The following is a 57,671-nucleotide window of genomic DNA, read 5'->3' on the forward strand; positions in this document are numbered from 1 at the left end:
ATGGATCGTTGTAATGACTTGGCGGCATTTCATCGGCGCGTAAGACGCCGCAAGGCCATCCCGCCTTCACTCGGAAGCGGGATGGCATAGTGCGCATTAATGGTTGAGTTCGAGCGTCGCATTCTCCAGCCAGACCCGAATATCCGCATCATGGATCAGCGGCATCAGCGCTTCACGGGTCCTGGCGTGATACTCGTTCAGCCAATGCAGCTCCTCGTGCGTCAGCAGTTCCACGAGGACCAGGCTGCGGTCGATTGGGCAGAAGGTCAGCGTTTCGAAGCCCAGCATCGGCATATCACCGCCTTCGATCTCCTCCGGATCGCGGATATAGATCAGGTTTTCGATGCGGATGCCGAAATGGCCGGGGCGGTAGTAGCCGGGCTCGTTCGAGAGAATCATGCCGGGCAACAGCTCCTGCGTCGATAGCCGCGAGATGCGCTGCGGGCCTTCATGCACCGAGAGATAGGAGCCGACGCCATGGCCGGTGCCGTGGGCAAAATCGACGCCGGCCTTCCAGAGCGCGATGCGTGCCAGCGGGTCGAGATCGCAGCCGCGCGTGCCCTTCGGGAAGCGCGAAGTGCTGATGGCGATCATTCCCTTCAGAACCAGCGTGAAAAGACGCTTCTGCTCTTCGGGGACGGAGCCGACGCCGACCGTGCGGGTGATATCCGTGGTGCCGTTGATATATTGGGCGCCCGAATCGATCAGGAACAGCTCACCGGCCTGGATCAACCGGTCGCTCGCCGTCGTGACGCGATAATGCATGATCGCCGCATGCTCGCCGGCGCCCGAGATCGTATCGAAGGAAATGTCCTTCAGCGGGTTCTGCATGCTTTCGCCGACGCGGGCGCGGCAGGCTTCCAGCCGTTCGGCGGCGGTAATTTCCGTCACGGTGCCCGGCTTGGTGGTCTCCAGCCAGTAGAGGAATTCCACCATGGCCGCCCCGTCCTGCAGATGAGCTGCGGCGGATCCGTTGATCTCGGCGGCATTCTTGCAGGCGCGCGGGAGCTTGGCGGGATCATTGCCCTCGACGACCTCGCCACCCTCGCGACGGATGATATCGGTCAGTGCATAGGAGGCGAGGTCCGGATCGACCAGGATGCGCCCACCATTTGCAGCCGCGAGAGCCAGCCGCTTGACAAGATCGGACGGCGGCAGCTGCTTGCAGATCTGCGCCAGGTAGGCCTCGGCCTCGACCTTGGTCTTGCACTTGTCGAGGAAGAGCTCGGCCTCGCCCTCGGCATAGATGATGGCGCGTGCCAGCGGATGCGGTGTGTGCGGCACGTCGCTGCCGCGAATGTTGAAAATCCAGGCAACCGAGGACGGATCGGTGATCAGGGCCGCCTTGAGATTCTTTTCCCTCAGGCTGGCTGCGATCGTCGCAAGCTTGTCTCTCGCCAATATGCCGGCCTGGCCAATATCCTGAATGATGACGCCGCCGAGCGGCTCGGCAGGCCGGTCGCTCCAGAGCCTGTCGAGCGGGTTATGCGGCAAGAAGACCAACTTGCCGTCTATTTCGCCCAGCGCCTTCTCCAGCCGGCGGACTTCGGCGCCCGTATGCAGCCACGGATCGATGCCGAGCCGGAATCCCTTCTTTGCATTGCGCGGCAGCCAGACATGCGGCGGCTCTTTCACCAGGTCGCCGCCGGTAAAGACCGTGCGATCCACCTGCTCGGCGAGCTGCGTCACATAACGACCGTCCACGAAAACCACGGCCTGGCTGTGTGTCACAAGCGCAACACCTGCCGATCCAGTGAAGCCTGTGAGCCATGCCAGGCGCTCTGAGCATCTGGGCACGTACTCGCCTTGATACTCATCGGCCCGCGGCACGAGGAAGCCGTCAATGCCGAGATCGCCGAAAGCGGCACGCAAGCCAGTGACGCGTTCGCGGCCGAATTGCGGGGTGGAAGTGACGTCGAAAGACTGGAACATGGCTTAATCCGAGACTGGTGGGGAATCCGTGAAATTGAGTAGTGCCAGTATGTTAGAGCATGATTGCTGGAAGTGCGACGTGATTTTCAGGGGAGCGTGAAAACTGTCCGTGATGTGGCAATTCAAGCCTGCCGTGCCGCCAGAGTTGCCCTCGCCGCCGTTAACGAATCCGCCCATTTCATGAGCATCGCTGGTCAATTATGACATCTTCACGGCATGCAATATGCATAACACGCATGGCTCCCATGAGGCGCACCCCCTGCCACGCAAGCGGGCGAGTCGCTATATCCAGCGCATCAAACGGGGTTCACAACGAACCCAACCGAAAAGGACTGAAAACAATGCCTATCTCCCGCTCTGCATATGTTAGCCCGGCGCTGGCTGGCGAGCGTCGCACCGTACGCCACTCCGTCGGCTCGCTTCGTCAGCTTGAAGTCGAAACGTCCAGGGCAATCGGCACAAGCCGTGGCGATCGCCACTAAGAGTTCATGAGCTACGCGTTCTAATTCGGTCGCGGTCCGGTACTCCTCCTCCCTCCCCGGATCATGATCAGAACGCTAGAGCCTGCTTGAGCACTCCTCCACACGCTCGCGGGCAAGATCGGTTTAGGCCGATCCAAGGCGGTGCTTCGGCACCGCCTTTTTTATTTCCTCTCGTCCGAGACAGGACTGCGGAAAAGCGACCGGCTCAAGGCCGGTCGAGATGGATGGTGACCCAGCCGTTGCGCCAGATGGTGCGCACATGGCGCAGCTTCGCACCATTATAAGCCGCCAGAACCTTCCAGCGCTGCTCGGCGAGAATGCCGGAAAGAACAACCGAGCCGCCCGGCGCCAGATGTGCCACAAGTTGCGGCGCCATCTTGATCAGCGGGCGCGCAAGAATATTGGCGATGATCAGATCGAACGGTCCATGACGCGAAAAGGCCGTGGAATGAAAGCCCGGCGCGGTCTCCAGCGCGATGCCGGACGCAATGCCGTTGCGGCGGACATTTTCGCGCGCGACGCGCACGGCGACCGGATCGATGTCGGTGGCGAGAACCGGAATATTGCGCAGCTTGCGCACCCCGATCGCCAGCACGCCGCTGCCGGTGCCGAGATCGAGGGCGTTGCGGACCTGCCGGCTGGCAAGAACCTTTTCGATGGTCTCCAGGCAGCCTGCCGTGGTGCCGTGATGGCCGGTGCCGAAGGCCTGGCCGGCATCGATCTCGATGGCGATATCGCTCGAACCAATCTTGTCACGGTCGTGGGAACCGTGCACCAGAAAGCGCCCGGCGCGGACCGGCTTCAACCCCTCCAGCGACTTGGCAATCCAGTCGATATCCGGAATCACTTCCTTTTTGACGGTAAGCTCGGGAAAGGTCGGCTTCAGCAAGGCCGCAAAGCGAGCGCGCACCTCGTCTTCATCATCCGCGTAGAGATAGATCGAGGTTTCCCAGATGTCCCTCTTCTCATCGATCTCGCTGGTAGCGATTGGCAACTCTTCGTCTTCGAACACCGGCGTCATCAGATCGAGGATCTGCTCTGCCTTTTTCTCGGTCGTCGTCACATAAAGGCGGATTTCACTCAACTCGTCGCTCTTTCTCGTTCTTACTCGGCCCAATCGATCCAAGGTGGCTTTGGCGTATCGTAACCGGCTACACTCTGAAGCAGGGCCAGCCGGGCCGGGCCGAATCGCAAGAGTAGCGGTGCCAACAGATTGCGCGCCGCAATGGCCAGCGGATTTGTCATAGTGATCAGTCGCGTCAGGCCATGGGTCTGCTTCAACACCTGCTTCACGGCGGGAATTCTCAGCGCCGAATACTCCTGTTCTCGCCCTTCCGCAATGAGCCAGGCAAGCCAGCAGGCATCTTCGATGCCAAGGTTCATGCCGCGCGCGCCGGCTGGCGAATGGATGTGGGCAGCATCACCGGCCAGAAACACATTGCCCTTCGCCATCGGCTCGACATGGCGAAAGTGAATGCGGAACTGCGAGGTCCAGGTCTTCTCGGCAACCTTGGCCGGATGAACGATACGGCTTTCGAAACCCTCGAGCGTCGAGATATAGCGTATGACATCGGCAGCGACAGGCAGGCGCCCGATCATGCCCGGATCGAAGAGCGAGATCTCGGCGACATGCGTATCGACCGGCCCGTCGTAGCGGAAATCCGCAATATAGAAATAGGCCTCCAGCGCTTCGCCGGGGAAACCGGCACCCAACGCCTTGCGCACACCAGAATGCGCACCATCGGCACCGACGAGGATATCCGGCCGAACCGTTTCCATCGCGCCGTCGGCATGCCGGAGCGTAACCTCCGGCTTCTGCAAATCGGTTACCTCGCCTGCGACAACAGCCGTTTGCCACTCCGGCGTAATGCCATGGGCCGAAAGCGCCTCGATCAGCAAGCGCTCGGTGCGGCCCTGCGCCAGAGCATGAATGGCGCTGAAGCGGCCTTTCACCTGTCGGGTATCCAGCTCGATGAGAGTTTTCCCACCAGAGCGAACGCGAAACTGTTCGATGGGTTGAGCAGCGGCGATGATGCGTTCACCGACGCCGCAGGCGGAAAGCAGCGTCAGCGTGCGTGCGTTGACACCAAGAGCGCGGCTCTCCTCGACAGGCGTCGGGTCCGTGCCGTCATCGATGATACGCGGCGCAAAGCCGCGCCGGGCAAGCTCAAGCGCGGCGGTTAGGCCGACAGGCCCCGCCCCCGCAATCAGGATGGATCTGGATTTCTTTTGGCCGCCTACCTCGTCGCCCATCTTGGCCCCTATCCCTTCTTGATCAGGTTCTCCAGTTTCTTCACCGCCACGTCGGGATCCTCCTGGTAGGCAATGGTTCCGGCAAAACTCCCGGCCGAATCCAGCAGGAAAACCGAGGCGGTATGATCCATCGTATAATCGCCGTTCGGCTGCTTCTCGTCTACCGGCACCTTCTTGGCATAGACACGGAACCCCTTGACCATGTCCATCACCTTGGAGGGATCGCCTGAAATGCCGGTAATGCGCTTGGATACGTTGGAAACATACTGGTTCATGATTTCAGGCGTATCGCGCGCGGGATCTACAGTCACGAAATAGGCATTGAGCTTGGTGCCATCGGGATCGACCTTCTGCAGCCAACCGTCCAGTTCGAACAGGGTCGTCGGGCAGACATCCGGGCAATGCGTATAGCCGAAGAACACGGCCGAGGGCTTGCTGCGAAACGCCTGATCGCTGATCGGCTGGCCGCTCTGCGAGACCAGCGTGAAAGGCACGCCATAGGGTCCCGCTACGGCCGCCTCGGGCGCCCTGCCGTTTCCAAAGCTCAGCCAGCCCAATATCCCGGCCACGATCAACACGGCCACCCAGACACCAATTCGCACGCTTTTCATGACTGCAATTCCTTGATGGGCCCCCACCGTCGAGCCCGCCTGAAAAATGGCGGAGGACGGCCTTCCAGCCGGTGTAGCGGCTCGTCGTGGAGGACGCAATTCAACAAGACGTTTTGAAGATGCCGAAATCGTCGCAGCGGGGAGCCTCGAAGTCTCAAGCGTCCTCCGGCTCTTCCTTGCCTTGCCCTTTCGGGCAGACCGAGGCGAAATCCGCCTCTGTGTTAAACCAATCCTAACCTGTCCGCGCCAACATCAACCACAAAAGTAAGACTCGACTTCGCCGGCCGCAAGGAAAGCGCGGCAGACCGATTTCTTTCAGAAGGGCATGACGCCCGCCGGATCAGCCAGGCGTTATCAGCCGAAGCCACCGGATGCTGCCGCTGCCCAAGCTGCTCCAGCCGATCCCTCTTTTTTCAATCGCTAGCGTCGCGTGCCGCCGACGCCAAACGGGAAGTCCTCAATCATGACGAACGCCATCAAACAATCGGGCGCCTACCTGGAAATCGTCTCCTTCCATCTCGGCGATCAGGAATTTTGCATCGATATCATGGCCATCCGCGAAATCCGCGGATGGGCGCCGGTAACGCCCATGCCGCATACGCCGCCTTACGTGCTCGGCCTCATCAACCTGCGCGGTGCTGTCATCCCGGTCATCGACATGGCCTGCCGTCTCGGTATGAAAATGACGGAGCCGTCCGAGCGCTCGGCGATCATCGTTACGGATATCGCCGGCAAGCTCGTTGGCCTCCTGGTCGAACAGGTCTCCGACATGATGACCATCAAGAGCGAAGATCTGCAGCCGGCGCCGGAGATCATCCCGGAAACACAGCGCGCCTTCTGCCGCGGTATCGTAGCGCTGGAGAAGAGCATGGTCTGCTTCCTCAACCTCGATACCATCATCGCCGATCAACTGGCCCAAGCAGCCTGATCTCAACACATTGCCGCAAAAGAGAATCGCCCTGGAGCCAAGGCTCCAGGGCGATCGTTTTTGTTCAACTGGCGTTGGCAGGGGTGTAGCCAGTGCGCCAGCCATGCAGGCCGTGAACAGACGGAAGCAGCGCTTCACTGTCCGTCTGCAAAATTGCATCAAAAAGGTGCAATCCGAAAGCAACTAGAAGGAATTCAACAACCAAAGAGTATGACTTTTTTTGGTAGTAACCCTCTAGCGGTTGTCAATGTGGTATTTTGATAGGGTTATTTGGGTTTCCCGTTCTTCCAGCTAACATTCTGACCGAACAGCGGTATTGTCGAAATCGCCATCTTGGCCGAGCCGTCCGTCAACTGCCGCGAATGGATGAGATAGACCAAGGTATCGTTCTTCTTGTCGTAGATTCGGGTCACGACCAGCTTCTTCCAGATAAGCGACAATCCGGCGCGAAACACCTCTTCGCCACTCTGAGACAGATTGATATCGCCGATCTCGATCGGGCCGGTCTGGCGGCAGGCGATGGAGTTGTTGGAAGGATCTTCGAACCAGTTGCCCTTGCGCAGCCGGTCTATGACGCTGCGGTCGAAATAGGTGACGTGGCAGGTGACGCCGGAGACCCCCGGATCAGGCACGGCATCGACCAGAATATCATTGCCTGTCCAATCCACCCCCACCTTGCCGACGACTTCGGCAGAGGCGGAAACGGGAGCCAAAGCCAGGAAAGAGGCAGCAATGGCGGCACAGAATTTCGGTGAACTCATCGATCATCCTCCAACATCAGCCGCAGAGCTAGCGCGGCATCGCTAAGGTAAGATTGCCGATGAGCTATGCAAGAGAAGGCCGCCAATCGCGAGGCGCCATCACCGGGGCGACGGCGCCTCGAAGCTTATGGAGCGCGCTAGCCTCACTTGCTTTCGATCGCGACCCCTCCCGTCTCGAGCAGAGACTTGAGGTTGGACAATATCTTCGGCCAGCCACCGGAGACTGCCTCGATGAACTTGGAATTCTCGAATTCAATCGTATGGGTAACGGTCAACTTCACGGCGTTGTCTGCGGGCTCCAGCTCCATCACGCAGCGCGACCAACCCTCGGCTTTCAGTTCCGGCCTGAATTCGTTGCGCCATCTGATGGCAAGACGTCGCAGCGGTTCGAACTCCGCGATTTCGCCCATATCGGCGATACGGCCATCGGGAAAAAGCATCTTCCACGGCGAGCCGACCTTCCAGTCGGTCTCATGCGTCATGTCGAACCAATACTGCCTGATGAATTCGGGCGTGGTAAGCGCCGACCAGAGTTTCTCCGGCGTAGTGCGGATGAAGGTGACGTAGACGAACTTGCTTCCAGTCATGCCATTTCTCCTTGTTTCAATAGTCGTGCTTGTTGGGGCTATTGGCCGCCGTCGCCTTCGAGCGCCTTCTTCAATGCCGAAAGCGTGCTCAACTGCCGATGCTCGAATTTGTTGATCCAGCGCTCGGCGATCTCGTTGATCGGCAGAGGATTGATGAAGTGCAGCTTCTCCCGACCCTGCTTTTCGGAGGACACCAGATTGGCTTCCTCCAGAATGGCGAGGTGCTTTGCCACCGCTTGGCGGGTCATCTGCAGGTCTTCGCAAAGCGCGCTCAAGGTCTGGCCATTGCGCCCATGGAGCCGGTCCAGCAACTGCCGCCTGCTTGTATCGGCCAAAGCTTTGAAGACTGCGTCATCATTCATATCGACATGGAACCATTTGGTTGCCTCTTGTGATCTTATAGGCAACCAAATGGTTGCCTGTCAAGCAATCTTTGAGAGAACGCGCTGTCGTGGTCAGGGATCGCAGAAATGGTGGGAGTCGATTGACAATGACGCTTTCGCATCGGATCATCCGCCTCATGATCGCAAACCGCGCCACCACGATGCATCTTATCACCATCTCTCCCCTTGCAGGGCGAGTGGAAGCTGTGTTGCGCTGAGCTGACCGCGATCCATCTCAACCCTGCCGAGGCGAGCAGGGTTGAAATGGTCCTTGCTCTCCTCCCTTACATCAAGGAGAGCCCATGAATTCCGAACAGGAAGAACCAGGCGAACGACGATCCGGCAAAATCAGGCCCGCCGAGATTCGTGCAGCGCGTCCGTCCGATGCCGAAGCGATCACATCGATCGCCAACCTCCCCGGCTTTCGCGCCGGCACCCTGCGCCTGCCCTTTCAAAGCATCGAGGAGACGCAGCAATGGCTGGATAAGCCTGCACCTGGTGCGATCAACCTCGTCGCTGTGTTTGACGGACAGATCATCGGCAATGCCGGTTTGCGCCGTCTTTCCGGCCGGCGGATTCACATCGGCCAGATCGGCATGGGCGTGCATGACGATTTTACAGGCCGCGGCGTCGGCTCCGCACTCCTCGCAGCCCTCATCGATGCCGCCGACAACTGGCTGGCGATCAAGCGCGTGGAGTTGACTGTCTATGTCGACAACGCCCCGGCGATCCGGCTCTATGAGAAGTTCGGATTCGAAACCGAGGGGCGGCTTAAAGCCTTCGCATTCCGCAATGGCGAATATGTCGACGCTTTCACCATGGCGCGGCTGAGACTCTAAGAAATCATTGGCGGCGGATTGCACTTCCGCCGCCATCCACTATCCGCCGATAAGGTCGAGCCACTCATCCTCGGTCATGACCTCGACGTCGAATTCCCGCGCCTTCTCGAGCTTCGAGCCTGCGCCCGGCCCTGCCACCACGATATCGGTCTTCTTCGAAACCGAGCCGGAAACCTTTGCTCCCAGGCTTTCGGCCTTGGCTTTCGCCTCGTCGCGGGTGAACTTTTCCAGCGATCCGGTGAAGACAACGGTCTTGCCGGCGACGGGGCTGCCTGACGTCACCGGCTGCTCGGCCTCCTGAGGCTGCACCTCCTTGAGCAAGCTTGCGATCACCTCGGTATTGCGAGGCTCCTTGTAGAATTCGACGATCGCGCGCGCCACTACTTCGCCGATGCCTTCAATATTGTTGAGGTCGGTCCACGCATCGCCCGCAAGCGGCGCGGCTTCCTTCATTGCCATCTCGAAGGCTTCATAGGTGCCATAGGAGCGCGCAAGCAGCTTCGCCGTCGTCTCGCCGACATGGCGGATGCCGAGCGCGAAGATGAAGCGATGCAGCGCAATCTGGCGCCTCTCGTTGATCGCGGCGTAAAGCTTGCCGACGCTGACCTTGCCGAAACCGTCGATATTCTCCAGCTTGGCAAGCGATGATTGCTGACGCTTTTCCAGTGTGAAGATGTCAGGCGCAGTCTTGATCTGCAGCGCCGGGTCATCGCTCGCGAAGAAGAAGTCGATCTGCTTCGAACCCAATCCTTCGATGTCGTAGGCATTACGCGAGACGAAATGCTTGAGATGCTCGGTCGCCTGCGCACGGCAGATGAAGCCGCCGGTGCAGCGGGTCACGGCATCGACCTTGCCGGTCTTCTCGTTGATATCTCGCACGGCATGGCTGCCGCAGACCGGGCATACCCTAGGGAATTCGTAAGGCACGCTTGACGCTTCGCGCTTTTCCAGAACGACGTCGACGATCTGTGGAATGACATCGCCTGCCCGCTGCACGATCACCATGTCACCGACGCGGATGTCGCGGCCATCGCGGATCGGCTCGCCCTTGTTGCCGATGCCCCTGATGTAATCGGCATTGTGCAGCGTTGCATTGGTCACGACGACGCCGCCGACAGTGATCGGCTCCAGCCGCGCGACCGGCGTCAGCGCGCCGGTACGGCCGACCTGGATATCGATATCGATCAAATGCGTGAACGCCTGCTCCGCAGGAAACTTATGCGCTGTCGCCCAGCGCGGCGAGCGCGACCGGAAACCGAGACGCGCCTGCAGCTCCAGGCTGTCGACCTTGTAGACCACGCCGTCGATATCATAGTCGAGATCGGGCCGCTGCAGACCGATCTCCTGATAGTGGCCGAGAATGTCGGTGACGGAATTCAGCCGCTCCATCAGCGGATTGACCGGGAAACCCCATGTCTTGAAGGTCTGCACCATGCCGTATTGGGTGTCTGCCGGCATGTCGGACATCTCACCCCAGGCATAGGCGAAGAATTTCAGCTTACGACTGGCCGTCACCTTCGCATCGAGCTGGCGCAGTGAACCTGCCGCGGTATTCCGCGGATTGACGTAGGTCTGCTTGCCTTCCGCCTCCATCTGGGCGTTGAGCGCCAGGAAATCGCTCTTGGCCATATAGACCTCGCCACGCACCTCGACGACCGCCGGCGCGCCCGCTGGCAGCGTCTGGGGAATTTCTTTGATGGTTCTGATATTGGCGGTGACATTCTCGCCAGTCGTGCCGTCGCCGCGTGTGGCGGCACTGACCATCCGGCCATTCTCATAGCGAATGGACATCGAAAGGCCGTCAATCTTCGGCTCGGCGGTAAAGGCGATCGAGTTGTCGGGCAAACGGCCGAGGAACCGGTAAACGCTGGCGACGAAATCCGCCACGTCCTCCTGCGAGAAGGTGTTGTCGAGCGACAGCATCGGCCTCGCATGCACGACGGGAGTGAAGGTCTCCGAGGGTGCTGCACCCACCCGCCGCGATGGGCTATCGGCGCGAACGAGCTCCGGAAACCGCGCCTCGATGGCATCGTTGCGCCGCTTCAGCGCATCATAGTCCGCATCCGAGATCTCCGGCGCATCCTTGCTGTGATAAAGCGCATCGTTGCGCGCAATCTCCGCAGCCAGATAGGCGAGCGCTGCGGCCGCTTCCTCTTCGGTCAAATCTTCGACGGGCTTCTGTTCGGTGCTCATGAATCAACACTCCCCGATTTCGGAGATGTTTTAGAGCACTTCCAGGAAAAGTGCGAAGCGGTTTTCCACTCGGGACGCCCAAATACAAAGAGAAAAATTCTGGAATTCGATGGCAAACGCGGACAACCGGGACGATGGCGTCCAAAGCAATTTGGCGCCACAAACGGTCACCAGGATCGCTTTGTCATCTGAGCCACAAGGCCGCTCAATTGCTCGCAAACTGCTTCAGTATGCTGGACCAAAGTTCGACCAGCTCAGCATTCCCTATTCCGTGCATCTTCGTGCGCACGGCGGTGTGTACAAGCACCAGATGCGTTGTGGGGTCGACGAGGATGCGCTGGCCCTCCAGACCGTCCATGAAAAATGTCCGGTTTGGACCGGGCATTAGCCAGGTTTGATAGCCGTAGCCCCAGGGATGAGCCTCTTGAGTGACTGCGAGGAATGAGCCTTGCGCAGCGGGCTCTGTAGCATCCAGCAGCCACTGACGTGGTATGATCTGCCGGCCGTTCCAAGCACCATCATGGGCGAGCAGCATGCCAAAGCGAGCATAATCGCGAAGCGTCGCGCTAAAGCAGCAGTAACCGACTTCCTGACCAGTGCTGTCGACCTGCCAATTCGCGCTCGCCTCCGCGCCCATCGGCTGCCATATCCGGGATTGGAGATATTCGGCCATCGTCATATGAGTGGCGTGGGTAAGGACCAGGCTCAGCCCCTCGGTATCCAGGTTACTGTAGTGCCAAACGGTGTTGGGAGCAGCAACCCGCTTGTTAAATCTCGTGACTGCGGCAATCGGATTGAGCTGTTCTGGGCCAAGCAATGAATTGCGGAGCCGGTCTGCATCTTGGGGAGTGCCAAAGTTCTCAGTAAAGGCAATGCCGGAAGCCATATGGAGCAGCGCACGGATCGGCGTGACGCCCATTTCCGTGCCCTTCAACTCAGGCACATAGGTCTGCACCGTATCGTCAATCGAATGAATGGCGCCCTCTGAAATCGCAATTCCAACAAGCATGCCGGTCAAAGTTTTTGCCATGGATTGGGACAGAAAGCGGTCGTGATCGGTACGGCCATATTGGTAATGTTCGAATAGAATCACATCGTTGTGCGCAATCAGCAATCCAGTGGTCGGATTAGTGTCGAGATACTCCTTCAACGAAGTGGTTTCGGTACCAAATTTGAAGTTGGTCGAAAGCTCGGACGGAGCTCGCAACAGCGTTGATGGTTGTTCGGCGGCCGCTACCGTGTGGGTCGGCGAAAGCCGATCCGCGTGCGTGTAATTGCCGACCATGTTCGGCTGGTTTTTGAACGGCAGACCGACAGGATAGCCGAGCTTCTCGCCATAATCTTCGGCATCGGGTCCGGTTTGAGAAAAGACGGGAACCGCTTTCGGTTGTTGCTGCACAGGCGCAGCTGTCGCCTGAATGGAAAGTGCCACAAAAATGACGGCGACAATGCTGCCCCAAAGACCCACGCAACAACCCTTCCAAATAGAAACGCGATGTCTAGCAAAGCCCGGTAACAGGCATTTGACGAATATCAGCCGTTGCCTGCCAGCAGCCGCTTTGCAGCCGCCCTCGCCTCTTCGGTCACCGATGCGCCTGCAAGCATGCGGGCGATTTCCTCGGTGCGATCCTTCGGCGCCATGGTGGCGACCCGTGTGGAGATCTTTTCCGAGCCATCCGCAACGGGGCCTTTGGAGATCAGGAGATGAGTTGCAGCGCGTGCCGCGACCTGCGGCGCATGGGTGACGGAAAGCACCTGCACGCGATCGGACAGGCGCTTCAGCCGCTGGCCGATGGCATCCGCCACCGCACCACCGACGCCGGTATCGATTTCGTCGAAAACAAGGGTCGGCGCGGAACCGCGATCGGCCAGCGCCACCTTCAACGCCAAAAGGAAACGCGAGAGCTCGCCGCCGGAGGCGACCTTGGTGATCGGGCCCGGCCGCGTGCCCGGGTTGGTCTGCACATGGAATTCGACAACGTCTATGCCATCAGCCGTCGCGGCTTCCGAATCGCTGGTGATTTCCACCATGAACCGCGCCCGTTCAAGCTTCAGCGCCGGCAACTCGGCCATGACGGCTTCGGCAAGTGCTTCACCTGCATGGTGGCGCTTATCAGAGAGGCTGCGGGCGGCCGCATCATATTCCGCCTTGGCAACGGCAAGCTCGCCGCCCAGACGCGACAGTCTTTCCTCCCCGGCATCGACATCAGCAAGATCGGAAATCATCCGAACGGCCAGTGCCGGAAGCTCGGTCACCGGCACCGAATATTTGCGCGAGGCTCCGCGGAGCGCAAATAGACGCTCCTCGACCCGCTCCAGTTCCCGCGGATCGTATTCCGTCTTGCGGAGTGCTGTCTCCACTTCCATCTGCGCGTTGGAAAGCTGGTCCAGCGCCGCATCGAGCAACGCCACGGTGTCTTCCAGCAGGCCCGGCGCCTCATGGCTCTTGCGCTCCAGCCGGCGCACCAGCGAGGCAATGTGCGGCACGGGAGACGCATTGCCGTTGAGGAACTCCGAAGCTTCGGCAATGTCACCGGCGATGCGTTCGGCCTTCATCATCCGCGAGCGGCGTTCGGCCAGATCGTCCTCCTCGCCATCCTGTGGCGATAGCTTCTCCAGCTCCTCGACGGAAGCGCGCAGATAGTCCGCCTCGCGCGCGGCCTTTTCCACCTGCTCCCTGTGCTTTCGCAATATCCGCTCGGTATCGCGCCAGACCTTATGGAGCCTGCCAACCGCTTGCGCTTCCTCGGCAAGGCCGGCAAAGGCGTCGAGCAGCATGCGATGCGCATTCGTGTCGACAAGCGCGCGGTCGTCGTGCTGCCCATGAATTTCGACGAGAAGCTGACCCACCTGACGCATGAGCTGAACGCTCAGCGCCTGATCATTGACGAAGGCCTTGGTGCGGCCGTCTGCAGACTGGATGCGGCGGAAGATCAGGTCGCCGTCGTCATCGATACCATTGTCGCGCAGCAGCTTGCGGGCCGCATGCTGCGTACCGACATCGAAGACCGCGGTCACCTGGCCGCGATCCTCTCCATGACGCACAAGATCGCCATCGCCGCGCCCGCCTAGGGCCAGCGACAGACTATCAAGCAGTATGGATTTGCCCGCGCCCGTTTCGCCGGTCAAAACCGAGAGCCCGGACTCGAAGGCAAGATCCAACCGCTCGATCAGGACGATATCGCGGATCGAAAGCTGGATCAGCATCTGTACTCAATCTGACGTGCCAAGAAGAAGTTTCTTGCCTGCTCTGGAAATCCAAGAACCTGTGTTTTCGCTCGGCTCGACACCGCCGCTCTTCAGCAGCTTATATGAGTCGGCATACCAGCGGCTATCCGGATAATTGTGGCCGAGAACAGCGGCTGCCGTCTGCGCCTCCGGAACGATGCCCATGGCGTAATAGGCTTCGACCAGGCGCGCCAGAGCTTCCTCGATCTGATTCGTGGTCGGATACTGCTCGATGACCACGCGGAAGCGGGCGATCGCGGCAAGATAATCCTTGCGCTCGAGATAGTAGCGCCCGATCTGCATTTCCTTGCCGGCGAGCTGGTCGCGGGCAAAGCGAATCTTCTCCTGCGCATCGCTGACATATTGCGATTTCGGATAGTTGTTGACGAGCTTGGTCATCGCCTCGATCGTCTGCTGCGCCGCACGCTGATCCTGCGTCACGTTGACAATCTGCTTGGCGTAGGACGAACCGACCAGGTACTGGACATAGTCAGCATCCTCGGAGCCGGGATATTGCTTGAGATAGCTATTGCCTGTCTGCACGGCATCGTCATAGCGACCTGTGCGGTACTTCACGAAAGTGCTCATCACCATCGCCTTGCGCGCCCATTCCGAGAATGGCTGCTGCTGGTTGATGGCATCGAACTTTTTACCGGCCTCCGTCATATTGCCTGCCTTGATGTTGGCAAGGCCCTGATTATAGAGCAATTCCGGCGGGTCGGTCTCGACACCGAGCTTGGTGATGTCGATATCCTTTTTCGTATTACAACCCGTCACCACCGCACCGGTACCGGCCAGGAGAAGCGATACGAGCAAAGCCCGTGTTGTAATCTTCATGCTTTCAGACCTTGCAAAACCCATCGGATGACTTGTCCCACTAGCCGTCGTTGCGGAAACGGCGTTCTCTCGCTGGCGTTTCTAGCCGCAAAAACACCATCAGGGCAACGCAATGATGATGCATTAACGCATTTTTGTGGCGAAGACCGCATATCAGCAGGCTTAATCACTGTTTTGACTGGGAATTCTTTCGCCGGTCTCCCTGGCTTCGATGTCCTGCACCGACCGAAGGCAAACCTCGCGAATCTCCCGCCCAAAAAAAGAGCCGCTCCTCATCGGAGCGGCGTCGTTTGCTGTCTGAACGTCTGAAGATCACGCCGACCAGGGCGCGAATTCCGGCGCGTTGACCGGAACGAAATCGCGGCTGTGAGCACGCTGACGCGGCGCCGATGTCTCGACGACATCGTAGGCGCTGGGATCGCTGAGCAATGCCTTCAGAGCATTCGCATTCATACGATGGCCGCCGCGATAGGAACGGTAATGACCGATGAACTGCGCACCTGCCATCGCCAGATCGCCAACGGCATCGAGTGCCTTGTGACGAACGAATTCGTCCTTGGCGTAACGCAGACCCTCAACGTTGATGACCGTATTGTCGTCGGAGATGACAACGGAATTTTCCAACGACGAACCCAGCGCGTGACCCGAAGCCCAGAGGCGTTCGACATCGCGCATGAAACCGAAAGTGCGAGCGCGCGACAGTTCGGTCTTGAAGGTCTCGGCGGTCAAGTCGCCTTCCCACTTCTGCCGGCCGATCAGCGGGCATTCAAAATCGATCTCGACCTCGAACCGCGTGCCGTCATACGGACGGAATTCGCACCAGGAGCCGCCAGCCTCGATACGCACCGGCTTGGTAACCCGGATGTAACGACGCTTGACGCCAAGCGAAACGATACCGACCTGCTCGATGGCCTCGATGAACGGAAAGGAACTGCCGTCCATGATCGGCATTTCAGCGCCCGTAACTTCGATGACGACATTGTCGAGACCAACAGCGTAGATAGCCGCCATGACATGCTCCACAGTCGCGACGGAGCGCGACGGCGAGAAGCCGAGAACGGTGCAGAGATCCGTATTGCCAACCTGCGAGGAAACGGCGCGCAGTTCCGTCACGTCGCCATTGTCATGCAGACGCTGGAAAACAATGCCGGTACCAGCCTCGGCTGGATAGAAAGTGATCGACACATCGGCGCCAGAATGAACGCCTATACCCGAAAGTGTCACGGGGTTTGCAATGGTGGTCTGAAAACCCAGCAATCCGATTGCCATATAAGTTCTGCCTTCGTCTATCTGATCCAGGCCGGGCGGTCATCTTCGGACGCTTACCTTATTGCCGGTTCAGTCTGTTAATCATGCTGCAGGCGCCACATACGTTCATCATTGAATGTGATTCCGCAGGCTTGCTTGGTAACTACATACGCGCCGAGGCATCGCATTCCAAATCACTGTTTCTTTCGCTTTGTTACGAAAGCAGTTGCTTGAATTTGCAGGATAATTTCAGATACGACAACGAGCCTAAAATAAGGAAAACCGGGACCTTTCGGCCCCGGTTTTCTCAAAGATGGTTAGCAACCTATTAAAAGGCCGCCCAATATTGGCTCAGTTCGACTGACGGCGCAGGAAGGCCGGAATTTCGAGCTGATCGTCTTCATGGCTCGTCATGCGTGCTGCTGGAACCTGACGGCCCTGATCGTCGAGCTGGCCGCGACGCGGTGCGTAGAGGCTCGCTTCCGGCGACGGTGCACGACGCTGCTGCGGAGCGGCGGCGGCCGGAGCCATCATATCGTCGAAAGCAGGATCTTCTTCGCGACGACCAAGCGAATTGGTGATTCGCTTCAGCAGGCCCATGGGACCGCGCTCCTCGGCAGCCTGAGCGGCGACCGGCTGGGCACGATGTTCCATTTCGGCCTTAACCACCGGCGGGAAGTCTTCCACCTTCGGCATGCGGACCTGCTCGGGAGCCTGACGGATGATCGGCTGCTGCTGCATGACCGGCGCCGGCTGCGGCTGAACCGGAGCCTGACGGACGGGCTGAGCTTCCGGCGCTGCCGCAAAGATGCGGCTCTGCGGACGGAAGTTCTCCTCAGGCGCTGAAGCCTGCGGCATGACCGGCTGCTGCTGAACATGGGGCTGACGACCCATCTGGATTTCCAGTTCGCGTTCCAGGTCGGCTTCGGCAGCGCGAATGGTCTGGGCAACCGGGTCGATGGCGCGAGGAGCGGGTGCGGCAGCCTGTGCGGTGTGGGCCTGCGCGACATGGGCAGGCTGAGCTGCGGCCGCTGCCGGGGCGGCGGCCGCGGAAGGACGGATAGCCGGCTTCGCGACCGGGCGGAATTCCATGCCCCTGTCGGCCGCTTCGTTCATCGCACGGTCAATACCCGTTGCAACGACGGAGACGCGGATGATGCCCTCGAGCGATTCGTCGAAGGTGGCGCCGAGGATGATGTTGGCGTCCGGATCGACTTCTTCGCGGATGCGGGTCGCAGCCTCATCGACTTCGAACAGGGTGAGGTCGCGACCACCGGTGATCGAGATCAGCAGGCCCTGTGCGCCCTTCATCGAGGTTTCGTCGAGCAGTGGGTTGGCGATGGCGGCTTCTGCAGCCTGCATCGCGCGGCCCTGGCCGGAAGCCTCGCCGGTACCCATCATGGCGCGGCCCATTTCGCGCATGACCGAGCGGACGTCGGCGAAGTCGAGGTTGATGAGACCTTCCTTCACCATCAGGTCGGTGATGCAGGCAACGCCCGAATAAAGAACCTGGTCGGCCATCGAGAACGCGTCGGCGAAAGTCGTCTTGTCGTTGGCGATGCGGAACAGATTCTGGTTCGGGATGACGATCAGCGTGTCGACCGACTTCTGCAGTTCCTGGATGCCCATTTCGGCGAGACGCATGCGGCGGCCGCCTTCGAAGTGGAACGGCTTGGTGACGACGCCGACGGTCAGGATGCCCTTGTTGCGGGCGGCCTGCGCGACAACAGGCGCTGCACCCGTGCCCGTGCCGCCGCCCATGCCGGCGGTGACGAAGCACATGTGCGTACCGTTGAGGTGATCGATGATCTCATCGATGCATTCCTCGGCAGCTGCGCGGCCGACTTCCGGCTGCGAACCGGCGCCGAGGCCTTCTGTGACGTTGACGCCGAGCTGGATGATCCGCTCGGCCTTCGTCATCGTCAGCGCCTGCGCGTCGGTGTTGGCGACGACGAAATCGACGCCCTGCAAGCCTGCCGTGATCATGTTGTTGACGGCATTGCCGCCGCCGCCGCCGACACCGAACACGGTGATACGCGGCTTAAGCTCGGTGATGTCTGGCTTATGCAGCTTGATAGTCATTGTACCCGTTCCTTCTCTCTATGGCCGCATCGCCACGCCGGCCAATTCACTCGATTTCACTTGCCTGACGCCTACCCCGGAAAGACTTGCCGGGATCAGGCATTCAAAAACTCTCTTTCAGCCATTGGCCGACGCGGCCGATCCGGCTGTTGTTACCCCCAAGCGACGAGAGCAAGCCGCTGCTCGGCGCATGTGTCTCCATGTCCGCAACCTGCGGATAGATCATCAGGCCCACTGCCGTCGAAAACGCCGGCCCCTTGGCCGCGGTCGGCAGGCCGGATACGCCCATGGGGCGGCCGATGCGGACATTGCGGGCAAGAACACGGCGCGCCACATCGGGCAGGCCGGTCAACTGGCTGGCACCGCCAGTCAGGACGACGCGCTTGCCGACGATCGGGCTGAAGCCCGAGCGCTGAATGCGATCGCGGATCAGTTCGAGGGTTTCCTCGATGCGGGCCTTGACGATGCGCGACACCAGAGCCTTGGGCACCTGTGTCGGCTGATCGCGCTCATCCTCGCCGATCGGCGGAATGGAAATCAGTTCGCGCTCGTCCGAGGAGTTCGCCAGCGCCGAAGCGTGCACAACCTTCAGCCGCTCGGCATCCTCGATGCGGGTCGAAAGGCCTCGGGCAAGATCGGTGGTCACATGATGACCGCCAAGGCTGACGGCATCGGTATGCACCAGCTTGCCTTCGGCAAAGACCGAGATCGTCGTCGTGCCGCCACCCATGTCGATGGCGGCGCAACCGAGCTCGACTTCGTCATCGACGAGAGCGGCAAGGCCGCTGGCATAAGGGGTCGCCACCATGCCCTCGACCGACAGATGCGCGCGATTGATGCAGAGCTCGAGATTGCGGAGCGCCGCGCGCTCCGCCGTCACGACATGCATGTCGACACCCAGCACATCGCCGAACATCGCCAGCGGATCGCGAATGCCGCGCTCGCCATCAAGGGAATAACCGGTCGCCAGCGAATGCAGGACGGCACGCTCCTGGCGGATCGACTGCTGGCAGGCTGCGGCCAACACCTTCTTGAGATCGTTGGCTTCGACCTCCTGACCGCCCAGATCGATCGTTGCGGTATAGATATCGCTGCCGAGGCGTCCGGCGGAAACATTGACGATCAGGCTATCGACGGTAAGGCCGGCCATGCGCTCGGCCGCATCGACAGAGAGCCGGACCACGCTTTCCAGCGCATCGAGATCGGCGATCACGCCGGTCTTGATGCCGCGGGAACGCTGATGGCCGATGCCGATGATCTCGATATTATGCGTGCGGTTCGGGAGAACCTGGCTCTCCTCGCGCGGCGTCAGCCGACCGATCATGCAGACGACCTTCGTCGAGCCGATGTCGAGGACCGATACGATATGCGACCGCTTCGAGGACAGCGGCTTCAACCGAGGCAGGCCAAAATGGGACGAACCGAACAAGCTCATGTATCCTGCCCTGCTTTCTTCAAAGCCTTGTTTCTAGCATCAACGGCAGCTTCACGGCGAACCGCTGCGTCCGGGGTCAATTCAATGGCGGTACGATCGCCGAGACGGAGATCAACGGCGGCGATGTCGCGCTGCAGAAGGTTCTGATCCTTGTCGAGCTTGGTCAGCCGTGCGAGCGCGCCATCGATATTGTCTTCCGGCAATTTGATGATCACGCCGTTGTCGAGATAAAGATCCCACCGGCGACCGGCGACGCGCACGAAAGCCCTCACATGGTCGCGGATATCCTGCCACTTGGCGAATTCGTCATCGATGGAAGCGGCTGCCGTTTCAGCATCGCGGCCGACGAAGAGCGGCAGCTTTGCGAACTTGTTGTCGCGCAGTGGTGCGATCACGCTACCGTCCTTCTGGATCAGCGAAAGCTCGGAGCCATGCTGCCAGATGGCATAGGCCTTGCGCTCCGTCAGCTTCACCTCGACAGTCCTAGGATAGACCTTGCGGACCTCGACGCTCTGCACCCAGGGCAGATTGGTGATCTTCTGCCGAGCCGCATCCGCATCGAGAGCGACCAGCGACGTCGTGCCATCCAAACCGAGCAATTGCAGGATCTCGATTTCCGAGGTTTCGTCGTTGCCGGAAACCTTCACGTCCTCGATGGCGAAACCGGCAGCCGACGTCGTCGCCTCGGCGACCGCCTGGCTATGCCCGCCGATCGACATGCCGTAGAGACCCGTCGCAGCCAAGAGCACAAGGGTGGAAACCGTGCCCGTATGAGCCGGAATGTTGACGCGGCCCGAGCCGAGACTGACCAGGAAGCGCACCGCCCGGCGCATCGGGCGCGGCAGCACGAACGTATCCTCGACGTCGTCGATGGCGAGCGGGACGCGATGACGGGACCGCCTCATATTTTTGACCGTCAGCGCAAACAAGACGCGTCCTCCACCATCCACCGGAGAAATTCACCAAAAGCGTAGCCGGCGTGAGCGGCCATTTCGGGCACCAATGAGGTAGGCGTCATGCCCGGCTGGGTATTGATCTCCAGCCAAACAAGTTCATCCTCTTCGGAAAAGCGATCGTCAAAACGGAAGTCAGACCGACTGACGCCACGGCAGCCGATAGCTTCATGCGCCCTTAACGATAATGTTTGTATGTTTTGGTAAAGATTTGGTGAAATTTCCGCCGGAAGCACATGTTTTGATCCACCCTGGGCGTACTTGGCGTCATAATCATAGAAACTGTGGCCAAGCGGCACGATCTCAGTGACGCCGAGAACCTTGTCGCCCATCACCCCACAGGTCAGCTCGCGACCGTGAATATAACGCTCGACCAGCACTTCATCGCCATAGCGCCACTCCGAAGACGTGATGATCTGCGGCGGATGCGCCTGATCCTCCTTGACGATGACGACACCAAAGCTCGACCCTTCGCGCACTGGCTTGACGACATAGGGCGGCTTCATCGGATGCTCGCCGGCAATGCCGAAACGATCCATGACGATCGAACTGGCAACGGGAATGCCGGCCGCCGCGGCAACCGTCTTTGCGCGGGACTTGTCCATCGCGAGAGCGGAAGCAAGCACGCCGGAATGCGTATAGGGGATCTGCAAATATTCAAGAATGCCCTGGATAGTGCCGTCCTCGCCGAACGGACCATGCAGGGCATTAAAGACCACGTCGGGCTTCAGCTCGACCAGACGGCTGGCAACGTCGCGCTCCACGTCAATTCGGGTAACCTGAAACCCTTCGGTCTCTAGGGCATCAGCACATGCCTTTCCCGAGGAAAGGCTGACGGGCCTTTCCGAGGAAAATCCGCCCAAAAGGACAGCCACATGCTTGCCACCCATCAATACCCCCAGGGTTTACAGTCTCTTCTCTGCGTCCGCTCGACCTCGCCTACAGCGATTCTCGCCCCGCTTTCCATGGTCCGATTAGAACGACATTAAGGTTAATGAAGCGTTTACTTTCGTTAACTTTCGGTCGCTCTACCGATGGCCGGTTTTCTCGAATCAAATCGACTTAAAGAATTCTGCCATTGGAATCAGAGAGTTGCTACATTTGAATGTCGACATTTAGGTTTTTTTAAACAAAGAGGCCCGCATCGAGGGGTCCGATGCGGGCCTGAAAGTCTTAAACCGAGGCTGATCTCATTCGCTGTCGTCGACCAATTTCCAGACGAGCCCCCCTAAAGCGCCACCCACGATCGGCGCCACCCAAAACAGCCAAAGCTGCTGCAACGCCCAACCGCCGACGAACAGGGCCTGACCTGTCGAACGGGCCGGATTGACCGAGGTATTGGTGATCGGGATCGAAATGAGGTGGATCAGCGTCAGCGAAAGGCCGATGGCGATCGGCGCGAAGCCGGCCGGCACCTTGCTGCTCGTCGAACCGAGAATCACGACCAGGAAGAACAAGGTCAACACGATCTCGGCCACCAAAGCCGATAGCAGGGAGTAACCACCCGGCGAATGTTCTCCGTAACCATTTGCCGCAAAGCCGCCGAGCTGGAAATCGGCCTTGCCGCTCGCGATCAGGTACAGCACGGCGGCCGCCACGACCGCACCGACAACTTGCACGACAATATAAGGAATGAGCTGCCCGCCGGGAAAGCGACCAGCAACCGTCAAACCAACCGAAACGGCTGGATTGAAATGGCCGCCGGAGATACCGCCGACCGCATAGGCCATGGTCAGCACCGTCAAACCAAACGCAAAAGCAACACCTAGAAAACCGATACCGAGGCTCGGAAATGCCGCTGCGAAGATTGCGCTGCCGCAGCCGCCGAATACGAGCCAGAACGTCCCAAGAAACTCAGCAATGAGCTTTTTCTGCATGAACCCTTCTCCTCTGCCCTCAACTGAAGCGAAAGTCAGCCATTTAAGAAAAAGATTCCGGGAAGGACTCGCCGGAGACACGCCCACTCAGTGGCAAACATTCGCTCAATTGCTCGCGAATCAACCATTACGGCTAAACGATAGCATGCAACCGGTGATTTCTTGTTCATTTAGCGTTTGCGTCGAACAAAAATTACGCTAAGGACACATTTTACCCGCTAAGGTAACCTTAGCAGCATCTAAATTGGTGGGATCATGACTGACGCGATATCTCCCTTATCGCCGACCCCCTCGTCATCGAACAACGCTGTTGCGAATTCCCCGGCACGTGTTCTGATCGCGAGCCTCATCGGCACAACGATCGAATTTTTCGATTTCTATGTTTATGCGACGGCGGCGGTCATCGTCTTCCCGAAGCTGTTTTTCCCTGCGAGCGATCCAACCTCGGCAACGCTCCAGTCCTTCGCGACCTTCTCCATCGCCTTTTTCGCACGTCCGATCGGCGCGATGATCTTCGGCCACTTCGGTGACCGGATCGGCCGAAAGGCGACGCTCGTCGCAGCATTGATGACCATGGGCCTCTCGACGGTGGTGATCGGGCTGCTGCCGACCTACGAATCCATCGGCGTTGCGGCTCCGCTCCTGCTGGCACTTTGCCGCCTTGGCCAGGGCCTTGGTCTCGGTGGCGAATGGGGCGGCGCGGTGTTGCTCGCAACCGAGAATGCGCCGGAAGGCAAGCGCAGCTGGTATGCCATGTTCCCACAGCTCGGCGCCCCCATCGGCTTCATCCTCTCGGCAGGCCTCTTCCTGATCCTGCGCGAAAGCATGACGGACGCCGACTTCCTGAGCTACGGCTGGCGTATTCCCTTCCTGATCAGCCTCGTACTGGTCGCAGTCGGCCTCTATGTCCGCCTGAAGATCACCGAAACGCCGGAATTCCGCCGCGCCATCGAAAAGGAAGAGCGCGTTTCCGTTCCGATCGCCGTCATTTTCCGCTCGCACCTACGCAGCCTGATTCTCGGCACCATCATCGCGGTCGCAACCTTCGTGCTGTTCTATCTGATGACAGCGTTTACGCTGAGCTGGGGCACCAGACCGGTGGGGACTGGGCCGCTGCCGGCAGGTCTCGGCTATTCGCAGGGCCAGTTCCTCGTCGTTCAGCTTGTTGGTGTCGTCTTCTTCGGCTTGATGATTCCGATCTCCGGCCTGCTCTCGGACCGCTATTCGCGCCGTCTGGTTCTGGTGCTCACGACCATCGGCATCCTGATCTTCGGCCTATTCTATTCATCGCTGCTGACCGCCGGCCTTGCGGGCGCCTTCGCCTGCTCGATCATCGGCCTGGCGCTGATGGGCTTCACCTACGGTCCGATCGGAGCGGCGTTGGCTGCCCCCTTCCCGACCGCCGTGCGCTACACCGGTGCGTCGATGACCTTCAATCTCGGCGGCATCGTCGGTGCATCGCTCGCACCCTATATCGCCACCTGGCTCGCGACGAACTACGGCCTCATCTATGTCGGCTACTACCTGACGGCTGCGGCGGCGTTCTCGCTGATCGGCATCATCCTGTCGGGCAACGACGAAATCTGAGGACATTGCCGTAACCAATTGAAAAGGCCGGGTGAAAACCCGGCCTTTTTGTTGAATCACTTTATGAACCGCTGACCGGGTGAAGCCGCCCTACTCCGTCGTGACGCCCTGGAACGGACGAACTTCCCGGCCGGGCATGAAGCCGCCGAGGCGCTTGATTTCCCATTCCAGTTTGACGCCGGATTTCTCGAAAACTTCGCGGCGAACCTGCTCGCCCAGATATTCGAGATCGTAACCGGTTGCCTGCTCCATGTTGATCATGAAATTGCAGTGCAGCGACGACATCTGCGCGCCGCCGATGACGAGACCGCGGCAACCGGCCTCATCGATCAATTTCCAGGCGGAAAGACCATCCGGATTCTTGAAGGTCGACCCGCCGGTCTTCTCCCGAATCGGCTGCACGGTTTCGCGATGCGCCCGCACGGCATCCATCTCTGCGCGGATCTTGACCTTGTCCTCGGGATAGCCCTCGAACAGAACATGGGTGAAGATCAGATCTTCCGAAGCGTCGGAATGTCGATAGCTATAGCCCATCTCGGCATTGCCAAGCACATGCTTCTCGCCCTTGCGGTCGACCGCGTGCACCTCGATGACGCGTTCGCGTGTCTCGGCGCCGTTGGCGCCGGCATTCATCCGCGTCGCGCCGCCGATAGTGCCTGGAATGCCGTAGTAGAAATGGAAACCGCCAATGCCGTTGTCCATTGCCATGGCCGCGACGTGCTTGTCCGGGCATGTGGCGCCCGCCAGGATGCGGTTATTGCCGTCGAGCTCGACCGAGCCGAAGCCCTTGGCCGAAAGCCTGAGCACAATGCCCGGGATACCGCCATCGCGCACCAATATATTCGAACCCACGCCGACCACCGTCAGCGGCACCTCTTCCGGCAGGATCTTCAGGAAAGCGATGAGATCGTCCGTGTCGTGCGGCTGGAACATCAGCTCCGCCAACCCGCCGGCGCGGAACCACGTCACACGATCCATCGGCGCATCCGGCGTCAGCCGACCCCTGATGTCCTTTACACCGGCGCCGAGCGACGCCAGAAGCTTTTCCCCATTTACCTGTTTCATGCGGACTTACCCGAGAGGCCTTCCAATTCCTTTGGCAATGATGCTGCCCAATACGTGATGCTGCCAGCCCCCAACAAAACCACAAAATCACCCGGTCGCGCAATCTCCGCAACCATGGCGGCAAGATCTTCCTGCGATGGCAGATAGCGCGCATCGCGATGGCCGCCAGCCTTGATGCGCGAAACCAGCGTCTGTGAATCCGCTCCTTCGATCGGATCCTCGCCTGCGGCATAGACGGGTGCCAGAAAGATACTGTCGGCATCATTAAAGCAGGCGGCGAACTCTTCGAAGAGGCTCGACAGGCGCGTATAGCGGTGCGGCTGGTGGACGGCGATGATACGCCCGTTGCAGGCTTCGCGCGCGGCCTTCAGAACCGCCTTGATTTCGACGGGGTGGTGGCCGTAATCGTCGAAGACCTTGATCCCGTTCCATTCGCCGGTCAGCGTAAAGCGGCGCTTGACGCCGCCGAAGGACGCCAGACCCTTGGCGATGGCCTCGCTGGAGATGCCGAGGCGGTTGGCAACGGCGACCGCTGCCGTCGCATTGGAAATGTTGTGGCGGCCGGGCATCGGCATCATGAGATCCTTGATGTGGATCACCTTGCCCGTGCGGCGCCTGCGGATTTCGACGTCGAACAGCGACCGCGTGCCATCGATGCGGACATTCGCGAAGCGCACATCGGCCTGTGGGTTCTCGCCGTAGGTGATGATCTTGCGGTCTTCGATGCGACCGACCAGGGACTGGACTTCCGGATGGTCGATGCACATGACGCCGAAGCCGTAGAATGGCACGTTCTCGACAAACTGCCGGAAGGCGGCGCGCACGGCGTCGAAATTGCCGTAATGGTCAAGATGCTCCGGATCGATATTGGTAACCACAGCGACGTCGGCCGGCAATTTCAGGAAGGTGCCGTCCGATTCGTCGGCCTCGACTACCATCCATTCGCCCGCGCCCATGCGCGCATTGGTACCGTAGGCATTGATGATGCCGCCGTTGATCACGGTCGGGTCAAGCCCGCCGGCTTCGAGCAGCGTTGCCACCAGCGAGGTGGTCGTGGTCTTGCCATGCGTGCCGCCGATGGCGATGGAATTGCGGAAACGCATCAGCTCGGCCAGCATCTCGGCACGACGCACCACCGGCAACAGCTTTTCGCGCGCCGCGATGAGTTCCGGATTGCTCTTCTTGATGGCGGTGGAAACAACAACGACTTCCGCATCGCCGAGGTTTTCCGCCTTGTGACCGATATGAACCGGTATGCCCTTGTCGCGCAGCCGCTGCACGTTGGCGCTTTCCGATTGATCGGACCCCTGCACGCGATGACCGAGGTTATGCAACACCTCGGCAATTCCGCTCATGCCGATACCGCCGATACCGATAAAATGTACAAGGCCGATTGCCTTCGGCAGCTTCATGCGCCTGCCCCCTTGAATTGCTGAATTGAACGTCCCGCCGCAATAGCCTCGACCATGTCGGCGAGCAAGTTGGCCGCATCCGGCTTGCCTGCCTGTTTGGCGGCAGCCGCCATCTTTGCGAGCTTTTCCGGCATCGTCATCGAACCGCGCAGAATAGTCGAAAGCTTCTCCGGCGTCAGTTCCGATTGCGCGATGACCTTGACGCCGCCGGTTGCCGCAAGCGCTGCCGCATTGGCGGCCTGATCATGATCCAGCGCATGCGGATAGGGCACGAGGATCGCCGGGCGGCCGATGACGGCGAGCTCGGATACCGTCGAAGCCCCGGAGCGGCAGAGAACCAGATGCGCCGCACCGATACGCTCGGCCATGTCGGTGAAGAACGGCGCTATATCCGCGCCCATCTCCAGCCTTCTGGTGCAGCTGTTGACCGTTTCCATATCCTCGGGACGAACCTGCTGTGTAATCCGCAGGCGCTTGCGCAGCGGCTCTTCCAGCAGGCTGATGGCTGTTGGCACCGCCTTCGAGAAGTACTGAGCGCCCTGGCTGCCGCCGAAGACGACCAGGTTGAAAGGATCATCCGGAACAGAAGGCACATAGGGCCGCTTGGCAGCCTCGATGACGGCCGGGCGCACCGGGTTGCCGGTCGTCACTGTCTTTTCCGAAAAGGCGCCGCCATCTTCTGCCAGGAAGCCGCCGGCGATCGCGCGCACCCGCGTCGCAAGCATCTTGTTGGCACGCCCCATGACCGCATTCTGTTCATGGATCATCGACGGCACGCCCATGCGGGTGGCAGCGAGCAGCGGCGGAACGGTCGGGTAGCCGCCGAAGCCGACGACGCAGAGCGGCTTGATTCTATTGATCAGCTTGCGCGCCACGCGCATGCCCGTCCACAGCGTCCATAGGGCGCCGGCGACCTTCAAGGGATTCTTGGAGCCGATCGTCGCCGACGGCACGACATGGATCTCATCGGCCGGAAACTTGCCGGCATAGCGTTCGGCGCGGCTGTCGGTGACGAGGTGCACGGAATAGTCGCGCTCCTTCAGCTTATAGGCCAGCGCCTCGGCCGGAAACACGTGGCCGCCGGTTCCGCCGGCGGCAAGAAGGATAGTACCTTTACTCATAATCTTCGCTCCCGCGAATACCCCACTACTCGGGGCATATCCCTAATATAGGAAGCCGCCTCGACCGCGTCATCAACGCGGGCCGAGCCTCCCTCATAGACGGCCGCCTCTGGAAAAGCGACCGGAGAATGAGCAGGAGGCAGGAGATGTCGGGGATGGAGCACAGGCAAGTTCAAATCAATCACTCCGCCGGCAATCCATGCGTCACGCGGAACAGGCTGCGATCCTGCGCACGCTTTTCCGGGCGGTGACGCGTCAACGCCAGAATGAAGCCTGCGGTCACGCAGATCGCCGTCATCGATGAACCACCATAGGAAATCAGCGGCAGGGTCATGCCCTTGGCCGGTAGCAGCTGCAGGTTCACACCGATGTTGATGATCGACTGGATACCGATCTGCAGCACCAGGCCGGCAACGGCGAAGCGGTTGAAGTCGTTCTTCTCCTTATAGGCGTGGGACAGCCCCCGCAGGACCAGGAACGCGAAGATGCAGACGAGCACCATGCAGAAGATGACACCGAACTCCTCGGCCGCTACCGAGAAGATGAAGTCGGTATGGGCGTCCGGAATGATGCGCTTGACGATGCCCTCGCCCGGGCCGACACCGAACCAGTTGCCGTGAACAATCGCTTCCTTGGCGGTATCGACCTGGAACGTATCGCCCTCGCCGGTCATGAATTTATCGACGCGGAGCGCCACGTGGGGAAAGACATAATAGGCCGCGACGAACCCGCCGGCGCCAAGGCCGCCGAGCACCGAAATCCAGAGCCAGGGCATGCCGGCCATGAAGAACATGCCGCCCCAGACGGCCGTCGTCAGGATCGTCTGACCAAGGTCCGGCTGCGCGACGAGCAGCGCAGCGACAATGCCGAAGAGAATGATAGCGAAGAGATTGCCCGGAATTTCCGGCTGGCGCGCATGCTCGGCAAACAGCCAGGCGCAGACGACGACGAAAGCGGGCTTCATGAATTCCGAAGGCTGAATCGACAGCGCCGCGATATTGACCCAGCGTCGAGAGCCCTTGACCTCGATGCCGAAGAACAGGGCAAAAAGCATCATCGCCAGCGAGATGACCAGCAGGATGACCGCCGTGCGCCGCACCTGTCGCGGCGTCATGAAGGAAATGCCGATCATCGCAGCGATCGCCGGAACGAGGAACAGGGCGTGGCGCTTGACGAAGTGGAAGGGTTCAAGCCCGATACGCTCCGCCACCGCCGGCGAGGCCGCGAAGGAAAGCATGAAGCCGATACCGATCAACAGAATGAAAAGGGCAAGGAACACTCGGTCGATGGTCCAGAACCATTCGGCCAAGGCCCCACGTTCAACGCGGCTTACCATATCATTTGCCTCCAGTTGCTGAACCGATCAGCATGGTGACACCATCGATCGCAGCCACATGACTGACGAAGGCGTCACCCCTGACCTCGAAATTCTTATACTGATCGAAGCTTGCGCAGGCCGGTGACAGCATCACCGCCGCAGACCCATGTTCATCCCTGTCGGCATCGGCAGCCGCATGCGCGACAGCGCGTTCCAGCGTGCCTGATATCTCGTAGGGCACCTGTTCGCCGAGCGTCGCCGCAAAGGCAGGCGCCGCCTCTCCGATCAGATAGGCTTTCGCAATACGCGGAAAGAGCGGTGCCAGGCTCGTTATACCGCCTTCTTTCGGCAGGCCACCGGCGATCCAATAGATATTCTCGTAGCTCGAAAGCGCAGGTGCCGCGGCATCCGCATTGGTCGCCTTGGAGTCGTTGACGAACACGACCCGGCCGCGCCGTCCGACCGGCTGCATGCGGTGCTTGAGGCCGGGAAAGGATTTCAGCCCAGCGCGGATCTCATCGGGAGAAACGCCGACCGCCAGGCAGGCGGCAATCGCCGCAGCGGCATTCTGCGCGTTATGGCCGCCGCGCAATGTCTGGATTCCATTGAGATCGGCAATCTCGGTCGTCGCACCGACAGACACCTGCATGATGCGGCTGCCTTCGGCATAAAGGCCGTCAGCAAGCACGTGTCGGCGTGAAATCCGGGTCACCTTGCCGCCGGCCCGCTCGATACGATCGGCGATCAATGAAGAATGACTGTCATCGACGCCGACGACGGCCATGCCGCTGCCTGCGACGAGCCGTTCCTTGATATCGGCATAATGCTGCATCGTGCCGTGCCGATCGAGATGGTCGGGCGTCAGGTTCAGCAGAATGCCGGCCGAGGGATTGAGCGTCGGCGCGAGATCGATCTGGTACGACGAGCATTCGACGACGTAGTAGCGCCCGGCCTTCGGCGGATCGAGCGTCAGGATCGCCGTGCCGATATTGCCGCCAAGCTGCGTGTCGCGACCGCTCGACTGCAGGATATGGGCGATCAGCGCCGTCGTCGTCGATTTGCCGTTGGTTCCGGTGATCGCGATGAACGGGCAATCCGGCGCTTGCGCCCGGCGCTCGCGAACGAACAGCTCGACATCGCCGATGATCTCAACGCCTGCGGCATGCGCAAGATCAACAGTCCAGTGCGGCTTGGGATGTGTCAGCGGCACGCCGGGCGACAGGACGAAGACCGATAGCCCGTTCCAGTCGATCGTCCTGAGATCGGCGACCGCTATTCCTTCCGCAGCCGCTGCGGCCACGCTGTCCGGGTTGTCGTCCCAGGCCGTGACCTCGGCACCACCGGCGACGAGCGCACGCGCCGTCGCAAAGCCCGAGCCGCCAAGGCCGAACAGGGCGACCTTTTTTTCTTTCAGCGTGGTGACAGGGATCATCGATGCCTCACCGCAGCTTCAGGGTCGAGAGGCCGACCATCGCCAGAATGACCGCAACGATCCAGAAGCGAACCACGACCTGGCTCTCCGTCCAGCCCTTCTTTTCGAAGTGGTGGTGGATCGGCGCCATCAGGAAGACGCGGCGCCTGGTCATCTTGAAGAAGCCGACCTGGATGATGACGGAAAGCGCCTCGACGACGAAAAGACCGCCGATGATCGCCATGACGATCTCATGCTTGGTGGCGACGGCAACCGAGCCGATCATGCCGCCCAGCGCCAGCGAGCCGGTATCGCCCATGAAGATCGCAGCCGGCGGTGCATTGAACCACAGGAACCCTAGGCCGGCGCCGATGACTGCGCCGAGAACCACCGCCAGTTCGCCCGTACCCGGCACGAAATTGATCGCGAGGTAGTCAGCAAAGACGAAGTTGCCGGCGAGATAAGCGATGACGCCGAAGGAGGCTGCCGCGATCATGACCGGCACGATGGCAAGCCCGTCAAGGCCGTCGGTCAGGTTCACGGCATTACCGGCGGCAACGATGACGAAAGCGCCGAAAAACACGAAAAACATGCCCAGATTGAGCAGCAGGCTCTTGAAGAAGGGGAAGGCGACCGACGAACCGAAGGTCGAGCCGGCGGGACCGGAAGAGAGTGCCGTGGTCATCATGAAGTACACGGCGATGCCGGCAATGACGAATTCTATGCCTAGGCGCGCGCGACCGGAGAAACCCTTGTCGCTCTGCTTCGTCACCTTGAGATAATCGTCATAGAAGCCGATCGCGCCGAACCCGAGCGTAACAAGCAGCGTGGCGACCACATAGACATTGGCGAGGTCAGCCCAAAGCAGAGACGACACGACGATACCGGCAAGGATCATCAGGCCGCCCATCGTAGGCGTGCCGGCCTTCTTGAAGTGCGTCTGAGGACCATCGGCGCGAATCGGCTGCCCCTTGCCCTGACGCACGCGCAGGGAGGAGATGATTCGCGGTCCGAAAAGGAAAACGATAAACGCTGAGGTAAAGAGGGCGCCACCGGTACGGAACGTGATGTATCTGAACAGATTGAGAAATCTGAAGTGTGTACTGAAAAAATGAACGTGGTCCGACAGTTCGGCTAGCCAGATCAGCATAAGAGCCCTTTCTAAAGCCCCCGATGGGCTTGGGTGCCCGTGTCGGAAAATGCGGGAAACTTGTCAAGCAAGCCCGCCACGATCTTTCCAAACCCCATGCCCAACGATGATTTCACCATCAAGACGTCGCCAGGGGCGACAGAATTGAGCGCGAATTCCGAGAGTTCCTCCGTCGTCTCACGATATTCGACATGAACACTTTCCGGCAGCTCATCCCTTAAAGCCGCCATCTCCGGACCTGCCAGCCAGACATGCTCGATACCGGCCGCCAAGAGCGGTCCGGCAAGGTTTGCATGCACTCGCTGGGCATAATCCCCCATTTCCAACATATCGCCGAGGACGGCGATGCGCCTGCCCGTCCGACTGCCGACATCCGCATTCGGCGATGTCGTCGCCAGCAGCGCGATAGCCGCGCGCATGGATGCCGGATTGGCATTGTAGCTTTCATCGATCAGCGTGAAGTAGCCGCTGCCGATCGCGCGCTTGTGGCGTTGTCCCCTGCCCTTTTCCGGCCGCAGGTCCGCCAGCGCTTCGACAGCCTTGTCGAGATCGGCCTCGACGAGCATGACGGCGCCGAGCACGGCGAGCGCGTTTTCCGCGATGTGACGGCCCGGCGCGCCGATCGCCACTTCCATGGTCTCACCGCCGATCGTCAGCCATAGCGTCGAATTCTCCTCAGAGGCATTGAATTCGGCGAGACGCACATCGGCCTTGGCATGCTGGCCGAAGCTGTGCACATGTTCGATACCGGCTGCTACAGCAGCCTGTTCCAGCATCTCGAACTGATCGTTGTCGTGATTGAGGATGGCATGACCGCCCGGCACGACACCGTCGAAAATCTCCGCCTTCGCGGCGGCTATTTCCGTGATGCTGGTGAAATTGCCGAGATGCGCCGGTGCGATCGTGGTGATGATCGCGACATCCGGCTGCACCATCTTGACGAGCGGCCTGATCTCCTCGGGATGGTTCATGCCGATTTCAAAGACGCCGAAATCGGTGTCCTCGGGCATGCGCGCCAAGGTAAGCGGTACGCCCCAATGATTGTTGAAGGAGGCGACGGAAGCATGCACCTTGCCCGATGGAGCGAGCGCGCGACGCAGCATTTCCTTCGTTGTAGTCTTACCGACCGAGCCGGTAACGGCAATGATCTTGGCCTGCGTCCGCTGGCGGGCGGCGACACCCAGCCGGGCGAGCGCCGCCAATACGTCATCCACGACGACCTTCGGCACGGTCAGCCTGCCCATTGCTGGCAGACGCGCCTCGCTGATCACGATGAATGCCGCACCGTTCGCCATGGCCTGGTTGGCAAAGTCGTGACCATCGACGCGATCGCCCTTGATGGCGAAAAAGGCCTCGCCCGGCTTGATGGAACGACTGTCGATGGAAATGCCCGTAATGCCTTCGGGCAGCGCTCCGACGAAGCGGCCCGAGATTGCGGCAATCATATCCTCAGTTGTCCAAAGCCAGTTCAAGGTTTCAAATCCTCCAGTGCTTTTCGCAGTTCGGCGTGATCGGAAAAGGGCAGCGTGACGCTGCCGATCGTCTGACCTTCCTCGTGCCCTTTGCCGGCGACGATCAACGTGTCACCGGATTTCAGCATGCCGGCCGCCTTGCGGATGGCTTCGGCGCGATCGCCGATCTCGCTGGCGCAGCCGGCGGCCGCCATGATCTCCGCACGAATCGCCGCCGGATCTTCCGAACGCGGATTGTCGTCGGTGACGATAACGATATCGGCGAGACGGCAGGCGATTTCGCCCATGATCGGCCGCTTGCCGCGATCACGGTCGCCGCCGCAACCGAAGACGACGATGACGCGGCCTGTCGTGAACGGGCGCACCGAATTCAGGACGTTTTCCAACGCATCGGGCTTGTGAGCATAATCGACATAAGCGAGCGCGCCGTCATGCGTATGGCCGACGAGTTCAAGACGGCCCGATGCGCCGACGAGCTTCTCCAGCGCCGCCATGGCGACGGGTGCGGCAACGCCGGTGGAGATGGCAAGGCCGGCAGCTACCAATGCATTGGCGACCTGGAAATCACCGGCCAGCGGGATATGAATCTCGAAAATATCGTCGCCGAAATGAACTTCGGCGATCTGCTTGTGACGGAAATGTTCGACGCGCTTCAAGGTCAGGAAATCACCCTTGCGCCCGACCGTGCGCACATCCTGTCCGGCATCGCGTGCGGCGGATATTGCCTGGGCCGACCATGCATCGTCGGCAAAGATCACGGCCGGCGAACCCTTCGGAAGCAGGCCCCTGAACAGCCGCATCTTGGCAGCCATATAGTCTTCGACCGTCGGATGGTAATCCATGTGATCGCGGCCGAGATTGGTGAAGGCGGCGGCGGCAAGCCTGACGCCGTCGAGACGGAACTGATCGAGGCCATGGCTGGACGCCTCCATGGCCGCATGCGTTACACCCTCGTCGGCAAGCTCGGTGAGCAACTGGTGCAGCGACACCGGATCCGGTGTCGTCAGCGAGCCGTAATCGTTGCGCGTCGGCGAAACGACACCGGTGGTGCCGATCATGGCTGCCGGATGGCCGGCGTGTATCCAGATCTGACGGGTAAAGGAAGCGACCGAGGTCTTGCCGGCGGTGCCCGTGACGGCGACCATTGTCCCAGGCTGCTTACCGTAAAAACGCGAAGCAGCGACGGAAAGAAAGCGGCGCGGCTCGGAAACGGTCAGCAGCGGTACGCCGGCGACAGCGGCGCCATGGCCCGCGACAACGACGGACGCGCCACGCGAAACGGCATCGGCAATGAAACTCGTTCCATCCGCCTTTGTGCCGGCGACAGCTACGAAAGCCATGCCTGGTACAACCTTGCGGCTATCGGCGGAAAGGCCTGTTATCTCAAGATCGCCAAGTGTCCCGCCGACTTGTCCGCTGAGTTCCGGAAACGCATTTCCGGCGATATCTCGCAAGTTCATCGAATATACTTTTCGTTTTTGATCGGTCCGCCCTCTCGCGAATCGACCCGTGTATTCTTTCACGCTTAATAAGACGCCAGCAAGGCCGAGTTATCTTTTCCGAAGCTGGGTTGTACCCCGAGGATAGGCGCCGCCCTGGCGATGATGTCGCGAGCGATCGGCAATGCCGTAAAGGCCGAGATCGTGCCGCCACCTCGCTCACCACTCTTCGGCTCATCGATGAAGGTCATGACCATGTATTGCGGATTGTCGATGGGGAAGGCCGCCAGGAAGCTGTTGAAATTCAACGTATGAGAGTAGCGACCGTTAACAACCTTATCGGCTGTGCCGGTCTTGCTGCCAACGTTATAGCCGGGAACGCGAGCGTTACGACCGGAGCCCCTGGTTCCGTTAAACTCGAGCAGGAAACGGACATCGTCACTGGTGCTCTTCTTGACCACCATCTTGGCAATGGCATCGGCCTGATCACGCGTGCGCGGCAGGAAGGTCGGCTCGATCAGCTTGCCTCCGTTGACGAGGGCTGCCGCGGCAACGGCTGTCTGCAATGGCGTGGTCGAGACACCGTGGCCGAAGGAAATGGTGATCGAATTGATCTTCTTCCAGACGCGAGGCTGGCTCGGCGCCTTCACTTCCGGCAACTCGGTGTCCATCCTGTTGAGCAGACCCAAGCGGGTCAGGAATTCCTTGTGCGCGTCGATCCCGATCAGATCCGCGATCTTCGCCGTGCCGATGTTGGAGGAATACTGGAAGATTTCCGGAACGGTCAGCACGCGGTGCTGGCCATGGAAGTCGTGAATGGTAAAGCCGCCGATCCGGATCGGGTTCGTCGCATCGAAGGCATCTCGCAGCGAGACTTTGCCGGAATCGAGCGCCATGGCCATGGTGAAGGTCTTGAAGGTCGATCCCATTTCGAACGTGCCGTTCGTCATGCGATTGAGCCACCCCTCGGTGGCGCCTTCGTTCGGATAGTTCGGATCGAAGTCGGGAGCCGAGGCCATGCCCAACACCTCGCCCGTGTGGATGTCGATCACCGCAGCGCCCGCGCCCTTCGCCTGAAAATTCTTGACCGCGTTGACGATCGCATCACGGACGATGCCTTGCACACGCAGGTCGATCGAAAGCTTCACCGGCTGCAGAGGCTGATCGTTGGTCATACCGGCGGCGGCAAGGTCGGCAAGACCCTGGTCGTCAATATATTTCTCCATGCCGGCAACGCCGCGGTTGTCGATGTTGACGTAGCCGAGGATATGGGCAGCGGTCGAGCCGCCCGGATAGAAGCGGCGCTTCTCGGGGCGGAAGCCGATGCCGGGAATGCCGAGTGCCAGAATCTGGCTCTGTTGCTTTGGCGTGAGCTGGCGGCGCAGCCACGCAAAATGCGAGGTCTTGGCGGCGAGCTTCTTGTATGTACCCTTGGTATCCAGATCCGGCAGGACCGTGCGCAATTCTTCGACGGCCTCATCAGGATCGATGATCTTGTTCGGCTCGGCAAATAGCGAGACGGTACGGATGTCGGTGGCAAGCAAGGCGCCGTTGCGATCGACGATATCCGGGCGTGAGGCCATCAGGCGATCCGGCGGCAGGATGCTCGACGTGGTGTCCGGCGGTGTCATGGCGAACTGGGCAAGACGACCGCCGATCACGCAATAGACGGCGATAAAGCTTGCCACCAGTAGAACGACACGGCTCTTGGCCTGGTTGGATTTGCGCTTGCGAGCCCCTTCGAAGGTCGAACGGGAAAAGCTATCGCTCGGACGGTTGTTCCCGTCGGTGGAGAAGTGCGCCTTGCTCTTCAAGACCATGATGCGAGAAAGAAAAGACATTATTCGTCCACCGATCCCGTTGCTATATTGTCGATATCTGGCTTTTTACGCTTGGCCAAAGCAGGTGACTTGGGCCGCGGCGCCGGAGCGGCCGCCACGTCGGCGATCGCCTTCCTGATCTCGGCATCGGTCGTGTCGCCGTTCTTCGAGGCCGAAGCGACATTGCTCTTGGAGCCGGTTGCCTTGCCGCTCTTCGTGCTGTCTTTCGCATCCGCTACTATTGGCGGAGGAACCTGCGAGCGCAACATCGGCAACTCGTTCGGCTGGACGATGGCCGTCGAGAGGGTCGGCTGCAGCTGAAGCTCGTTGCTGTAGTTGTTGACGAGACGCTCGAGACGGTTCGGCTGCGAGACCAGCGCCCAGTCCGCCTTGAGGAGTTCAATCGTATCCTTCTCGAGTTTGATCTCGGACTCGAGACGGTGAACCTCTTCCAGCTTCAGCTCGGCTCTGTGCTTGATCGTATAGGTTACGCTGGCCATTGCTGTCATGACGCCAATCAGCACGATGTCAAAAGTCTTCAGCATATCAACCTCCGAGCTTTCCGAGACTGGCGAGATTGGGCAGATCGAAGATAGAAAGATCGGCGGCCTCGGCGGCCGCCAAGGTGCGAAGACCGGCGCGCAGCTTGGCCGAGCGAGCCCTTGGATTGGCCTCCGCCTCCGCATCGCTGGCCGACACCATCGATTTGCCGATAGGCTCGAAGGTTGCAGGCCGCTCATGCACGATCGGCAGGTGGCGCGATCCGGCAGCACGACCGGACCGATCGGCGAAGAATTTCTTGACGATTCGGTCTTCCAGGGAATGGAAGGTCACGACCACAAGCCGACCGCCCGGCTTGAGCGCGCGCTCGGCGGCGAACAGCGCCTGAGCCAGCTCGCCAAGCTCGTCGTTGACGAAGATGCGCAGCGCCTGGAAAACGCGGGTAGCGGGATGAATCTTGTCCTTGGCCTTTCGCGGCGTCACGATCTCGATCAGGCCGGCCAGATCACGCGTGGTGACAAAAGGAGCCTCCGCACGCCGCTTCTCGATCGCATGAGCGATACGCGGCGCCTGTTTTTCCTCACCCAGAAAGACAAAGATACGAATGAGGTCCGCCAGCTTGGCGCGATTGACGACATCGGCGGCCGATACGCCGCTTGCCGACATGCGCATGTCGAGCGGACCGTTCTTGCCGAAAGAAAAGCCGCGTTCGGCCTCGTCGATCTGCATGGAGGAAACGCCGATATCGAGCACGACACCGTCAAGCCCACCCTCGGGCGCGTGATCGACAAGCTGGGAAAATTGCGACTGAATGAGCTTGAGACGCCCCGCATGGGCTTCAACAATCGCCTGTCCCGCCGCAATCGCCGTCGGATCGCGATCGAGCGCGATCACATCGGCACCGGCTGCGAGAATGGCCGAGGTGTAACCGCCGGCCCCGAATGTTCCATCGAGAATAATCTTGCCGGGTGCGGGCGCCAGCGCCTCGATCACCTCGGAAAGAAGAACCGGAATGTGGCGAACTGGTCCGCCACCGGCATCAGTCAAACCTCCGCCTGAATTCGCCACCATTCCGTTTCCCCGTTCTATTCCGAGCGCCTGCCCGCCAGCCTGCGCTCCTCTCGTGCTTGCGCCTGCAAGGCCGCGAAAGCCTCCGGTCGCCACAATTGAAAATGATCCGCTCGCCCGACGAAAGTCACTTCGCCAGTGATGCCGGTGAAGTCGCGGATGAAATCCGTGATCATCAGCCGCCCCTCGGCATCGAGCTTCATAAAGACCCCGCCCCCATGGATCAGGAGCGACATCTGGTTCGCCGCCGGCGAAAAAGGATCGTCCGCCGCAATCTGCCGCTCGAATCGATCGAGCAGATCGAGGCCGCCGACACTGATCGCCGGAAACACAAAATCCTGGAAACAATACAGCTCCTGGATATTGCGCTCGGCCAGCACGGAACGGAATGCCGCCGGCACGGAAACCCGCCCCTTGACATCGATCCGGTTGGTCGCATTCGACAGGAAGCGGTTCATGACGCGAAACACCCGTCCCCCATGATCCACAAGCAATCACGCGCTCACGGACACAGCCAAAATCGGACACAGCTTCGCAAGCCGAAAGAGCCAATGCCCCTTCGACACCTCCCTGACGGGGGCAATCACGGCTTTGCGATGATTGGGCTCTGATTTGCCCGTTTGCAGTGTTGTTTTGGGATACCATGGGACCATATGGGCGTCAATGGGATGAAGCTGCATCAGGCGCGGCCACACCCTGAATATTCATAAGCCGTTAAGTTTAACGAAAGGTTAGGATTGCCTTCAGCCGATGCTCCGAAACGGATGTTTTCACAAGCGAAAACTCTCGCCCGCGGTGACCGGAAACCCCGGGAAACCGAGGCGTTCGGCGGCCCTCGAAATTATTTGCGGGGAGCGAAAAGGCCCATCCGAAAAAGGGGCGATGATTTGCCAGTTGGCCTGTAAGCCGGGTTCTGTATGGCTCCGGCCGAGGCCGGAACGTGGCAGCCATTCATCTGGGACGGCGCTTGCGCGACGCCTCTTGCAACCCACCCGGATGACCGGCCCGGAAACAGGCTGGAGCGCTTGCGCGCTCCGCGTCATCCCTATTCGGTTTTGCTCCCGGTGGGGTTTTCCGTGCCGTCGCTGTTTCCAGAGACGCGGTGGGCTCTTACCCCACCCTTTCACCCTTACCCGATCCTGAGACCGGGCGGTTTGCTTTCTGTGGCACTTTCCCTGAGGTTGCCCTCGCCGGACGTTATCCGGCACCGTGTTTCCGTGGAGCCCGGACTTTCCTCACCTCATCGCCTTTCGGCATTGATGAAGCGCGGCTGCCCAGCCAACTGGCACTGGCTCATTAACCGAGACTTCAGGCAATTGCCACCTAAATATGCAGCCCGGTTTCCGTCCGATGCTAGCTGCGGAAATGCGCAGAGAAATCCGTGCTGTAGCCTTCATCCTTGATTCGACCCGCGAGCAGCAGTTCCGCTCCCAGCCGGCCGATCTCGTCCGAGCTCTTAGCAGCCGTGCCGCAGCCGCCGGTCAGAACCGCGACGCGCGGCGAAGAGGTGTAGCCGATCATCGGATAGCCTGATGGAGAATAGGAGACGGCGCAGGAATTGGCGAAGGCCGGCGGGCGGGCCACGCCGGGAACGAGGTCGTGGAATCTCCGCACCAGATGTTCGCGCGCCTTGTCGCGGCCGGCGGTGCGGAACCAGGCCCGGAGTTCCGGTTCGCTCTCGAATTGAAGATCGTCCGGATCGCCGCCGATCTTGATGTAGTATTTGCCGTCCGGGTAGCGGATCGGCGGCAGCATATAGATGCTGTCCACGTCATCAAGCGCGACCGATATCAGTGACGGCATGCCGGAAAGAGCCTCGGCTTCGGCCTCGCTAACCTCGAAAAAGGTGACGGTGCGGCCATAAACCTTCATCTCAACCGGTCGCGGCAACAGATTCTCGGCAATGGAGAATCCGCCTGCGGCCAACAGGATCTTCTCGGCGCTGAACGTCTCACCTTCGGCGGTCGTAACAACTGCTAGGCCGCCCTCATCACGGATCGACAGTGCGGTCTGCTTGATGACCCGCGCTCCCGCCTTTTCTGCCAGAAACGACTGGGCCTTCACCAGTCGCCGCGGGCTGATGTGGCCGGCGCCGCGCGGCTCGTAGACGCCCTCGCTTCCCGCTGCAAAGGAGAAGAAGGGGAATGTGGCCTCGAGGCCTGCATCATCAAATATTTCGGTCTGAACACCCAGCCGCTCCGCTGCGTCCACGACATCGCCGACATAACCATTGTTGCCGCCCCGCTTTGGGCCTGCGACCAGGCAGCCGACAGGCGCATAGAACTGGATACCGCTATCCCGTTCGATTTCCGCATAGCGGCTGATCGAACGGTTGGCGAGGCGAGCCCAATCGGTGTCGCGGTCGATCGTGCGGGTAATGCGCCCCTCGTCGTAGTGACTGCCGAACACACCCTGATGGCTGGCGCGGTCCTCGGGTTCATCCGGCCCGATGACGGCAATGCCATCCGTTTGTCCGACGAGATGACGGGCAGCGGCAGCCCCCATCATTCCCCGACCGACGACGATGAACCTGAAATCCGCTGCCATGCTATGCCCTCGCAAGTGATTGCAGATTCGATAGCATGGAAAGCGATTCAGCCCCACCCACAATGCTCATGGACGAATGTCAGTCCAGAAGTGCCAGCACCTTGCCGCAATAACGCTTCGAGACCGGGTTCATGCGCGTCGCGCCATGGCCGGCATTGTATTTGAGAATGGTATTGCAGGTCTGCCCACCGCCGAGATTCTGCGCCATGGCAAGGTATTTCATGCCGAACTTGATGTTCGTTTCGGGATCGTAAAGCCCCTTGGCCCGGCCGGCATACCCCATCAGCCGGGCCGTCGCCGGCTTGATCTGCATCAGGCCGATTTCTCCGGCGCTCCCATGCGTTTTCGGATTGAAATTGCTTTCGATCTGGATGACCGCGGTCGCCAGTTCAACCGCCACACCATTCTGCTTGGCATATTTGGCAATCAGCGCGGAGTAGCCATTCTGCCGCACGAAGGAATTTTCTACGTCACGTAGTTCGGCGGGAACATTGGGCATCGGAAAGCCGGTGGTGCGGCTGACGATCTTGAGCGGAATCGTTCGTTGTTTTACATCACGCTGGCCTGCAAAGGCGCAATCATATCCCGCCAACAGCACGCCCACGCATGCTGCAGCCGCAACAATTAAATTTTTCATTTAGTCTTTTGTCTCCAGGCGCGGGACCGCGGGCAGCCTCAAGCCGTCACGTCCGGCTGGAGGCAAAAAGAGCCGCCGGAGTGCACAGTCCCCATTAGTCGTCTACGGCCACGCGACACACAAAACCAAACTGCGCGACCGCCGTTCAGCGAGCGTCGTTAGACCAGTGCAATGAGGAGATAATAGGGAAATGATGTGGCGCAGCAGGGGGTTACGCTTTTTCGCACTGATAGCCGGCTATAAAGATGGCCGGCACCCCTCACCTTTCTATGAAAAGCGAGGCAGCGCAGACAGAAGACGATGGAGCGTATCGATCGTGGAAAAATCGGCGATGCCGTCCACGCGCTCCGGTCGGAAATGGCGCTGAAAAGCCTCGACATCTCCCTTCAGCTTTTCCGAGAATTCACCAGTGATTTCAGTTTTATAGCCGTAGAGCGAGAGCATGGACTGCAATGCTTCGATCGGCTGGCCCACATCCCCCTTCTGGAAAAATCGGCCGCCGGTAATCGCAGCCGGCTCAACCCAGTGCCCGACGCCTTCAGCGGCGAGCCGGGCCCAGGGGAATTTCTCACCCGGATCGACCTTGCGCACGGGGGCCACATCGGAGTGTCCGAGCACCCGCTCGGGTGCGATTGCCCAGCGATGGCCGCAATCGCGACACAGTTCGATGACCGCTTCGATCTGCGCATCGGGGAAATCCGGCAGCCCGCCGGGATGGCCGGCGTTGGCTATTTCAATACCGATCGACAGTGAATTGATATCGGCCTCGTTATGCCAGGTACTCTTCCCCGCGTGCCAGGCACGGCGCTCCTCCGGCACGAGCTGAACGACGCGCCCGTCCTCGAAGACGAAATAATGGCTGGATACCTGGCTCTCTGGACGACAGAGCCAATCCAGCGCGCCCTCGGCCGTGCCCATGCCGGTGTAGTGCAGAAGGATCATGTCCGGTTTGCGCCCGTCCCGCCGCTCGCCGTGATTCGGCGAAGGCTGCACCATGGCGCGAGCAAAATCGGCCGGAAAGGCATTCATGCGGCGCGGCGTTCTTTCTCGATTTCAGCGTAAGCGGCGTTCAGAGCGGCCATACGCTCGTTGGCGATGAGGTGGAACTCCTCCGGCACGCCGCGCGAGACGAGACGGTCAGGATGGTTCTCATAGACAAGGCCGTGATACCGGCGGCGGATCGTCGGGAAATCATCGTGGCGCGATACGCCGAGTATCTTGTAGGGGTCGCGGCCGCCGGCGCTCACATGGCGTGCCATGATCTGGTCGAACCGTTCCTCGCTCATATGGAATATCTGGGCGACATGCTGCAGGAAGGCCATTTCCTTTTCGTGGATCAGCCCGTCAGCCTTGGCAATGTGAAACAGGCCGTCGAGCACGTCTTCCAAAACAGGGCAATTCTTGGTGCAAGTCACGCAAAGCGACGAGAGCCGCTCCGCATAGGCTTCGTAGCCCGCCACGTCCTGCCGTGCCAGATTGTAGAGACGCGCGACGTTCTTGGCCTGATCCTGCGGAAACTCGAAGATCTCGCGAAACGCATTGACCTCCTTTTCCGTCACCACACCGTCGGCCTTCGCCATCTTGGCGGAAAGGGCGATTATCGCGACGGAAACCGCCACCTTTCGGCGGGTTTCCGGATCACCCTCGAACACGGTGCGAATAGCCTCGACCACCGCCGACAGGGCATTGCCAGCGGTGCTACCAATAGCATTCAGCAATTTTTCCCAAAACGACATAATGGTCCCGACGGCTCTCATAAACAGTAGAATACCTTGACCAAATATTGCCTGCCTTTGCAAGCAGTCCATTCGTCGCAAGGCGGAAAACACTTTTCACAATTTGGTAATGATGGCGTGTTCCAAGCTGCGTCCGACCGTGCGCTCGCGAGCAGACAAAGCGCGCGTTTCTTAAATTCTTTACTTTACAGCCATGCACGCCTGTCGCATCCATTCCCACCGTAACCATTGAAATGAAGCAGCTTGACTGCAAGGAGGATCTCCATGGCCAAACAGAAAGTCGCAATGCTCACCGCCGGTGGATTGGCGCCCTGTCTTTCCTCCGCCGTTGGCGGGCTGATCCAGCGCTATACCGACGTGGCGCCTGATCTCGACATCATCGCCTATCGTTCTGGCTACCAGGGAGTTCTGCTGGCTGACAGCATTGGGGTGACGCCGGCCATGCGCGAGCGTGCGCACCTGTTGCATCGCTACGGCGGCTCTCCGATCGGCAACAGCCGCGTAAAGCTCACCAATGCCGCCGACTGCGTCAAGCGCGGCCTGGTCAAGGAAGGCGAAAACCCGCTGCGCGTCGCAGCCGAGCGTCTCGCCTCCGATGGCATCACCATTCTTCACACGATCGGCGGCGACGATACCAACACCACGGCGGCCGATCTTGCCGCCTATCTCGGGGCCAATGGCTACGACCTGACAGTCGTCGGCCTGCCGAAAACGGTCGACAACGATGTCGTGCCGATCCGCCAGTCTCTCGGCGCCTGGACGGCAGCCGAGGTCGGCGCGGATTTCTTCGACAATGTCAGCAACGAACAGACCGCCGCACCGCGTACCCTCGTCATCCACGAAGTCATGGGACGCCACTGCGGCTGGCTGACGGCGGCCACGGCCCGCGCCTATATACAGAAGACGAGCGCCAACGAATATGTCGACGGCTTCATGATGAATGCCGAGATGAAGAGCATCGACGGCCTTTATCTGCCGGAAATGGCCTTCGACATCGAAGCCGAAGGCGAGCGCCTTCGCGCCATCATGGAAAAGACTGGCCAGGTGACGCTGTTCGTATCGGAAGGTGCGGCCCTCGACGCCATCGTCGCCGAGCGCGAAGCGGCAGGCGAAAGCATCAAGCGCGATGCCTTCGGCCATGTGAAGATCGACACCATCAATGTCGGCGGCTGGTTCCAGAAGCAGTTTGCCTCGATCATCGGCGCCGAGCGCTCGCTGGTACAGAAATCGGGCTATTTCGCCCGCTCCGCGCCGGCAAACGGCGAAGATCTTCGCCTTATCCAGGGCATGGTCGATCTCGCGGTGGAAAACGCCCTCAACAAGGTATCCGGCGTCACCGGCCACGACGAAGGCCAGGGCGGCAAGCTGCGCGTCATCGAATTCCCCCGAATCAAGGGCGGCAAGGCATTCGATCTCTCGCAGCCGTGGTTCGCCGAAGTGATGGACCACATCGAGCAGAAATACACGCTAGCCTGATTGATCGGGATCAATCGGCCTGATCGATGATCACGCGGATTGACGGATCGCAAATCCGATGTCTTTGCTGGCGGCGAAAAAGGAATAGAGGAGGATTCCATGTCCATCGAAACCTGGCTCGCTTTCGCCGCCACGTCCTGCATCATGCTGGCCATACCGGGGCCGACCATTCTCCTTGTCATCTCTTATGCGCTCGGTCACGGCCGCAAAACGGCGCTGGCGACCGTGACAGGCGTGACGCTTGGCGATTTCACGGCAATGACCGCCTCGCTCGCGGGCCTTGGCGCCATTCTTGCTGCATCCGCATCGCTGTTCACGATTCTTAAGCTGATCGGCGCGGCCTATCTCGTCTTCCTCGGAATCAAGCTCTGGCGAGCCCCGATCGTGACCGGTCCGATGGGCGATAACGACAATCTCCCGGAGGAGAAGCCGTTAAAGATCATGCTACACGCCTATGTTGTAACGGCCCTCAATCCGAAGAGCATCGTTTTCTTCATCGCTTTCGTGCCGCAGTTTCTCGACATGTCGAAGCCATTCCTTGAGCAAACGCTTATTTTGGAGGCAACTTTCCTCACTCTCGCTGCATTGAATTCGCTGCTTTACGTCTTCGTCGCCGACATGGCGCGCGGGTTTATCCGCAAGGCAAGCGTGCAACGCGCCGTCAACCGCACAGGCGGAACCCTGTTGATTGCCGCGGGTGCAGTGACCGCCGGATACCGCCGGATGGCCGCTTGACGCCGTCCAGGGTTGCGGCGCGATCACGGATAGGTTAATGGGGATTCATAATTTTATCGATCCTGTGACCGAATTGTGCGGTCCTGTGGCCGATTTGCATCGCAAATAGGTTTGGTTTTTTCGAAAGTGACAGAATGGCAGCGATCGGATTTCCCGGCCTGAAGCGCAGCGTTGCCTTGTCGGCAATGATGTGCGGCGCCCTTGCGGGGTGCGCAAGCACTCAGCAGCAGGCGTCTCAGGCAGAACTCCCGTCGGCACACACCAACGTGCCGCATCCGAATACGACCCCGACCGCAACTGGTGTTGCCTCGTCCACGGGTGGCGTTGCGATGGCTTCAGCCGCTCCTGCATCTTCGGCGGTTCCCGTATCAAATGAACCGCAGCAGGCAGCCTTGGCAAAATCCGGCCGTGTAACGGCGGGTGCGGTCAATCAGCAGCAGATCGACGCAGCTCAGGCTCGTTTCGGCGCTCCGGCGGCAACCACGAACGCACCAAGCCAGGGAACGGCGGCCATTGCGGCGGCCACAGGCTTGCCTGCAACCGGAACCTCGACCGCGGCTGCCTACGCCGCATCGGACGTGCCGCTCGTACCCTCCGTGGTCGCAATCCCGATGCCCAATCCGGCGCGCCCTGGCGACGCAGCGCTCATGCCGGTCTCGAGCTCGGTCGCTGATTCAGCGGCAACCATTCCGATGACCTCGGACGTCGCCGCCATTCAGGCCCCGGTGCCCATGCCGCGCCCCGATTCCGGAACCGCGACGGAAGTCGCATTCGTTTCGCCGGCGCAGATGGGCCTCCCCCGCTATGCGGATAACCGCATGCATTACGATTTCAACTTCGACACCACCGGCCCTACGGTCGTTACGGCGGTGCTAACCACTCCGAACTATGATTCCGATGTTCCTGCTGCTGAAAAGAGCTACGTTTCGAGGCTCATTCAGAAGTACGCGAAGATCTACGAGATCCCGGAATCGCTGATCCACCGCGTCGTTCACCGTGAAAGCCGCTACAATCCGAAGGCCTATAACAGAGCGGGCTACTTCGGCCTGATGCAGATCAAATACAACACGGCCAAGTCGATGGGCTACGAAGGGCCGGCGTCCGGCTTGCTCGATGCCGAGACAAACATCAAATACGCCGCCAAATATCTGCGCGGCGCTTGGATGACGGCGGACAGCAAGGCCGAAAACAAGGAAGCCAATGCAGTTCAGCTTTATGCGCGTGGCTATTATTACGATGCCAAGCGCAAGGGCCTGACCGACGTCGCCAACGGCAACTACTGATTTTGCGTAGGAGCGTGGAAAGCCGGCCTAGTTCGTGGCCGGCTTTGTTGCATCCATGATCCGCTTGAGCAGAATTTGCGGTCTGTAATCCGCCCAGGCCGGCGTCAATCCCATACGCACCACAACGAGATTGGCCGAAGGAACGATGGCAACAGTCTGGCCATCGTGACCGCTCATCCAGAACGTATCCGCGGGCAGGCCGAATTGCGCGTTCGAGCCGCCGGGGCCGGCAAGCCAGGCCTGAACTTGCGAATAGACCCCTTCTGAAGCCGTCGTCGGCGTGCGCATGGCCCCGACAAAGCCCTCCGGCAGCAGGCGCTGTCCTTTCCAGACGCCATCCTGGAGCAGGAATTGCCCGAAACGCGCCCAATCGCGAGCGCTCGCGTAGAGATAGGAGCTGCCGACATAGGTGCCGCGCTCATCTGCCTCGAACACCGCACTGTGCATGCCAAGCGGCCCGAAAAGCGCCTCACGCGGATAGGATATGGCCGCACTCAGGTTCGGAAGCCGATTCATCCACAACCTTGAGAGTAGCGTTGCCGTACCGCTGGAATAGCTGAAGCGTTCTCCAGGCGCGGCCACCTCGCGCGCATTGGCCACGATGCTGGTCGTGTCCGGCTCAAGATAAAGCATGCGGGTCACGTCCGATACGTTGCCATAGGCCTCGTTGAAGGCAAGGCCGCTTTCCATGGCCAGAAGATCGCTGAGCTTGATATTCTTGCGCGCGTCGCCGCTCCATTGCGGCAGGAGATTTTGGTCGTCGAAAGACATGCGGCCGGCCAACATGAGGCGGCCGATGATGGCGGCATTGACTGTTTTCGTCATGGACCAGCCAATCAGGGGCGTTGCCTCGCTGAAGCCGTCGCCATAGGCCTCGGCTACGATGTGCCCGTCCTTGACGACGACAACCGCGCGCATTGCTGGCCCGGCAAGATCGGGGTTTGCCACCAGCTTAGCAAACTTGGCGTCTTGCTCACCCGAACCAAGCGTGACCGTATTGCCGTCGGGCCAGAGCGCATCGCTCTTCGGCGCCTTCAGCTTGTTCAGGAAGACCGCGCTGCGCGCTGCCTGGAGATCACCATCGGGCACCGTCGTGCAGCCAAGCGCACCGCGATAGAGTGCATAATTGGGCGCAAACATTCCAAGGAAGCGCGCTCTGACGACGCCCTCGTCGCGGTCGACCGAAACATGGATAAGCTTCAATGCCGGATTGCCCGGTGCCTGCACGTCATCCGCCAACACCTGATCCGGATCCCGTTTGGCGACAAATGTGTTGGAACACACCATCTTGGCCGCATAGCCATCGCCGACCCTGAGCAATTCCGGCGGGTAAACAGAGAGCCAGACGGCTCCGCCTGCGACAATGATCAGCAGCAAAACAACAAATGCTCCGATCACTCTCGATATCAAACGCATTTCACATACCCTCCAAAAGGTAGGCGGAGACAAGCAGGAAACGCAGCAAGATGAAAGAGCTATCGTCGCTGCGGCCACGCAAATATGTGCAAGGCCATATCTCGAGCGAATCTGCCAACAGCCCGCGTCATCAGACTGTAGCATTGCCGGGTTAAACGCGCTGAACCCTGACAAATTGGTGACAAGACTCAGATGACGGAATTCGCCCCGGATGCCGGTCTCCAAAAGAACCGGAAACTCAAGGACGCTCTGCTGCAACATAAGGCGCTGTCCAAGGCCGGCCTTTCGGAGCGCCTGTTCGGCATGCTGTTTTCCGGTCTTGTCTATCCGCAGATCTGGGAGGATCCGGATGTCGACATGGAGGCGATGGAGCTCCAGCCACATCACCGCATCGTCACCATTGGCTCGGGCGGCTGCAATATGCTCGCCTACCTGTCGCAGAGCCCTTCCTCGATCGATGTCGTCGATCTCAACCGCCACCACATTGCTTTGAACAAGCTGAAGCTCGCCGCCTTCCGGCTGCTACCCGGCCATGCGGATCTGGTGCGTTTCTTCGGCACGCCAGGCGTTGCCGCCAACAGCCAGGCCTACGACCAGTTCATCGCGCCGCGGCTGGACGAAGCCACCGCTTCCTATTGGGGTGGCCGCGACATGTATGGTCGCCGCCGCGTCACGGTCTTCAATCGCAACATTTACAAGACCGGTCTCCTCGGCCGCTTCATCGGTGCCGCCCACGTGCTGGCGCGCCTGCACGGCGTGCGCCTTGCCGGGATGACGGAAGCCCGTACCCTCCGCGAGCAGCGCCAGTTCTTCGAAAACGAGATCGCCCCGATCTTCGACAGGCCGGCGGTTCGCTGGCTGCTCGGTCGCAAGAGCTCGCTCTTCGGTCTCGGCATTCCGCCCCAGCAATATGACGAGCTTGCGAGCCTTGCCGGTGACGATTCGATCTCGGCCGTGCTGAAGCACCGCCTGGAAAAGCTGGCATGCCACTTCCCGATGCGCGACAACTATTTTGCATGGCAGGCGTTCGCGCGCCGCTACGCCGGCCAGCATCAGGGTCCCCTGCCGACCTACCTCAGACCGGAGCATTATGCCGCAATCCGCGCCAATGCCGACCGCGTCGACGTGCATCACGCCAACTTCACCGAACTCCTGGCCTCCAAGCCCGCAGCCTCCCGCGACCGTTACGTCTTGCTCGACGCGCAGGATTGGATGACCGATGAGCAGCTAAACGGCCTCTGGGCGGAAATCACCCGCACGGCGCGCGAAGGCGCTCGCGTGATTTTCCGCACGGCTGCGGAAAAGAGCATCATCGAGGGCCGCCTATCACCGGCCATCCGTGATCAATGGGTCTATTTCGAAGAGCGTTCGCAGGAGCTCAACGCGCGCGATCGTTCGGCGATCTATGGCGGCTTCCACATCTACGGGAAAAAAGCGTGAGCCAGGCGGATACGGGCACGGAAACCAGCTCGAACAATCATGCAAACCTGATGGACGGCATGTACCGTTATCAGCGGCATATCTACGACCTGACCCGCAAATACTATCTCTTCGGGCGCGACCGCACGATTGAGCAGCTCAACGTGCCCTTGGGTGGCTCACTACTGGAAGTGGGCTGCGGTACGGGCCGTAACATGCTGCTGGCCTACCGGCATTTCCCTTCCGCGAAGCTTTATGGCCTTGATATCTCGCAGGAGATGCTGATTTCGGCGCGCAGCAATTTTCGCGGCCTGAAGCAGATGCCGGATTTTCGCGTTGCAGACGCCACCACATTTTCACCCACCGATTTCGGCACTGATGGATTCGACCGCGTGATGGTTTCCTACGCGTTGTCGATGATCCCGGATTGGACGAGCGCGATCGATGCATCGCTTGGTGCCGTCGCCCCTGGTGGCGAACTGCACGTCGTCGATTTTGGCCAGCAGGAAGGTCTGCCGGGCTGGTTCCGGACCCTTCTCAAAGGCTGGTTGAAGAAATTCCACGTCACCCCCCGCGCCGATCTTCTGACGGTGCTGGAAGAGAAAGCCAAGGCGCGCGGCATGACGCTCAAGACCGAAAAGATCGGTCGTGGCTACGCCTGGAGAGCCGTCGTCGCCAAGCAAGCCGCATAAGCAGCGGCGGAATTCGGGCGAAATCCGGCGACATGGCGCGCCAAGCATAAGAATTTGCTTGAAGATAACGCAATTTTTACGTTGATATGGTGAATAAAGTGGCAAGGCCGGCTGACAGCAGCTTGGCCTGCCGCTCTTTTGGATTTTCGGGGACCACAATACGGAAGCCAACCCTTGGGGCAGCCAGATCACTCGCGTCATAACGGGATACTCATGCGCCGGCTTCTGTTGTGCTTACTGCCGCTTGCCCTTTTTTTGAATGGCTGCACGATGGGCTATGATGCCTTCTCGACGGCCTCGCTTCCCAAGACCAGGTTCAGCGATACGAAGCCGCAGGATTTTGGCCGCGACCATCCACAGCGCCATCCCATCCACGGCATCGATATTTCCAAATGGCAGGGCGACATCAACTGGCAAGCCGTCAAGAGCTCGGGCGTCGCCTTTGCCTTCATCAAAGCGACCGAAGGCACAGACCGGATCGATCCACGCTTTACCGAATACTGGCAGGAAGCGAGCGCCGCAGGACTACTGCACGCGCCCTATCATTTCTATTATTTCTGCTCGACCGCAGACGATCAGGCCGATTGGTTCATCCGCAACGTGCCGAAGGATGCCATGGCGCTCCCGCCTGTTGTCGACGTCGAATGGAATCCCGGCTCGCCTACCTGCCGCACCAGACCGGCCCCGGAAACGGTGCGGACGGAAATCAAGCGCTTCATGGATCGCCTGGAAGCCTACTACGGCAAGCGACCGATCATCTATACGTCGGTCGACTTCCATCGCGAAAATCTTGTCGGTTACTTCAAGGACTATCAGTTCTGGGTCCGCTCGGTCGCGAAGCATCCCAAGGAGATTTACGCGGATCGCAGCTGGGCCTTTTGGCAGTATACGTCCACCGGGATCATCCCTGGCATCAAGGGGCCGACGGATATCAATGTTTTCGCCGGTTCCGAGCAAAATTGGCACAACTGGGTCGCGGCAGTACAGAAGCAAGGAAATTCTTGAGACAGACGCTATTTCTCTCTTGCTTATGTCACAATCTTCTGTGAAAGCGACCCTATTCTATCACTAGAGAGGATCGCCCATGGACCGTCACACCATTCGACGCAGCGCACTCGCGTTGATCTTCGCCTCAGCCATGACCGGCGCGGCGATGGCTCAGGGCGCGGCCCCAGCCGCCGCACCGAGCACGGATGGCGCTAGCGCTCCCAAGGTGGCTTGCGGCGGTGATCTTGCACCCTTCCTGGCTGGTGTGAAGGCCGAAGCGATTGCAGCCGGCGCGGATGCCGCCTCTGCCGACAAGACGCTGGCCGGCGCGCAGATCGACCCCAAGGTTCTCGCCATGGACCGCAGCCAGGGCGTATTCCGCCAGACCTTCCTCGAATTCTCGCAGCGCACCGTCAGCCAGGGTCGCCTCGATATCGGCCGCCAGAAGATGAAGCAGTATGCCGACGTTTTTGCCAAGGCTGAAAATGACTACGGCGTCGCCCCCGGGGTCATCACCGCCTTCTGGGCCATGGAGACCGACTTCGGCGCCGTTCAGGGCAATTTCAACACCCGCAACGCGCTTGTCACCCTCGCACATGACTGCCGCCGGCCGGACTTCTTCCGCCCGCGCCTGATCGCGCTGATCGAATTGGTGCAACGTGGCGATGTCGACCCGGCGACCACGACGGGCGCATGGGCCGGCGAAATCGGTCAGACACAGATGTTGCCGCCCGATATCATCGCTTACGGCACCGATGGGGACGGCGACGGTCATGTCAATTTGAAGACAAGCGCGCCCGACGTCATTCTGACGACGGCAAGATTCCTCCAGCATCTCGGCTTCCAGCGCGGCCAGCCCTGGCTGCAGGAGGTGACGGTGCCCGATAATCTGCCCTGGGAGAAATCCGGCATCGGCGGCACGCTCACCGCCGCCGACTGGTTCAAGCTCGGCGTCCAGCCGCGCGACGGCAACACAAGTTTCGGCTCGTTGCCGGCCGCCCTCATCCTGCCGCAGGGCCGCAAGGGCCCGGCTTTCCTGACCTATCCGAACTACAACGCCTATCTCGGATGGAACCAGTCGTTCATCTACACGACATCGGCCGCCTATTTCGCCACCCGTTTCGCGGGCGCTCCGCCCTACAACAAGGGCACGCCGGAAGCAGGCCTGAACGATGTCGATATGAAATCGCTTCAGACCAAGCTCGTGGCGCGTGGCTACGATGTCGGCAAGATCGACGGCATTCTTGGCTCCGGCACCCGCATCGCCATCCAGAAGGAGCAGTTCCGCCTGGGCATGCCGGCCGATGGCTGGGCGACTTCGGCATTGCTTGGCGCACTCTGAGTTTTCCTGCCTCTCTATCGAAAAGGCGGCCGCAAGCTGCCTTTTTTATTTGAGCTCCTCTCTCCCCGAACCGCTCAGAGGAACCCATTCTGCCCGATGTCGCAAGAAACGGGTGGAGCTCCGCTTTCTCCCGGCTTACATGAGCCGAAACGGGAGGAACGGCGATGGACAGCGAAAACCGAATGAGTGCACTCACCTGGGGCCTGCTGCTATTGCTCGGGCTGATCTGGGGCGGTTCGTTCTTCTTCGCCCGTATCGCCGTTCACCATGTCCCACCGCTTACGCTCGTCCTTCTGCGTCTGTCGCTGGCGGCCGTGGCGCTGCATCTCTACATCGCCGGCCGGTTCAGTATCTATCCGCTGTTGCGCAGCCACTGGCGGCAATTCCTGCTACTCGGCCTCATCAACAATGCGGTGCCGCATGCGTTGATCTTCTTCGGCCAGACACAGATGGGTGCCGGGCTTGCCTCGATCCTCAACGCGACCACGCCGATCTGGACGGTCCTGATCGGCAATCAGCTGACGACCGATGAACGCCTAACCCCAGCCAAGCTCGCAGGTTGCCTCATCGGGCTTGTCGGCACGGCAGTCCTGCTTGCCCCAAGCGTGACGAACAGTGCCTCGGTGCCCTTCTGGGCGCTGCTGCTGCCGATCATCGCGGCAATCTCCTATGGCTTTGCGGCGATCTACGCCAAACGCTTCAAAGGCATAGCGCCGACCGTTGTCGCGACTGGCCAGCTGACGGGCTCCTCGCTCATCATGTTGCCGGTTGCCCTGACCGTTGACCAGCCTTGGACTCTCGCGACGCCGCCGGCCGCCGCGATAGCAGCCATTCTGGGCCTCGCCCTGCTGTCGACTGCCTTCGCCTACATCCTCTATTTTCGGATCATGGCGCTTGCCGGCGCGACGAACGCTTCGCTTGTCACCCTGCTGGTGCCGCCAAGCGCCATGCTGCTCGGCTTTCTCTTCCTGGGCGAACGGCTAGGCGGCCCCGAAATCGCCGGCATGCTGCTGATTGGTGCGGGCCTGCTTATCCTCGATGGCCGGTTCTACGCATGGATGAGGCGCGGCACACGAACCGGAACAATTTGATCCTCATCACAGCTTCCACCGGGGAAATACGTCATCCACGGTCGCGAGCACCTGGTGCCCTTACGTTTATTCACAGCCGGCCCCTATGACGCAAAATAGAATTTACCCCATAAATTCAGATCGCTACGGCAAGATGCTGAATCGACACCCGAGCCGCATACCGCGCCGCAGCATCGAATTTCCTTTCCAAGCGACACATTTTCGACATAAAATTTAACGGCTGACTGAGGAGGAAGACATGGGATTGACGCGATCCATCAACGTCCTAGTGGTCGGTGCGGCCTTCGTTTTCGTCGTAACGATGCTTTTCATCTAACGGCAAGGCGAACACCGCAGGCGACCGAACTCCGAAAAGCTAACAAAACGACTATTCTATTAAAAAAGCGCATGCCCGGGAGGGACATGCGCTTTTTCATGTGTTGCCTGGAACATATCTTAGGCGGCAGCGCCTGCCCGAGCATTCATCTTGCGCTGGAGGCCCAGCCGCTCGAGGACGGCGGAAACGAGAGGCGAGCGGTTCATCGTATAGAGATGAAATTCGTGAATGCCGCGACGCATCAGATCCTGGATCTGTTCGGCAGCGACATCGGCCGCGACCTTGGCGCGCTCATCGGTATTTTCGTCGAGACCGTCGAAACGTTCATCGAGCCAGGACGGAATACTGGTACCACAGGCGCCAGCAAAGCGCTTCAGTTGCGTCAGATTCTGGATCGGCATGATGCCCGGCACGACCGGTATCTTGATGCCGGTTGCGCGAACGCGATCATGATAGCGCTCGAAAGCATCATTATCGAAGAAGAACTGCGTCAGGGCGCGGTCTGCTCCGTTGTCAGCCTTGCGCTTCAGCATATCGATGTCGGCTATGGTATCGCGGCTCTCCGGATGCTTTTCCGGATAGGCCGATACGGAAATATCGAAATCCCCGCGCTCGCGCAGCGCGGCCACCAGCTCGGCGGCATTGGCATAGCCACCCGGATGCGGCTGGTAGGCGGAACCGACGCCGCCCGGCGGGTCGCCGCGCAGGGCGACGAAACGGCGAACGCCGGTCGCGAGAAATTCGTCGATCACCCGATGCGTATCCTCGCGCGTCGCACCGACGCAGGTCAGATGCGAAGCAGTCGTGAACGGCGTCTCATGGATCATCTTTCGCACGGCCGAGAGCGTCGGCGCCTTGGTCGATCCACCCGCCCCATATGTCACCGAAACGAATTCCGGCTCCCATTCGCTCAGTTCGGAAACCGTATTCCATAGCTGCTGTTCGGCCTCTTCCGACTTTGGCGGGAAGAACTCGAAGGAAATGCGGATACCGCCCTGGCCATTTTCGGATTTAGAAGACATGTCAAACTCTCCCGGCAAGAATGGGGGACGATTGGCGGTCCTGCTCGGCTGCCATCAGCAACCGCGGGTCGCGCGCCAGCCAGATCGTGACTGTCAACGCCTGACCGCTTTCCCTCCCCGAATGAAGGTCCTGTACCTGCTCGACATCGAGCCCGGCCAATTTCAGCCAATCTGATATGGTCTGATGCGAGAAACCGAGACGCAGATGCGCATGTTCATCGCGCAGATATTCCAGCCCGTGCGGCGCGAGATCGATGATGGCAAGACGGCCGCCGGGCCGCAGCATTCGCGCCGCTTCCGCAACCGCGATCTGCGGCTGATCAAGGAAATGCAATACCTGGTGAATGGTAATCAGATCGAAATCCTGCTGCTCGAGCGGCAGGTTGAAAATATCGCCCTGACGTACCGACGCGGCCATGATGTTGGAACGGTCGAGATTGGCGCGGGCTACGGCCAGCATGTCGCGGCTGGCATCGATGCCGATGGCGCGGCGATAGTGACCCGCCAACAGCTGCAGCATCCGGCCCGTGCCGGTACCGAGATCGAGAAAGGAATCGATCGGCTGCGGGCCGATCAATTCGATCAGCGCCTTGTCGACATCCTCATCGGCGACATGCAGACGGCGCAACTCATCCCACTCGGCGGCATTCCGGCTGAAGTAGGCCTGCGCGCGCTCGGCGCGAATGCGCTTCACGGAAGCAAGACGCTCCCCGTCGCGCAACAGCACGGAATCCTTCTCGGCCGTATGGCGCAGAAGCGTCCGTGCCATCATCACGGCCTTGCCGTCCTGCTTCAGGCGGAAATAGGCCCAGGCGCCTTCCTGATAGCGGTCGATCAGGCCCGCTTCTCCAAGCAGTTTCAGATGCCGTGAAATGCGGGGCTGTGATTGGCCAAGAATTTCGGTAAGATCGGTGACGGTCAGATCGCCGGCGGCAAGGAGTGCCAGTAGCCGCAGCCGCGTCGGCTCGCCGACGGCCTTCAGCACGTCCACAACCTCATCCAAGCCGAGCTTCACAACATCAGTCATTCCACACCCAATCAAGATATAAAGATATCTTTATGTGATTTGGGCGCATTCTGCAAGAGCCAAACGGCCGCCGACGCGGTTTGACGTCGGAAATCTGTTAGTTTCTGCCGAAAACGGAACACCGGATGCCGCCGCAGGATAAACAAAAACCCCGGTCGAGCCGGGGTTTTCGAAGAGCAAAGCAGAAGCTTATCGTGTCAGGCGCTTATAGGTGACGCGGCTCGGATTGATGCTGTCGACGCCGAGGCGGCGCATCTTGTCCTGCTCGTAATCCTCGAAGTTGCCTTCGAACCATTCGACATGGCTGTCGCCTTCGAAAGCGAGGATGTGGGTCGCCAGACGGTCGAGGAACATGCGATCGTGGCTGATGATGACGGCGCAACCGGCAAAGTTTTCAAGCGCGATTTCCAGTGCGCCGAGTGTTTCCGTGTCGAGGTCGTTGGTCGGTTCGTCGAGCAGCAGCACATTGCCGCCGGCCTTCAGCATCTTGGCAAGGTGCACGCGGTTGCGCTGACCGCCGGAGAGGTTGCCGACCTTCTGCTGCTGATCGCCACCCTTGAAATTGAAAGTCGCGCAATAAGCGCGCGAATTCATTTCATACTTGCCGAGCTTGATGACTTCGGCGCCGCCGGAGATCTCTTCCCAGACGGTCTTGCCGCCATCAAGTGCATCACGGCTCTGGTCGACATAGCCGAGATGAACGCTGTCGCCGATGCGGATGCTGCCGCTATCCGGCGTTTCCTGGCCGGTGATCATGCGGAAGAGCGTGGTCTTGCCGGCGCCGTTCGGACCGATGACGCCGACGATACCACCCGGCGGCAGCTTCAGCGACAGACCTTCGATCAACATCCGGTCACCATAACCCTTGTTGATGCCTTCCATTTCGATGACGACCTGGCCGAGACGCTCACCGACCGGAATGATGATCTGCGCATCGCCGGGACGCTGGTTCTCGGCGGCATCGACCAACTCGTCATAGGCGCGGATACGGGCCTTGGACTTCGACTGGCGAGCTTTCGGGCTGGAAGCAATCCATTCCTGTTCGCGTGCGATCGCCTTCTGGCGACCGGCCTCTTCGCGACCTTCCTGCTGCATGCGCTTCGCCTTCGCCAGCAAGTACGAGGAGTAATTGCCTTCGTAGGGAATGCCGCGACCGCGGTCGAGTTCGAGGATCCAGCCGGTGACGTTATCCAGGAAGTAGCGATCGTGGGTAATCATCAGCACGGCGCCCGGATAGGCACGCAGATGCTTTTCCAGCCAGGCGATGGTTTCGGCGTCAAGATGGTTGGTCGGTTCGTCGAGCAGCAGCACGTCCGGCTGCGACAGCAGCAGCTTGCACAACGCCACACGACGGCGTTCGCCGCCGGAAAGTTTGGTGACGTCGGCATCGCCAGGCGGGCAGCGCAACGCGTCCATTGCCATCTCAACCTGGCTTTCCAGGTCCCAGAGATTCTGGCTGTCGATGATGTCCTGTAGCTTAGCGCCCTCTTCCGCCGTCTCGTCGGAATAGTTCATCATCAGTTCGTTGTAACGATTGAGGACGTCAGTCTTCGCCGCAACGCCTTCCATGACGTTTTCGAGCGCCGTCTTCGCCGGATCGAGCTGCGGCTCCTGCGCCAAATAGCCGATGGTGGCACCGTCGGCGAGCCAGGCCTCGCCGGTATATTCCTTGTCGAGACCGGCCATGATGCGCAGCACAGTCGACTTACCCGCACCGTTCGGACCGAGAATACCGATCTTGGCGTCGGGGTAGAAGGAGAGATGGATATTCTCGAGAATTTTCTTGGCGCCATAGGTCTTATTCAGACCGGCCATATGATAAATGAACTGACGTGCCATAGCTTGGGTTACTCCACGGGCGGACAACATTGTGAATTGTGCCGCTATGTAGGCGAAACCCCGCCCTCGGGCAACGGCGAAACCTTGTCCGAGGGCATTATCCGCGTCATAAA

49 protein-coding genes and 1 other RNA gene (1 of these 50 only partly in view) are annotated in these 57,671 nt (G+C 60.1%); 12 read left to right on the plus strand and 38 right to left on the minus strand.

Annotation, left to right across the window (positions count from 1 at the left end; genetic code table 11):
* A protein-coding gene (locus tag JTP94_RS24090) for an AzlD family protein (RefSeq protein WP_204852932.1) crosses the window boundary here: on the plus strand, window positions 1–43 show its 3' portion. The gene continues 269 nt to the left of window position 1, outside the view; 43 of the gene's 312 nt are visible here — the last part of the coding sequence; its start codon lies beyond the left edge, outside the window; the stop codon is at window positions 41–43.
* A gap of 53 nt (window positions 44–96) precedes the next feature.
* On the opposite strand, the gene JTP94_RS24095 is transcribed toward JTP94_RS24090, so the two are convergent.
* The 4 genes from JTP94_RS24095 to JTP94_RS24110 all read right to left on the minus strand — a co-directional run bounded on the left by JTP94_RS24095 (window position 97) and on the right by JTP94_RS24110 (window position 5,278).
* Complete coding sequence (locus JTP94_RS24095) at window positions 97–1,932, minus strand: aminopeptidase P family protein (protein WP_204852933.1); 1,836 nt, start codon at window positions 1,930–1,932, stop codon at window positions 97–99.
* A gap of 687 nt (window positions 1,933–2,619) precedes the next feature.
* Window positions 2,620–3,498 carry a 50S ribosomal protein L11 methyltransferase gene (locus tag JTP94_RS24100; protein WP_204852934.1) on the minus strand — a complete coding sequence of 293 codons (879 nt, stop codon included), beginning with the start codon at window positions 3,496–3,498 and terminating at the stop codon, window positions 2,620–2,622.
* Between the two features lie 20 nt (window positions 3,499–3,518).
* Window positions 3,519–4,667: an NAD(P)/FAD-dependent oxidoreductase gene (locus JTP94_RS24105; protein ID WP_204852935.1), complete on the minus strand. Its 1,149-nt coding sequence runs from the start codon at window positions 4,665–4,667 to the stop codon at window positions 3,519–3,521.
* Window positions 4,668–4,675: 8 nt separating this feature from the next.
* On the minus strand, window positions 4,676–5,278 hold the full coding sequence (locus tag JTP94_RS24110) for an SCO family protein (protein WP_204852936.1): 603 nt from the start codon (window positions 5,276–5,278) through the stop codon (window positions 4,676–4,678).
* A 463-nt stretch (window positions 5,279–5,741) separates the two neighbouring features.
* On the opposite strand from JTP94_RS24110, the gene JTP94_RS24115 reads away from it, so the two are divergent.
* Complete coding sequence (locus JTP94_RS24115; protein WP_034504287.1) at window positions 5,742–6,206, plus strand: chemotaxis protein CheW; 465 nt, start codon at window positions 5,742–5,744, stop codon at window positions 6,204–6,206.
* Window positions 6,207–6,472: 266 nt separating this feature from the next.
* Here the strand turns inward: JTP94_RS24115 and JTP94_RS24120 are convergent, their stop codons facing one another.
* The 3 genes from JTP94_RS24120 to JTP94_RS24130 all read right to left on the minus strand — a co-directional run bounded on the left by JTP94_RS24120 (window position 6,473) and on the right by JTP94_RS24130 (window position 7,916).
* Window positions 6,473–6,967, minus strand: a complete 495-nt coding sequence (locus JTP94_RS24120; protein ID WP_204852937.1) for a CreA family protein — start codon at window positions 6,965–6,967, stop codon at window positions 6,473–6,475.
* 143 nt (window positions 6,968–7,110) lie between these two features.
* On the minus strand, window positions 7,111–7,554 hold the full coding sequence (locus JTP94_RS24125; RefSeq protein WP_204852938.1) for an SRPBCC family protein: 444 nt from the start codon (window positions 7,552–7,554) through the stop codon (window positions 7,111–7,113).
* A gap of 38 nt (window positions 7,555–7,592) precedes the next feature.
* Window positions 7,593–7,916: a helix-turn-helix transcriptional regulator gene (locus JTP94_RS24130; RefSeq protein WP_204852939.1), complete on the minus strand. Its 324-nt coding sequence runs from the start codon at window positions 7,914–7,916 to the stop codon at window positions 7,593–7,595.
* A gap of 323 nt (window positions 7,917–8,239) precedes the next feature.
* Between JTP94_RS24130 and JTP94_RS24135 the strand changes: the two genes are divergently transcribed.
* Window positions 8,240–8,776 carry a GNAT family N-acetyltransferase gene (locus JTP94_RS24135; RefSeq protein ID WP_204852940.1) on the plus strand — a complete coding sequence of 179 codons (537 nt, stop codon included), beginning with the start codon at window positions 8,240–8,242 and terminating at the stop codon, window positions 8,774–8,776.
* 39 nt (window positions 8,777–8,815) lie between these two features.
* Here JTP94_RS24135 and ligA read toward each other — a convergent pair whose 3' ends face one another.
* From ligA to aqpZ, 10 genes are all read right to left on the minus strand, one after another.
* Complete coding sequence (ligA, locus tag JTP94_RS24140) at window positions 8,816–10,969, minus strand: NAD-dependent DNA ligase LigA (protein WP_204852941.1); 2,154 nt, start codon at window positions 10,967–10,969, stop codon at window positions 8,816–8,818.
* 205 nt (window positions 10,970–11,174) lie between these two features.
* A complete protein-coding gene (locus JTP94_RS24145) occupies window positions 11,175–12,437 on the minus strand; it encodes a serine hydrolase (RefSeq protein WP_204852942.1) in 1,263 nt (420 codons plus the stop codon).
* Between the two features lie 65 nt (window positions 12,438–12,502).
* Window positions 12,503–14,176 (minus strand): DNA repair protein RecN, encoded by a 1,674-nt coding sequence (gene recN / locus JTP94_RS24150; RefSeq protein WP_204852943.1) that lies wholly within the window; start codon window positions 14,174–14,176, stop codon window positions 12,503–12,505.
* A 6-nt stretch (window positions 14,177–14,182) separates the two neighbouring features.
* Window positions 14,183–15,058 (minus strand): outer membrane protein assembly factor BamD, encoded by an 876-nt coding sequence (locus JTP94_RS24155; protein WP_204852944.1) that lies wholly within the window; start codon window positions 15,056–15,058, stop codon window positions 14,183–14,185.
* A gap of 288 nt (window positions 15,059–15,346) precedes the next feature.
* Entirely contained in the window at window positions 15,347–16,303 is a 957-nt protein-coding gene (lpxC, locus tag JTP94_RS24160) for a UDP-3-O-acyl-N-acetylglucosamine deacetylase (protein ID WP_204852945.1), read from the minus strand.
* A 330-nt stretch (window positions 16,304–16,633) separates the two neighbouring features.
* Window positions 16,634–18,364, minus strand: coding sequence for a cell division protein FtsZ (ftsZ, locus tag JTP94_RS24165; RefSeq protein WP_204852946.1), 1,731 nt, complete (start codon window positions 18,362–18,364; stop codon window positions 16,634–16,636).
* 103 nt (window positions 18,365–18,467) lie between these two features.
* Window positions 18,468–19,799, minus strand: a complete 1,332-nt coding sequence (gene ftsA / locus JTP94_RS24170; RefSeq protein ID WP_034504271.1) for a cell division protein FtsA — start codon at window positions 19,797–19,799, stop codon at window positions 18,468–18,470.
* On the minus strand, window positions 19,796–20,728 hold the full coding sequence (locus tag JTP94_RS24175) for a cell division protein FtsQ/DivIB (RefSeq protein ID WP_409456625.1): 933 nt from the start codon (window positions 20,726–20,728) through the stop codon (window positions 19,796–19,798). The genes ftsA and JTP94_RS24175 overlap by 4 nt, the downstream gene beginning before the upstream one ends.
* Complete coding sequence (locus tag JTP94_RS24180) at window positions 20,716–21,642, minus strand: D-alanine--D-alanine ligase (RefSeq protein WP_204852948.1); 927 nt, start codon at window positions 21,640–21,642, stop codon at window positions 20,716–20,718. Before JTP94_RS24180 ends, JTP94_RS24175 begins: the two co-directional genes overlap by 13 nt.
* A 300-nt stretch (window positions 21,643–21,942) precedes the next feature.
* Entirely contained in the window at window positions 21,943–22,629 is a 687-nt protein-coding gene (gene aqpZ / locus JTP94_RS24185; protein ID WP_204853091.1) for an aquaporin Z, read from the minus strand.
* Between the two features lie 255 nt (window positions 22,630–22,884).
* On the opposite strand from aqpZ, the gene JTP94_RS24190 reads away from it, so the two are divergent.
* A complete protein-coding gene (locus JTP94_RS24190) occupies window positions 22,885–24,216 on the plus strand; it encodes an MFS transporter (RefSeq protein WP_204852949.1) in 1,332 nt (443 codons plus the stop codon).
* A gap of 90 nt (window positions 24,217–24,306) precedes the next feature.
* On the opposite strand, the gene murB is transcribed toward JTP94_RS24190, so the two are convergent.
* The 17 genes from murB to JTP94_RS24275 form a co-directional block, all read right to left on the minus strand.
* Window positions 24,307–25,281 carry a UDP-N-acetylmuramate dehydrogenase gene (gene murB / locus JTP94_RS24195; RefSeq protein ID WP_204852950.1) on the minus strand — a complete coding sequence of 325 codons (975 nt, stop codon included), beginning with the start codon at window positions 25,279–25,281 and terminating at the stop codon, window positions 24,307–24,309.
* A complete protein-coding gene (gene murC / locus JTP94_RS24200) occupies window positions 25,278–26,693 on the minus strand; it encodes a UDP-N-acetylmuramate--L-alanine ligase (RefSeq protein WP_204852951.1) in 1,416 nt (471 codons plus the stop codon). Before murC ends, murB begins: the two co-directional genes overlap by 4 nt.
* On the minus strand, window positions 26,690–27,814 hold the full coding sequence (gene murG, locus JTP94_RS24205) for an undecaprenyldiphospho-muramoylpentapeptide beta-N-acetylglucosaminyltransferase (RefSeq protein WP_204852952.1): 1,125 nt from the start codon (window positions 27,812–27,814) through the stop codon (window positions 26,690–26,692). Before murG ends, murC begins: the two co-directional genes overlap by 4 nt.
* A gap of 181 nt (window positions 27,815–27,995) precedes the next feature.
* The gene (ftsW, locus tag JTP94_RS24210; RefSeq protein WP_034504261.1) at window positions 27,996–29,150 is read right to left on the minus strand and encodes a putative lipid II flippase FtsW; all 1,155 of its coding nucleotides are present in this window, start codon (window positions 29,148–29,150) and stop codon (window positions 27,996–27,998) included.
* A 1-nt stretch (window position 29,151) separates the two neighbouring features.
* Window positions 29,152–30,564 carry a UDP-N-acetylmuramoyl-L-alanine--D-glutamate ligase gene (gene murD / locus JTP94_RS24215; RefSeq protein ID WP_204852953.1) on the minus strand — a complete coding sequence of 471 codons (1,413 nt, stop codon included), beginning with the start codon at window positions 30,562–30,564 and terminating at the stop codon, window positions 29,152–29,154.
* Window positions 30,565–30,571: 7 nt separating this feature from the next.
* Window positions 30,572–31,693 carry a phospho-N-acetylmuramoyl-pentapeptide-transferase gene (gene mraY, locus JTP94_RS24220; RefSeq protein ID WP_204852954.1) on the minus strand — a complete coding sequence of 374 codons (1,122 nt, stop codon included), beginning with the start codon at window positions 31,691–31,693 and terminating at the stop codon, window positions 30,572–30,574.
* 11 nt (window positions 31,694–31,704) lie between these two features.
* Entirely contained in the window at window positions 31,705–33,165 is a 1,461-nt protein-coding gene (locus JTP94_RS24225) for a UDP-N-acetylmuramoylalanyl-D-glutamyl-2,6-diaminopimelate--D-alanyl-D-alanine ligase (protein ID WP_204852955.1), read from the minus strand.
* Window positions 33,162–34,625: a UDP-N-acetylmuramoyl-L-alanyl-D-glutamate--2,6-diaminopimelate ligase gene (locus JTP94_RS24230; RefSeq protein ID WP_204852956.1), complete on the minus strand. Its 1,464-nt coding sequence runs from the start codon at window positions 34,623–34,625 to the stop codon at window positions 33,162–33,164. Before JTP94_RS24230 ends, JTP94_RS24225 begins: the two co-directional genes overlap by 4 nt.
* 65 nt (window positions 34,626–34,690) lie before the next feature.
* Window positions 34,691–36,445, minus strand: a complete 1,755-nt coding sequence (locus tag JTP94_RS24235; protein WP_204852957.1) for a penicillin-binding protein 2 — start codon at window positions 36,443–36,445, stop codon at window positions 34,691–34,693.
* Window positions 36,445–36,969 (minus strand): hypothetical protein, encoded by a 525-nt coding sequence (locus JTP94_RS24240; RefSeq protein ID WP_204852958.1) that lies wholly within the window; start codon window positions 36,967–36,969, stop codon window positions 36,445–36,447. Before JTP94_RS24240 ends, JTP94_RS24235 begins: the two co-directional genes overlap by 1 nt.
* A gap of 1 nt (window position 36,970) precedes the next feature.
* A complete protein-coding gene (gene rsmH, locus JTP94_RS24245) occupies window positions 36,971–37,996 on the minus strand; it encodes a 16S rRNA (cytosine(1402)-N(4))-methyltransferase RsmH (RefSeq protein WP_204852959.1) in 1,026 nt (341 codons plus the stop codon).
* Window positions 37,997–38,010: 14 nt separating this feature from the next.
* Window positions 38,011–38,451 (minus strand): division/cell wall cluster transcriptional repressor MraZ, encoded by a 441-nt coding sequence (gene mraZ / locus JTP94_RS24250; protein ID WP_204852960.1) that lies wholly within the window; start codon window positions 38,449–38,451, stop codon window positions 38,011–38,013.
* Window positions 38,452–38,879: 428 nt separating this feature from the next.
* Window positions 38,880–39,279, minus strand: an RNA gene (gene rnpB, locus JTP94_RS24255) — RNase P RNA component class A.
* Between the two features lie 67 nt (window positions 39,280–39,346).
* Entirely contained in the window at window positions 39,347–40,540 is a 1,194-nt protein-coding gene (locus JTP94_RS24260) for an FAD-binding oxidoreductase (RefSeq protein WP_204852961.1), read from the minus strand.
* Window positions 40,541–40,619: 79 nt separating this feature from the next.
* Window positions 40,620–41,177, minus strand: a complete 558-nt coding sequence (locus JTP94_RS24265) for a lytic transglycosylase domain-containing protein (protein ID WP_204852962.1) — start codon at window positions 41,175–41,177, stop codon at window positions 40,620–40,622.
* 267 nt (window positions 41,178–41,444) lie between these two features.
* Window positions 41,445–42,206 carry an N-acetylmuramoyl-L-alanine amidase gene (locus JTP94_RS24270; RefSeq protein WP_204852963.1) on the minus strand — a complete coding sequence of 254 codons (762 nt, stop codon included), beginning with the start codon at window positions 42,204–42,206 and terminating at the stop codon, window positions 41,445–41,447.
* Window positions 42,203–42,913, minus strand: a complete 711-nt coding sequence (locus tag JTP94_RS24275; protein WP_204852964.1) for a DnaJ family molecular chaperone — start codon at window positions 42,911–42,913, stop codon at window positions 42,203–42,205. The genes JTP94_RS24270 and JTP94_RS24275 overlap by 4 nt, the downstream gene beginning before the upstream one ends.
* A 264-nt stretch (window positions 42,914–43,177) precedes the next feature.
* Here JTP94_RS24275 and JTP94_RS24280 point away from each other — a divergent pair, with 264 nt between their 5' ends.
* The 3 genes from JTP94_RS24280 (at window position 43,178) to JTP94_RS24290 (ending at window position 46,407) form a co-directional block, all read left to right on the plus strand.
* A complete protein-coding gene (locus JTP94_RS24280) occupies window positions 43,178–44,389 on the plus strand; it encodes a pyrophosphate--fructose-6-phosphate 1-phosphotransferase (protein WP_204852965.1) in 1,212 nt (403 codons plus the stop codon).
* Between the two features lie 99 nt (window positions 44,390–44,488).
* Window positions 44,489–45,124: a LysE family translocator gene (locus tag JTP94_RS24285; protein WP_034504243.1), complete on the plus strand. Its 636-nt coding sequence runs from the start codon at window positions 44,489–44,491 to the stop codon at window positions 45,122–45,124.
* Between the two features lie 134 nt (window positions 45,125–45,258).
* A complete protein-coding gene (locus JTP94_RS24290; protein ID WP_204852966.1) occupies window positions 45,259–46,407 on the plus strand; it encodes a lytic transglycosylase domain-containing protein in 1,149 nt (382 codons plus the stop codon).
* A 27-nt stretch (window positions 46,408–46,434) separates the two neighbouring features.
* Here the strand turns inward: JTP94_RS24290 and JTP94_RS24295 are convergent, their stop codons facing one another.
* Complete coding sequence (locus JTP94_RS24295; protein WP_204852967.1) at window positions 46,435–47,823, minus strand: serine hydrolase; 1,389 nt, start codon at window positions 47,821–47,823, stop codon at window positions 46,435–46,437.
* Window positions 47,824–48,015: 192 nt separating this feature from the next.
* On the opposite strand from JTP94_RS24295, the gene JTP94_RS24300 reads away from it, so the two are divergent.
* The 5 genes from JTP94_RS24300 (at window position 48,016) to JTP94_RS24320 (ending at window position 53,354) form a co-directional block, all read left to right on the plus strand.
* Entirely contained in the window at window positions 48,016–49,263 is a 1,248-nt protein-coding gene (locus tag JTP94_RS24300) for a DUF3419 family protein (protein ID WP_204852968.1), read from the plus strand.
* Complete coding sequence (locus tag JTP94_RS24305) at window positions 49,260–49,934, plus strand: class I SAM-dependent methyltransferase (RefSeq protein ID WP_409456626.1); 675 nt, start codon at window positions 49,260–49,262, stop codon at window positions 49,932–49,934. Before JTP94_RS24300 ends, JTP94_RS24305 begins: the two co-directional genes overlap by 4 nt.
* A gap of 213 nt (window positions 49,935–50,147) precedes the next feature.
* Window positions 50,148–50,939 carry a GH25 family lysozyme gene (locus JTP94_RS24310; RefSeq protein WP_204852969.1) on the plus strand — a complete coding sequence of 264 codons (792 nt, stop codon included), beginning with the start codon at window positions 50,148–50,150 and terminating at the stop codon, window positions 50,937–50,939.
* A gap of 79 nt (window positions 50,940–51,018) precedes the next feature.
* On the plus strand, window positions 51,019–52,263 hold the full coding sequence (locus JTP94_RS24315; RefSeq protein ID WP_204852970.1) for a lytic murein transglycosylase: 1,245 nt from the start codon (window positions 51,019–51,021) through the stop codon (window positions 52,261–52,263).
* A 164-nt stretch (window positions 52,264–52,427) separates the two neighbouring features.
* The gene (locus JTP94_RS24320; RefSeq protein WP_204852971.1) at window positions 52,428–53,354 is read left to right on the plus strand and encodes a DMT family transporter; all 927 of its coding nucleotides are present in this window, start codon (window positions 52,428–52,430) and stop codon (window positions 53,352–53,354) included.
* A 435-nt stretch (window positions 53,355–53,789) separates the two neighbouring features.
* Here JTP94_RS24320 and metF read toward each other — a convergent pair whose 3' ends face one another.
* From metF to ettA, 3 genes are all read right to left on the minus strand, one after another.
* On the minus strand, window positions 53,790–54,692 hold the full coding sequence (gene metF / locus JTP94_RS24325; RefSeq protein WP_204852972.1) for a methylenetetrahydrofolate reductase [NAD(P)H]: 903 nt from the start codon (window positions 54,690–54,692) through the stop codon (window positions 53,790–53,792).
* A 1-nt stretch (window position 54,693) separates the two neighbouring features.
* Window positions 54,694–55,719 (minus strand): ArsR/SmtB family transcription factor, encoded by a 1,026-nt coding sequence (locus JTP94_RS24330; protein WP_047558106.1) that lies wholly within the window; start codon window positions 55,717–55,719, stop codon window positions 54,694–54,696.
* Window positions 55,720–55,908: 189 nt separating this feature from the next.
* On the minus strand, window positions 55,909–57,558 hold the full coding sequence (gene ettA / locus JTP94_RS24335; RefSeq protein ID WP_204852973.1) for an energy-dependent translational throttle protein EttA: 1,650 nt from the start codon (window positions 57,556–57,558) through the stop codon (window positions 55,909–55,911).
* Window positions 57,559–57,671 lie beyond the last annotated feature (113 nt).

It is taken from the genome of Martinezella lusitana (genome assembly GCF_016901135.1).
Classification (GTDB): Bacteria; Pseudomonadota; Alphaproteobacteria; order Rhizobiales; family Rhizobiaceae; genus Rhizobium; species Rhizobium lusitanum_D.

Bases quoted from the DNA above. Each gene is read 5' to 3' on its own strand.
- recN (WP_204852943.1), bottom strand. From the start codon at position 14,176: ATGCTGATCCAGCTTTCGATCCGCGATATCGTCCTGATCGAGCGGTTG.
- mraY (WP_204852954.1), bottom strand. From the start codon at position 31,693: ATGCTGATCTGGCTAGCCGAACTGTCGGACCACGTTCATTTTTTCAGT.
- ettA (WP_204852973.1), bottom strand. From the start codon at position 57,558: ATGGCACGTCAGTTCATTTATCATATGGCCGGTCTGAATAAGACCTAT.
- JTP94_RS24110 (WP_204852936.1), bottom strand. From the start codon at position 5,278: ATGAAAAGCGTGCGAATTGGTGTCTGGGTGGCCGTGTTGATCGTGGCC.
- JTP94_RS24155 (WP_204852944.1), bottom strand. From the start codon at position 15,058: ATGGGTTTTGCAAGGTCTGAAAGCATGAAGATTACAACACGGGCTTTG.
- JTP94_RS24235 (WP_204852957.1), bottom strand. From the start codon at position 36,445: ATGTCTTTTCTTTCTCGCATCATGGTCTTGAAGAGCAAGGCGCACTTC.
- JTP94_RS24330 (WP_047558106.1), bottom strand. From the start codon at position 55,719: ATGACTGATGTTGTGAAGCTCGGCTTGGATGAGGTTGTGGACGTGCTG.
- JTP94_RS24260 (WP_204852961.1), bottom strand. From the start codon at position 40,540: ATGGCAGCGGATTTCAGGTTCATCGTCGTCGGTCGGGGAATGATGGGG.
- JTP94_RS24095 (WP_204852933.1), bottom strand. From the start codon at position 1,932: ATGTTCCAGTCTTTCGACGTCACTTCCACCCCGCAATTCGGCCGCGAA.
- JTP94_RS24285 (WP_034504243.1), top strand. From the start codon at position 44,489: ATGTCCATCGAAACCTGGCTCGCTTTCGCCGCCACGTCCTGCATCATG.
- JTP94_RS24320 (WP_204852971.1), top strand. From the start codon at position 52,428: ATGGACAGCGAAAACCGAATGAGTGCACTCACCTGGGGCCTGCTGCTA.
- JTP94_RS24280 (WP_204852965.1), top strand. From the start codon at position 43,178: ATGGCCAAACAGAAAGTCGCAATGCTCACCGCCGGTGGATTGGCGCCC.
- JTP94_RS24270 (WP_204852963.1), bottom strand. From the start codon at position 42,206: ATGAATGCCTTTCCGGCCGATTTTGCTCGCGCCATGGTGCAGCCTTCG.
- JTP94_RS24115 (WP_034504287.1), top strand. From the start codon at position 5,742: ATGACGAACGCCATCAAACAATCGGGCGCCTACCTGGAAATCGTCTCC.
- JTP94_RS24275 (WP_204852964.1), bottom strand. From the start codon at position 42,913: ATGTCGTTTTGGGAAAAATTGCTGAATGCTATTGGTAGCACCGCTGGC.
- ligA (WP_204852941.1), bottom strand. From the start codon at position 10,969: ATGAGCACCGAACAGAAGCCCGTCGAAGATTTGACCGAAGAGGAAGCG.
- JTP94_RS24290 (WP_204852966.1), top strand. From the start codon at position 45,259: ATGGCAGCGATCGGATTTCCCGGCCTGAAGCGCAGCGTTGCCTTGTCG.
- JTP94_RS24310 (WP_204852969.1), top strand. From the start codon at position 50,148: ATGCGCCGGCTTCTGTTGTGCTTACTGCCGCTTGCCCTTTTTTTGAAT.
- JTP94_RS24125 (WP_204852938.1), bottom strand. From the start codon at position 7,554: ATGACTGGAAGCAAGTTCGTCTACGTCACCTTCATCCGCACTACGCCG.
- JTP94_RS24300 (WP_204852968.1), top strand. From the start codon at position 48,016: ATGACGGAATTCGCCCCGGATGCCGGTCTCCAAAAGAACCGGAAACTC.
- ftsW (WP_034504261.1), bottom strand. From the start codon at position 29,150: ATGGTAAGCCGCGTTGAACGTGGGGCCTTGGCCGAATGGTTCTGGACC.
- aqpZ (WP_204853091.1), bottom strand. From the start codon at position 22,629: ATGCAGAAAAAGCTCATTGCTGAGTTTCTTGGGACGTTCTGGCTCGTA.
- JTP94_RS24105 (WP_204852935.1), bottom strand. From the start codon at position 4,667: ATGGGCGACGAGGTAGGCGGCCAAAAGAAATCCAGATCCATCCTGATT.
- mraZ (WP_204852960.1), bottom strand. From the start codon at position 38,451: ATGAACCGCTTCCTGTCGAATGCGACCAACCGGATCGATGTCAAGGGG.
- ftsZ (WP_204852946.1), bottom strand. From the start codon at position 18,364: ATGACTATCAAGCTGCATAAGCCAGACATCACCGAGCTTAAGCCGCGT.
- murG (WP_204852952.1), bottom strand. From the start codon at position 27,814: ATGAGTAAAGGTACTATCCTTCTTGCCGCCGGCGGAACCGGCGGCCAC.
- murC (WP_204852951.1), bottom strand. From the start codon at position 26,693: ATGAAGCTGCCGAAGGCAATCGGCCTTGTACATTTTATCGGTATCGGC.
- JTP94_RS24190 (WP_204852949.1), top strand. From the start codon at position 22,885: ATGACTGACGCGATATCTCCCTTATCGCCGACCCCCTCGTCATCGAAC.
- rsmH (WP_204852959.1), bottom strand. From the start codon at position 37,996: ATGGTGGCGAATTCAGGCGGAGGTTTGACTGATGCCGGTGGCGGACCA.
- JTP94_RS24180 (WP_204852948.1), bottom strand. From the start codon at position 21,642: ATGGGTGGCAAGCATGTGGCTGTCCTTTTGGGCGGATTTTCCTCGGAA.
- metF (WP_204852972.1), bottom strand. From the start codon at position 54,692: ATGTCTTCTAAATCCGAAAATGGCCAGGGCGGTATCCGCATTTCCTTC.
- murB (WP_204852950.1), bottom strand. From the start codon at position 25,281: ATGAAACAGGTAAATGGGGAAAAGCTTCTGGCGTCGCTCGGCGCCGGT.
- lpxC (WP_204852945.1), bottom strand. From the start codon at position 16,303: ATGGCAATCGGATTGCTGGGTTTTCAGACCACCATTGCAAACCCCGTG.
- JTP94_RS24130 (WP_204852939.1), bottom strand. From the start codon at position 7,916: ATGAATGATGACGCAGTCTTCAAAGCTTTGGCCGATACAAGCAGGCGG.
- ftsA (WP_034504271.1), bottom strand. From the start codon at position 19,799: ATGAGCTTGTTCGGTTCGTCCCATTTTGGCCTGCCTCGGTTGAAGCCG.
- JTP94_RS24230 (WP_204852956.1), bottom strand. From the start codon at position 34,625: ATGAACTTGCGAGATATCGCCGGAAATGCGTTTCCGGAACTCAGCGGA.
- JTP94_RS24120 (WP_204852937.1), bottom strand. From the start codon at position 6,967: ATGAGTTCACCGAAATTCTGTGCCGCCATTGCTGCCTCTTTCCTGGCT.
- JTP94_RS24295 (WP_204852967.1), bottom strand. From the start codon at position 47,823: ATGCGTTTGATATCGAGAGTGATCGGAGCATTTGTTGTTTTGCTGCTG.
- JTP94_RS24265 (WP_204852962.1), bottom strand. From the start codon at position 41,177: ATGAAAAATTTAATTGTTGCGGCTGCAGCATGCGTGGGCGTGCTGTTG.
- JTP94_RS24240 (WP_204852958.1), bottom strand. From the start codon at position 36,969: ATGCTGAAGACTTTTGACATCGTGCTGATTGGCGTCATGACAGCAATG.
- JTP94_RS24315 (WP_204852970.1), top strand. From the start codon at position 51,019: ATGGACCGTCACACCATTCGACGCAGCGCACTCGCGTTGATCTTCGCC.
- murD (WP_204852953.1), bottom strand. From the start codon at position 30,564: ATGATCCCTGTCACCACGCTGAAAGAAAAAAAGGTCGCCCTGTTCGGC.
- JTP94_RS24135 (WP_204852940.1), top strand. From the start codon at position 8,240: ATGAATTCCGAACAGGAAGAACCAGGCGAACGACGATCCGGCAAAATC.